The sequence below is a fragment of the Candidatus Paceibacterota bacterium genome, assembly GCA_030583765.1.
GTDB lineage: Bacteria > Patescibacteriota > Minisyncoccia > 2-02-FULL-40-12 > GWA2-44-9.
In genome coordinates, this window is the sequence record CP129474.1 from 113,809 (window position 1) to 170,280 (window position 56,472).

The 56,472-nt window shown below is 50.9% G+C and carries 64 protein-coding genes, 1 tRNA gene and 2 pseudogenes (2 of these 67 cut by a window edge); 4 read left to right on the forward strand and 63 right to left on the reverse strand.

The window, feature by feature from the left end:
• From QY311_00560 to QY311_00660, 21 genes are all read right to left on the reverse strand, one after another.
• Positions 1-292, reverse strand: the 5' portion of a protein-coding gene (locus tag QY311_00560; GenBank protein WKZ27236.1) for a hypothetical protein. Its footprint begins 197 nt before the window's first position; 292 of the gene's 489 nt are visible here — the first part of the coding sequence; it begins with the start codon at positions 290-292; its stop codon lies off the left edge, out of view.
• A 6-nt stretch (positions 293-298) separates the two neighbouring features.
• A complete protein-coding gene (locus tag QY311_00565) occupies positions 299-1,030 on the reverse strand; it encodes a ZIP family metal transporter (protein WKZ27237.1) in 732 nt (243 codons plus the stop codon).
• A gap of 61 nt (positions 1,031-1,091) precedes the next feature.
• Positions 1,092-1,667 carry a hypothetical protein gene (locus QY311_00570; protein ID WKZ27238.1) on the reverse strand — a complete coding sequence of 192 codons (576 nt, stop codon included), beginning with the start codon at positions 1,665-1,667 and terminating at the stop codon, positions 1,092-1,094.
• A gap of 40 nt (positions 1,668-1,707) precedes the next feature.
• Positions 1,708-2,670 (reverse strand): GTPase ObgE, encoded by a 963-nt coding sequence (obgE, locus tag QY311_00575; protein ID WKZ27239.1) that lies wholly within the window; start codon positions 2,668-2,670, stop codon positions 1,708-1,710.
• Positions 2,671-2,709: 39 nt separating this feature from the next.
• A complete protein-coding gene (locus QY311_00580) occupies positions 2,710-3,942 on the reverse strand; it encodes a DEAD/DEAH box helicase (protein ID WKZ27240.1) in 1,233 nt (410 codons plus the stop codon).
• A gap of 110 nt (positions 3,943-4,052) precedes the next feature.
• Positions 4,053-4,214 (reverse strand): hypothetical protein, encoded by a 162-nt coding sequence (locus QY311_00585; protein ID WKZ27241.1) that lies wholly within the window; start codon positions 4,212-4,214, stop codon positions 4,053-4,055.
• A gap of 80 nt (positions 4,215-4,294) precedes the next feature.
• Positions 4,295-4,675: a hypothetical protein gene (locus QY311_00590; protein ID WKZ27242.1), complete on the reverse strand. Its 381-nt coding sequence runs from the start codon at positions 4,673-4,675 to the stop codon at positions 4,295-4,297.
• A gap of 71 nt (positions 4,676-4,746) precedes the next feature.
• Positions 4,747-4,992, reverse strand: a complete 246-nt coding sequence (locus QY311_00595) for a GIY-YIG nuclease family protein (protein WKZ27243.1) — start codon at positions 4,990-4,992, stop codon at positions 4,747-4,749.
• Between the two features lie 2 nt (positions 4,993-4,994).
• Positions 4,995-5,285: a hypothetical protein gene (locus tag QY311_00600; protein ID WKZ27244.1), complete on the reverse strand. Its 291-nt coding sequence runs from the start codon at positions 5,283-5,285 to the stop codon at positions 4,995-4,997.
• A gap of 28 nt (positions 5,286-5,313) precedes the next feature.
• Positions 5,314-6,780: an ATP-binding cassette domain-containing protein gene (locus QY311_00605; protein WKZ27245.1), complete on the reverse strand. Its 1,467-nt coding sequence runs from the start codon at positions 6,778-6,780 to the stop codon at positions 5,314-5,316.
• A gap of 305 nt (positions 6,781-7,085) precedes the next feature.
• Entirely contained in the window at positions 7,086-7,364 is a 279-nt protein-coding gene (locus QY311_00610; GenBank protein ID WKZ27246.1) for a hypothetical protein, read from the reverse strand.
• 45 nt (positions 7,365-7,409) lie between these two features.
• The gene (locus QY311_00615) at positions 7,410-7,610 is read right to left on the reverse strand and encodes a hypothetical protein (protein ID WKZ27247.1); all 201 of its coding nucleotides are present in this window, start codon (positions 7,608-7,610) and stop codon (positions 7,410-7,412) included.
• A 403-nt stretch (positions 7,611-8,013) separates the two neighbouring features.
• Complete coding sequence (locus QY311_00620) at positions 8,014-8,259, reverse strand: DUF3977 family protein (GenBank protein ID WKZ27248.1); 246 nt, start codon at positions 8,257-8,259, stop codon at positions 8,014-8,016.
• 6 nt (positions 8,260-8,265) lie between these two features.
• Positions 8,266-8,760, reverse strand: coding sequence for a hypothetical protein (locus QY311_00625; GenBank protein WKZ27249.1), 495 nt, complete (start codon positions 8,758-8,760; stop codon positions 8,266-8,268).
• 19 nt (positions 8,761-8,779) lie between these two features.
• Complete coding sequence (locus tag QY311_00630) at positions 8,780-9,898, reverse strand: quinone-dependent dihydroorotate dehydrogenase (GenBank protein ID WKZ27250.1); 1,119 nt, start codon at positions 9,896-9,898, stop codon at positions 8,780-8,782.
• A gap of 38 nt (positions 9,899-9,936) precedes the next feature.
• Positions 9,937-10,359, reverse strand: a complete 423-nt coding sequence (gene dut / locus QY311_00635; protein WKZ27251.1) for a dUTP diphosphatase — start codon at positions 10,357-10,359, stop codon at positions 9,937-9,939.
• An 11-nt stretch (positions 10,360-10,370) separates the two neighbouring features.
• Positions 10,371-11,405, reverse strand: a complete 1,035-nt coding sequence (locus QY311_00640; GenBank protein ID WKZ27252.1) for a hypothetical protein — start codon at positions 11,403-11,405, stop codon at positions 10,371-10,373.
• Between the two features lie 4 nt (positions 11,406-11,409).
• Positions 11,410-12,495, reverse strand: coding sequence for a winged helix DNA-binding domain-containing protein (locus QY311_00645; protein WKZ27253.1), 1,086 nt, complete (start codon positions 12,493-12,495; stop codon positions 11,410-11,412).
• Positions 12,495-12,746, reverse strand: a complete 252-nt coding sequence (locus QY311_00650; GenBank protein ID WKZ27254.1) for a YbaB/EbfC family nucleoid-associated protein — start codon at positions 12,744-12,746, stop codon at positions 12,495-12,497. The genes QY311_00645 and QY311_00650 overlap by 1 nt, the downstream gene beginning before the upstream one ends.
• Positions 12,747-12,787: 41 nt before the next feature.
• Positions 12,788-13,783, reverse strand: a complete 996-nt coding sequence (locus QY311_00655) for a hypothetical protein (GenBank protein ID WKZ27255.1) — start codon at positions 13,781-13,783, stop codon at positions 12,788-12,790.
• 332 nt (positions 13,784-14,115) lie between these two features.
• Positions 14,116-14,670 carry a GNAT family N-acetyltransferase gene (locus QY311_00660; protein WKZ27256.1) on the reverse strand — a complete coding sequence of 185 codons (555 nt, stop codon included), beginning with the start codon at positions 14,668-14,670 and terminating at the stop codon, positions 14,116-14,118.
• A gap of 30 nt (positions 14,671-14,700) precedes the next feature.
• On the opposite strand from QY311_00660, the gene QY311_00665 reads away from it, so the two are divergent.
• Complete coding sequence (locus QY311_00665) at positions 14,701-15,423, forward strand: hypothetical protein (protein ID WKZ27257.1); 723 nt, start codon at positions 14,701-14,703, stop codon at positions 15,421-15,423.
• A 36-nt stretch (positions 15,424-15,459) separates the two neighbouring features.
• Here QY311_00665 and QY311_00670 read toward each other — a convergent pair.
• The 14 genes and pseudogenes from QY311_00670 to QY311_00735 form a co-directional block, all read right to left on the reverse strand.
• Positions 15,460-15,822: pseudogene (locus QY311_00670) on the reverse strand (methionine-R-sulfoxide reductase).
• Positions 15,813-16,223: a DUF2177 family protein gene (locus tag QY311_00675; GenBank protein WKZ27258.1), complete on the reverse strand. Its 411-nt coding sequence runs from the start codon at positions 16,221-16,223 to the stop codon at positions 15,813-15,815. The pseudogene QY311_00670 and the gene QY311_00675 overlap by 10 nt, the downstream one beginning before the upstream one ends.
• Before the next feature lie 118 nt (positions 16,224-16,341).
• Positions 16,342-18,204 carry an AAA family ATPase gene (locus QY311_00680; protein WKZ27259.1) on the reverse strand — a complete coding sequence of 621 codons (1,863 nt, stop codon included), beginning with the start codon at positions 18,202-18,204 and terminating at the stop codon, positions 16,342-16,344.
• 3 nt (positions 18,205-18,207) lie between these two features.
• The gene (locus tag QY311_00685; GenBank protein ID WKZ27260.1) at positions 18,208-18,852 is read right to left on the reverse strand and encodes a MutH/Sau3AI family endonuclease; all 645 of its coding nucleotides are present in this window, start codon (positions 18,850-18,852) and stop codon (positions 18,208-18,210) included.
• Complete coding sequence (locus QY311_00690; protein WKZ27261.1) at positions 18,849-19,661, reverse strand: site-specific DNA-methyltransferase; 813 nt, start codon at positions 19,659-19,661, stop codon at positions 18,849-18,851. The genes QY311_00685 and QY311_00690 overlap by 4 nt, the downstream gene beginning before the upstream one ends.
• Before the next feature lie 2 nt (positions 19,662-19,663).
• Positions 19,664-20,323 carry a GIY-YIG nuclease family protein gene (locus tag QY311_00695; protein WKZ27262.1) on the reverse strand — a complete coding sequence of 220 codons (660 nt, stop codon included), beginning with the start codon at positions 20,321-20,323 and terminating at the stop codon, positions 19,664-19,666.
• Positions 20,324-20,398: 75 nt separating this feature from the next.
• Positions 20,399-21,952: a serine protease gene (locus tag QY311_00700; GenBank protein WKZ27263.1), complete on the reverse strand. Its 1,554-nt coding sequence runs from the start codon at positions 21,950-21,952 to the stop codon at positions 20,399-20,401.
• Between the two features lie 51 nt (positions 21,953-22,003).
• Entirely contained in the window at positions 22,004-22,423 is a 420-nt protein-coding gene (locus QY311_00705; protein WKZ27264.1) for a hypothetical protein, read from the reverse strand.
• A complete protein-coding gene (locus QY311_00710) occupies positions 22,404-22,748 on the reverse strand; it encodes a hypothetical protein (protein ID WKZ27265.1) in 345 nt (114 codons plus the stop codon). Before QY311_00710 ends, QY311_00705 begins: the two co-directional genes overlap by 20 nt.
• Positions 22,749-22,758: 10 nt before the next feature.
• Positions 22,759-24,792, reverse strand: a complete 2,034-nt coding sequence (locus QY311_00715) for a prolyl oligopeptidase family serine peptidase (protein WKZ27266.1) — start codon at positions 24,790-24,792, stop codon at positions 22,759-22,761.
• A gap of 406 nt (positions 24,793-25,198) precedes the next feature.
• Positions 25,199-25,558 (reverse strand): annotated as a pseudogene (locus QY311_00720) (methionine-R-sulfoxide reductase).
• Entirely contained in the window at positions 25,549-25,959 is a 411-nt protein-coding gene (locus tag QY311_00725) for a DUF2177 family protein (GenBank protein ID WKZ27267.1), read from the reverse strand. Before QY311_00725 ends, QY311_00720 begins: the two are co-directional and overlap by 10 nt.
• Positions 25,960-26,003: 44 nt before the next feature.
• The gene (locus tag QY311_00730; protein WKZ27268.1) at positions 26,004-26,411 is read right to left on the reverse strand and encodes a Fic family protein; all 408 of its coding nucleotides are present in this window, start codon (positions 26,409-26,411) and stop codon (positions 26,004-26,006) included.
• Between the two features lie 163 nt (positions 26,412-26,574).
• The gene (locus QY311_00735; GenBank protein ID WKZ27269.1) at positions 26,575-27,024 is read right to left on the reverse strand and encodes a DUF2975 domain-containing protein; all 450 of its coding nucleotides are present in this window, start codon (positions 27,022-27,024) and stop codon (positions 26,575-26,577) included.
• Here QY311_00735 and QY311_00740 point away from each other — a divergent pair.
• On the forward strand, positions 27,023-27,184 hold the full coding sequence (locus QY311_00740; protein ID WKZ27270.1) for a hypothetical protein: 162 nt from the start codon (positions 27,023-27,025) through the stop codon (positions 27,182-27,184). The two genes, QY311_00735 and QY311_00740, sit on opposite strands and share 2 nt — an antisense overlap.
• Here QY311_00740 and QY311_00745 read toward each other — a convergent pair.
• The 3 genes from QY311_00745 to QY311_00755 form a co-directional block, all read right to left on the reverse strand.
• Positions 27,170-27,694, reverse strand: coding sequence for a GrpB family protein (locus QY311_00745; protein WKZ27271.1), 525 nt, complete (start codon positions 27,692-27,694; stop codon positions 27,170-27,172). The two genes, QY311_00740 and QY311_00745, sit on opposite strands and share 15 nt — an antisense overlap.
• A gap of 293 nt (positions 27,695-27,987) precedes the next feature.
• Positions 27,988-28,058: transfer RNA gene (locus tag QY311_00750), tRNA-Gln, on the reverse strand.
• 81 nt (positions 28,059-28,139) lie between these two features.
• The gene (locus QY311_00755) at positions 28,140-28,370 is read right to left on the reverse strand and encodes a hypothetical protein (protein ID WKZ27272.1); all 231 of its coding nucleotides are present in this window, start codon (positions 28,368-28,370) and stop codon (positions 28,140-28,142) included.
• Between the two features lie 235 nt (positions 28,371-28,605).
• On the opposite strand from QY311_00755, the gene QY311_00760 reads away from it, so the two are divergent.
• Positions 28,606-29,319: a hypothetical protein gene (locus QY311_00760; GenBank protein WKZ27273.1), complete on the forward strand. Its 714-nt coding sequence runs from the start codon at positions 28,606-28,608 to the stop codon at positions 29,317-29,319.
• Between the two features lie 49 nt (positions 29,320-29,368).
• Here the strand turns inward: QY311_00760 and QY311_00765 are convergent, their stop codons facing one another.
• The 5 genes from QY311_00765 to QY311_00785 are packed head-to-tail and all read right to left on the reverse strand — an operon-like array spanning position 29,369 to position 35,073.
• On the reverse strand, positions 29,369-30,541 hold the full coding sequence (locus tag QY311_00765) for an MFS transporter (protein WKZ27274.1): 1,173 nt from the start codon (positions 30,539-30,541) through the stop codon (positions 29,369-29,371).
• Positions 30,538-31,614 carry a DNA polymerase III subunit gamma/tau gene (gene dnaX / locus QY311_00770; GenBank protein ID WKZ27275.1) on the reverse strand — a complete coding sequence of 359 codons (1,077 nt, stop codon included), beginning with the start codon at positions 31,612-31,614 and terminating at the stop codon, positions 30,538-30,540. Before dnaX ends, QY311_00765 begins: the two co-directional genes overlap by 4 nt.
• Before the next feature lie 26 nt (positions 31,615-31,640).
• Positions 31,641-32,267 (reverse strand): GtrA family protein, encoded by a 627-nt coding sequence (locus QY311_00775; protein WKZ27276.1) that lies wholly within the window; start codon positions 32,265-32,267, stop codon positions 31,641-31,643.
• Positions 32,245-34,674 (reverse strand): DUF87 domain-containing protein, encoded by a 2,430-nt coding sequence (locus QY311_00780; GenBank protein ID WKZ27277.1) that lies wholly within the window; start codon positions 34,672-34,674, stop codon positions 32,245-32,247. The genes QY311_00775 and QY311_00780 overlap by 23 nt, the downstream gene beginning before the upstream one ends.
• A gap of 3 nt (positions 34,675-34,677) precedes the next feature.
• Positions 34,678-35,073, reverse strand: coding sequence for a hypothetical protein (locus QY311_00785; GenBank protein ID WKZ27278.1), 396 nt, complete (start codon positions 35,071-35,073; stop codon positions 34,678-34,680).
• 74 nt (positions 35,074-35,147) lie between these two features.
• Here QY311_00785 and QY311_00790 point away from each other — a divergent pair, with 74 nt between their 5' ends.
• Positions 35,148-36,578, forward strand: a complete 1,431-nt coding sequence (locus tag QY311_00790) for a glycosyltransferase family 39 protein (GenBank protein ID WKZ27279.1) — start codon at positions 35,148-35,150, stop codon at positions 36,576-36,578.
• A gap of 378 nt (positions 36,579-36,956) precedes the next feature.
• Here QY311_00790 and QY311_00795 read toward each other — a convergent pair whose 3' ends face one another.
• The 20 genes from QY311_00795 to lon form a co-directional block, all read right to left on the reverse strand.
• Entirely contained in the window at positions 36,957-37,772 is an 816-nt protein-coding gene (locus QY311_00795; protein ID WKZ27280.1) for an FtsQ-type POTRA domain-containing protein, read from the reverse strand.
• 1 nt (position 37,773) lies between these two features.
• Positions 37,774-39,081 carry a serine--tRNA ligase gene (gene serS / locus QY311_00800; protein ID WKZ27281.1) on the reverse strand — a complete coding sequence of 436 codons (1,308 nt, stop codon included), beginning with the start codon at positions 39,079-39,081 and terminating at the stop codon, positions 37,774-37,776.
• Positions 39,082-39,086: 5 nt separating this feature from the next.
• Positions 39,087-40,556 carry a lysine--tRNA ligase gene (gene lysS / locus QY311_00805; protein WKZ27282.1) on the reverse strand — a complete coding sequence of 490 codons (1,470 nt, stop codon included), beginning with the start codon at positions 40,554-40,556 and terminating at the stop codon, positions 39,087-39,089.
• 74 nt (positions 40,557-40,630) lie between these two features.
• A complete protein-coding gene (gene greA / locus QY311_00810; protein WKZ27283.1) occupies positions 40,631-41,092 on the reverse strand; it encodes a transcription elongation factor GreA in 462 nt (153 codons plus the stop codon).
• A 53-nt stretch (positions 41,093-41,145) separates the two neighbouring features.
• Positions 41,146-43,083: a penicillin-binding transpeptidase domain-containing protein gene (locus QY311_00815; protein ID WKZ27284.1), complete on the reverse strand. Its 1,938-nt coding sequence runs from the start codon at positions 43,081-43,083 to the stop codon at positions 41,146-41,148.
• A gap of 9 nt (positions 43,084-43,092) precedes the next feature.
• The gene (locus QY311_00820) at positions 43,093-43,617 is read right to left on the reverse strand and encodes a hypothetical protein (protein WKZ27285.1); all 525 of its coding nucleotides are present in this window, start codon (positions 43,615-43,617) and stop codon (positions 43,093-43,095) included.
• Between the two features lies 1 nt (position 43,618).
• A complete protein-coding gene (gene mreC / locus QY311_00825; GenBank protein ID WKZ27286.1) occupies positions 43,619-44,407 on the reverse strand; it encodes a rod shape-determining protein MreC in 789 nt (262 codons plus the stop codon).
• A gap of 3 nt (positions 44,408-44,410) precedes the next feature.
• Positions 44,411-45,472 (reverse strand): rod shape-determining protein, encoded by a 1,062-nt coding sequence (locus tag QY311_00830; GenBank protein ID WKZ27287.1) that lies wholly within the window; start codon positions 45,470-45,472, stop codon positions 44,411-44,413.
• A gap of 44 nt (positions 45,473-45,516) precedes the next feature.
• Complete coding sequence (locus QY311_00835) at positions 45,517-46,764, reverse strand: His/Gly/Thr/Pro-type tRNA ligase C-terminal domain-containing protein (protein WKZ27288.1); 1,248 nt, start codon at positions 46,762-46,764, stop codon at positions 45,517-45,519.
• A 4-nt stretch (positions 46,765-46,768) separates the two neighbouring features.
• Positions 46,769-47,854 carry a M50 family metallopeptidase gene (locus QY311_00840; protein ID WKZ27289.1) on the reverse strand — a complete coding sequence of 362 codons (1,086 nt, stop codon included), beginning with the start codon at positions 47,852-47,854 and terminating at the stop codon, positions 46,769-46,771.
• Positions 47,854-48,411, reverse strand: coding sequence for a ribosome recycling factor (gene frr, locus QY311_00845; protein ID WKZ27290.1), 558 nt, complete (start codon positions 48,409-48,411; stop codon positions 47,854-47,856). The genes QY311_00840 and frr overlap by 1 nt, the downstream gene beginning before the upstream one ends.
• Before the next feature lie 38 nt (positions 48,412-48,449).
• Complete coding sequence (locus QY311_00850; protein ID WKZ27291.1) at positions 48,450-49,277, reverse strand: AAA family ATPase; 828 nt, start codon at positions 49,275-49,277, stop codon at positions 48,450-48,452.
• 5 nt (positions 49,278-49,282) lie between these two features.
• Positions 49,283-50,422 (reverse strand): UDP-N-acetylglucosamine--N-acetylmuramyl-(pentapeptide) pyrophosphoryl-undecaprenol N-acetylglucosamine transferase, encoded by a 1,140-nt coding sequence (locus tag QY311_00855; protein WKZ27292.1) that lies wholly within the window; start codon positions 50,420-50,422, stop codon positions 49,283-49,285.
• A gap of 9 nt (positions 50,423-50,431) precedes the next feature.
• Positions 50,432-51,052 (reverse strand): MFS transporter, encoded by a 621-nt coding sequence (locus QY311_00860; protein WKZ27293.1) that lies wholly within the window; start codon positions 51,050-51,052, stop codon positions 50,432-50,434.
• A 69-nt stretch (positions 51,053-51,121) separates the two neighbouring features.
• Positions 51,122-52,282 carry a S8 family serine peptidase gene (locus tag QY311_00865; protein ID WKZ27294.1) on the reverse strand — a complete coding sequence of 387 codons (1,161 nt, stop codon included), beginning with the start codon at positions 52,280-52,282 and terminating at the stop codon, positions 51,122-51,124.
• A 51-nt stretch (positions 52,283-52,333) separates the two neighbouring features.
• On the reverse strand, positions 52,334-53,011 hold the full coding sequence (locus QY311_00870) for a DedA family protein (GenBank protein ID WKZ27295.1): 678 nt from the start codon (positions 53,009-53,011) through the stop codon (positions 52,334-52,336).
• Position 53,012: 1 nt separating this feature from the next.
• Positions 53,013-53,627, reverse strand: a complete 615-nt coding sequence (locus QY311_00875; GenBank protein ID WKZ27296.1) for a uracil-DNA glycosylase — start codon at positions 53,625-53,627, stop codon at positions 53,013-53,015.
• Positions 53,620-54,909 (reverse strand): hypothetical protein, encoded by a 1,290-nt coding sequence (locus QY311_00880; protein ID WKZ27297.1) that lies wholly within the window; start codon positions 54,907-54,909, stop codon positions 53,620-53,622. The genes QY311_00875 and QY311_00880 overlap by 8 nt, the downstream gene beginning before the upstream one ends.
• Positions 54,890-56,047: an aromatic amino acid transport family protein gene (locus QY311_00885; protein WKZ27298.1), complete on the reverse strand. Its 1,158-nt coding sequence runs from the start codon at positions 56,045-56,047 to the stop codon at positions 54,890-54,892. The genes QY311_00880 and QY311_00885 overlap by 20 nt, the downstream gene beginning before the upstream one ends.
• Positions 56,048-56,090: 43 nt before the next feature.
• Positions 56,091-56,472 carry the 3' end of an endopeptidase La gene (gene lon / locus QY311_00890; GenBank protein ID WKZ27299.1) on the reverse strand. It continues 1,946 nt past the right edge of the window, so the window shows 382 of its 2,328 coding nt (coding positions 1,947-2,328); its start codon lies beyond the right edge, outside the window; its stop codon occupies positions 56,091-56,093.

Here is a 56,472-nt window from a genome sequence, read left to right on the forward strand (position 1 = left end):
GCTCACCAACCTTAAGAAGGGGTGTTGCGCCAGCATAGGAACGCGCACCAGGACGCACAATCGCATATTGAATGACAACAAAACCTGGACGATCAAGCGCGGCAAGCTCCACACGAGCTGCAAGCCCAGGACGCTGATCAACCACAAGTAGCGCATTCTTGCCAACCTGCACGCCGGGGAATGTGATCGTTTGGCCCTTTAAAATAAACCACCCCGCGGTAAAAATAAGCGCGGCAAAAAGGAGTGGGTAGCTATTCGTGCGTAGAAATCGTTGTAACGCGCGTGCTGTCATTGTTTTTTAGTCGCCCATCACGAACATCATTGCAACACCGATGAGAAACATCATAAAGGAAAGCGCGGAAGTATTGAATTGCGTCTCTCGGCGCAACTCAGGCATCAGATCAGAGGCGGCGATATATAAGAATCCACCAGCAGCAATAGGAAGTAAGAGTGGCACAATGTCGGTAACATGCTCAACCGCATACCAACCCACAATCCCACCGAACACGACGCCAAGGGACACAAACAAATTCCATGCAAGAGCTCGTCCACGCGAGAAGCCCGAGTAAAGGAGCACGCCAAAATCACTAATTTCTTGAGGGATTTCGTGCATCGCAACCGCTAGGGCAGTCACCCACCCTAATGAAACGTCGACAGCAAATGTCGCAGCAAGAATAAGCCCGTCGATGAAGTTGTGCACGAAATCTCCAATGAGATTCATCGTGCCGAATGAATGCTCGGGACATACGCCATTATGGCAATGGCGCCAGTGCAACACCTTCTCGATAAGGAAGAAGACGACAAACGAGACGAGAACGAGACGGAATAGCAATACGCTTTCAAGAGACTCAGCCGCTTCTGGTAATAGGTGGAGAAACGCATTACCGATGAGCGCTCCTGCAGAAAGCCCCACAAGCAGCAGTAAAACCTTTTTCCCCTGAGCACCCTGCCAAAAAAGAGTAAGTGCGCCAATAAGAGATCCGGCGCTTATGAGGAGCGTTGCCCCTATCAGAGAACTAAATGCTGACATAGAGATAGAATACCCTATTTGAGCGAACATCGGAAGAGCACCTGATGCTATTTCTTACGTACTATTTGCAGTTAAGAGCCTGCTTGCACGCTGCCTGTTGATCTGCTGGCAATGATGCACACATGCCGCATTGTGAGCTTGCCCCAGAAGAGCCGCTCGTGTTGCCGCCGGGCACAAGAGAAGAAAGATCACGGAACGTGACGTCTTTTGGAATCTCGAACAGCGACATGTCGGCGCGCCAATTTTCGCACGAGACTTTCACCCGATCATCAAAACTATCACCGTCAGTACTCGCAGCTTCGGCGGTTGGCTCAATTTTTATACCAACCGATTCCCCATCTCGCCATATATACACGATATCATCGCTAAGAAGACTATGAGCCCCCTCTACGGCTTCGAGACGAATTCTACCACCGGCAATATATGCCGTAGCCGTTTGGTCAGCCGGAGAATTTGGTAACGCATATATGCACTTCTGTGATTCCCTACCAAGCAGCGAGCGAAGCGTCGTCTCTTCTTGCCCCGCAAGCGTAGTGCCGCCACTAAGGTCACTTTCGTCCCCGCCACTCATAACCGTCCACGCAATACCGCCAACGACAACAACTCCTCCAATCCCAAGTAATAAGGCTTTATTCATATGCCGCTAGTATAGAAAACCAGTTGCAACGCGCAAGGCTCTATTTTTCTTTCTGTATGTCCCGCAATATTGCCTCAACGCGAGCGAGGCTTTCAGAGTCATGAATAGAGAGCGGCTCCGCTGATATGCCCGCATTTTTGAGTGCCAGAAGACGTTCAGCGCACACTTCAGGCGCAACCACGTCGCTCTTGCTCAAAAACACATGCTCACTTTTCTCGGCGAACGATGCGCGATATGCCGTCAATTCACCGCGCACCGTGTTATAATCCGCGACCGGATCAAGTGATTCTGCAGAGATGAGGTGAAAGAGCGTCTTTGTACGCTCAACGTGCTGTAAGAAGCGAATACCCAACCCCTTCCCCTGCGACGCACCCTCAATAAGCCCGGGGATATCCGCAAGAATGAGCCCGTAGTATGAACCAAGATACGGCTCCAGTGTCGTAAAAGGATAATTCGCAACGCGACTTTTCGCGTTCGTGAGTTCATTGAGCAAGCTCGACTTTCCCGCATTCGGAAGCCCAACGAAACCGACATCGGCGATAAGTTTTAATTCAAGGCGAATATGAAAAAACTCTCCCGGCAACCCTTCTTGGAACTCCTTAGGGCTCGTGTTGGTCGAAGAACGGAAGTGAAAGTTACCTTTCCCACCCTTTCCACCACGAGCCACGAGCACGCGATCATGCGTGCTGATGATCTCCTGATCTTCTCCCGTATCAAGATTATGAATAACGGTGCCCACAGGAACCTTGAGCACTACTGGCTCCCCATCGCGACCATCACGAAACTGAGGATTACCATCTTCACCGTTATCTGCTTTGATCTCTTTTTTATTGCGAAACTGTGCAAGCGCGCCAATGTCCGCAACGCCCTCCATAAAAATATCTGCGCCATTTCCACCGCTGGCCCCAGAAGGGCCGAGGCTCATTTTGTTTTTATCAAAAGCGACGGCACCCGTGCCGCCATCACCAGCTTTTACGGTAATAGTTACGTCATCAACTAACATAAGAAAAGTATGCCACAAATAAGAGGCACACGCTACCAACTAGAATGAGCGGCGGCGAGGACGAAAACCACGGCGTGCACCGAATGTACGGCGGCGAGCGGCAAACGGACGATTACCCTGACTGCTCTGGCGAGCAAGCGGTGGCATCCCCGGACCTTCTGATGTAGGAATCTCCATGCGAATAATGCGTTCAATGTTACGCAACGTGCCACGTTGATCAGGTGTTGCGAGAGAAATAGCATGGCCCCCCGCACCTGCACGAGCGGTGCGACCAATGCGATGCACGTAATCTTCCGGATTCATCGGCAAATCAAAGTTAATGACTAGCTCAATACCTGTGACATCAATGCCACGAGACGCAATATCGGTAGCAACGAGCACGCGATACGCACCCGACTTAAACCCCGCAAGCGCCTCACGACGTTGGCCCAACGAACGATCAGCGTGCAGCTCAGCAACCGTGTGGCCCATGCCGCGGATCATATCCGTAAGCTTGCGTGCGCCATGTTTTGTTTTAGAGAAAATCAGTGTCGTGCCTGGATACTGTGTGAGCAGTTTCTCCACCATAGGAATCTTTGCTTCACGTGGCACAATGAAGATTTCTTGCGTCACACGAGACGCAGTAGTCCCTGCGGGCGCGATTTCAATACGAATAGGCAACTGCATGTGTCCCGTTGCAAGCTTCATAATCTCCGGAGGCATTGTTGCTGAAAACAGCATGGTTTGTCGCTCCTTGGAAATCATCTTCAGGATGGTGGTGATTTGATGCGCGAATCCCATGTCCAACATGCGGTCTGCTTCATCAAGAACCGCAATGCGCACACGCGTAAGATTAAAATTCTTCTGCTTGAGGTGATCCATGAAGCGTCCAGGGGTCGCTATGATGATGTGCGGATGGTTCCGCAGTGAGCGCACCTGCGGATACATAGGAGCACCACCAATGAGCACCGCCGTGCGCACGCCCATGCCTGCGCTTATATTCTGGATAGATTCTTCAACTTGCGTTGCAAGCTCACGCGTTGGCACAAGCACCAAGCCTTGCGCGTCCATATTGGAGAGGCGCTGAAGCATGGGCAGACAGAACGCGAGCGTTTTTCCAGTGCCTGTTTGAGCAATGCCGACAATGTCCTTACCTTCGATAGCAACGGGGATAACCTGCTGCTGAATAGGCGTCGGCTCTGTGTAGTGAATGCGTGCAAGCGCCTCCAAAAATAGGGGCGCGATGTTGAGTCCGGAAAACCCGGACGATGAAAGCGATGTGTTATTTTCCAAGGTAAAATACGAACTAGAGAACCCGCCGCGCGTTTCACAGAACCTCACCGCGAGAGATCAAAGCTACGTAGGGTAATCATACCATAAAACTGAAAAGAGATCAAATACGTTTACAGGCCAAGAAAGCGATACACCAGTAGCGCGGGCCAGATAAATGCTTTGAGAAGGCCTAAGACTCCCGCTCCAAATGAGTCTGCTTGCTGAATAAAATAAACAGCCGCGCCGATAAGTCCCATACCATATACCGCATCCGAAGAAGTGTTGTGATTCATACGCCCACTGTATACCTCTCCAACTCTTCTGAAAAGAACGGCCCCCGCGTTTCGGCGGGGGTAAGAGGAACAGGAACGGACTACTTGTAGTACGCATAGAGCTGCTGGGCGAGAAAGCGCCTGCGGAGAATCGCTGCTTCCTGCTCTAGCTCTGTCACATGCTGAGAGAGCAAGCGCTCGATATCCACGAGTACTTCCTGATCGAGCGAGATGATGTCAATCTCGTGCAGAGAGGCGTGCACCAACACCGGAGTAGCAACGCCAATCGAGCGCCATACGTGCACATCAATCCCCTGCGTCACACACCGAAAGCCAGAGCCCCAGCGGCGAACGGATCGCACCTTGTCGGATCGGTCCCGCAGAAGATCGCGTAGGCGCAGAAAGAACTTTCGCGAGATGCGCTCGATGATCTGGTCTTCCGACTCGTCATCAGGTCGCTCACCCGGAAACGGATTACTCATTGCCACATGGCACCTCCCAACGCAGAACGCTACACAGAAACGCCATTTTCGTCAAAAGAAAAAGGAGCTGGTCAGGCCACCTTACGAATGCGTGCTTCTTTTTGCGCTCGTGAAAGCCGCTTGATAGCCGCTTCACGTTTGAGCGCGGCACTCCGCGAAGCACACCGTTCTTGATACACCATCCGCAGCGCACCGTGAGCGCGCGTGTAGTTGCCACCTTTCCCCGCTTTGTGTTCACGCAAACGCCGCGCCACATCGGTGGTGATACCTGTATACAAACTCCCATCACGGCACTTCAGAATATAGACGACGTACATTCCTACTCTTTAGGCGCGCCCCACTGCCAGCGCGGCTTTTCCCCTGTCGCATATGCTACGCATAAAAACGCAGCGGTGAGCACAAGGACGGGAATCACGAACTCTCGCATGTTTGCTTGTATCGGAAGCGACGCGTCAATAAATCTGCTCAAGCGAATCACCAACCCAATATATATAAGAGTCACGAGCCACCCCTGCCACCGCACTGGTGTCCAGCCCCACCCGTACCACTTCCGCTTAAACCACAAACGATCGGGATTTTCGTGTATATAGCGAAGATAGGTTTTGATCATAGAACAGGGGTATATGCCCTCTTCTATTCTACTCCCCTAATTCCAAAATTTCATCAATCCGAATTTGGTGCACAAACTCTGGCACGTGACTCACGAGAATCATCGCACCTTGGTATGCATCGAGCGCCTTTGCAATCACGGGAATATGGCGGAAGTTTATGTGGTTTGTGGGTTCATCTAAAATTAAGAGGCCGGGCTTCTGGAGCACGAGATGAATAAACGCCACCAATCCCTTCTGGCCCTCAGACAAACTCCCGATTTTTGTGAAAATAGTATCTCCGGTGATGAGAAAACTCGCCGCAACACCGCGCAGCTCCTCGTCACTCAGTCCGGTGCCCAACTCTTTTAAAGATTCGAGCACAGTACGGTCAAAGGGCAGCGTTGAGAAGTCCTGACGGTAGTACCCGATCTTCACTCCCGGTGCGATAACCGCACCTTTTGCCTTTCCAGACGCAAGCGCCTCTAGGAGCGTACTCTTTCCAATGCCGTTCGGGCCAGAAAGTAACAAGTGCCGATTTTTGTGAAGTACAACGTTTACTTTTTTAGTCGTCGCTTTGTGGTTCTTGATCACCGAGACGGAAGAAATACTCACCACGGGCCCAATCAGTCCCTGCTGTGCAGGGATGGTGAACGGACGGATAGTTTTGTCTTCTTTGCGCACGTCTACCTGTGACTCTTCCATTTCTGCCGCATCTTCACGCATGCGTTTTGCAAGCAAGCGCAAGCGACCACCCTTCATGGCAAAGTAGTTCGCCTTCTCTTTCTTCTCTATAGCCTCTTTCGCCAGCCGGGCGTTTTTACTGTTTTCTTTTTCGATACGCGCGGCAATTTGTTCAACGACATCAAAGTAGTTGCCTTGGTACTGCTCAATTTTGCGCGTAAAGACATCAAGATACAGCACGCCATCGGTAAACGCGTTCAAAAAGTCTGCATCGTGAGAAATAACAACGCACGTTTTCTTATACTGCACCAAAAACTGCCGCAGATGCGCAATCCCCTCTTTGTCTAAATTATTTGTTGGCTCATCTAACAGAAGTACATCTGCGTCTTGAATAAGCGCGGATGCGAGCAAGAGACGGGCCTGTTGGCCTCCAGAAAAAGAGCGCACGATACGATCGTGTGGCGCATGGAGATTCACCACTTCAAGCACGGCGTCGATTTTGGGATCGATATCATGCACTTTGTGCGCAAAGCATTGCTGGAAAAATTCTCGCACCGTCATGTCCAACTGATCTCTCGCTATAACCTGACGAGCCATGGCAATCGTAAGCCCTGGTGCACGATGCACCGAACCAGATTCCGGAACCAGCGCGCCCGCGTGTCCTGATGGTGTCATGAGATGAAACAACGTGCTTTTACCAGCACCATTTTGCCCCATGATGGTTATTTTGGCACCGCGACGAATGGAAAAATCTACCTCGGAAAGGATTGGTTTCTTGTGCCCATATTCAAAGGACACTTTCTCAAAACGAATAATAGATTCCCCGTGTGCCATGGCCTAAAAAGAGAGGAGAGTATGCCATATTTTTTCACCGCAGTAAAGCGCTTTGGTGTTATCCACAGGAATATTCTTGACGCTCCAAAATAAGAGGCGCAATATTTACATAGGGTCTGGGAGTACGGAAGTTGTACCGCAAGGGATAGCTGGGCGGCCGTACTGCAAGGGAACGTCGTGGAGTAAGTAAGATTACTCGCGTGCTCTTAGGCCCTACAAAAAACACCACATTGCGTGGTGCTTTTTGTTTCTCTGAAACCGAGATATCTGAGCTGTTCAGTGTTTTAGAAAACCAATACCTACTTCTATTCTCCAAATTCTTTAAGAATCCGCTCCCCAGCACCCGGGCCCAATTCATGGATAAGATCGACAAGTTCTTGATGTGAAAAATGCGAGAGGTCGCGCATGAGCTGGCGCACCGTCTCTTCAGAAGCCCCTGCAGCTTGTCGTTCGCGGAGCCACACTATTGCCAACGTTGCGAAAGAAAGAGTACTCGCAAGAGAGCGCACTCGTTCTAACAGAGCTTCGTCCCATGCGTCACCCGAAGAAAGCACTCCTTTTGTATGAGAGATCGGAATATCCATATAAAAATAGGGGGCAGTTTTTTGAGATGCCCAGCTCTCCTCCGACTACTTGTTGCGAAGGTCCACCGTCTGCGGCAGGTCCGTGCGGATGTCCTGCGTGGTCGGCTTGGACTCGTCGTAGTCGATCTTCATGTCGGTATGATGCGGCTGATCACGCTTGCCTCGATCATCCGTATGGTACACGTCGATGTGCCGCCCGATCGGACTGTCCGAGTCGTGTGGCTTGCTTGCCTTCCAGAAGCCCATGGGCTTCTCCTTTTCAAAAGAACGACGTTAAACGGCCAAACGTCCTTTCCATAATATAGAATTAATCTTTTAAAAATCAATCCCCCTAGCAAACAAAAAACACCACATTGCGTGGTGCTTTTTGTTTCTCTCAAACCGAGATGACTGAGCTGTTCAGTGTTTTAGAAAACCAATACCTAACTATGTTTGCTGAGGCCGAGTGACAAAATAAAGCGAAATGCTTACGAGTCTATATGCCTGAAAGATAGCTAGAATCTAACGAAATAGATACGACCTGCCTGCCGTCAGGCAGGGATACTGGCTTTCTGAAGCCCTGAAAGTGAGAGGTGGTGAGCTCTACTGCTCAGTGTGGTAATACTATCATATTTCGCTAAAAAAGTCAATACCCTCTCATGTATGCGTTCTACTCACTCTCTCCGCCAATACCAAGCAAGAACTTAAATCTCTTTATATCCTTGGCCTTTATTTTTATGCCGTCTTTTGTCGAAATGACGAGCACTCTTTTCCAAATCCATATTCGCATGTAGTAATCGGAGATTTTTTTAGGGAGAAGAAATTGTGAAACACGACGCTCGTTCAACCCCTCTTCTATTTCTGTGGAAAAGAAGCTGCCATTTCCTATTCCCATCTCGGCAAAAAGATACTTCATAGCAATCTATCGAGAAACCTCTTTTAGGACATTATTCTCTATACGGAACATTCGAGAGACCCCAACCGAAGGGTCAGCAGTCATAGGCTCTCCAGGCTTTCGGTCTGCGTAATTCACGATAATAACGCCGTCGCGCAATTCAGTTGTTTGCGGTGCGATGCGATCACCTAATAAGAGAGCATTCGTGCCCACGTAACCACTCTCGAAACCACGGGCAACGGCGATGTAGTAAAAGGTACCCGTGCCGCCAGGCTGCTGCGCCAAGATGAACGCGACATCCGCGATGCCGTCGCCTGACATGTCCCCCGTCACTTCGTTGCCAAACTCTTGTGTAATAACGCCATCAGATTCCGCGGCACCATCTACTAATTGCACGCGCGTACCTTCTATAACATACGCCGCATTTCCGTAATCACTCGCATATCCAGGAATGGTGTCCCCTTTTTGCCATAGTAACCAACCACCGCACATAACAACAATAAGAAGAATGATATAACGCATACCCAATACTACCATACGTTTAACGATGCGCCGCTCCCACCGCTTCATGAATGTGCGCGTATCCGTCTCGCTTTAAGAGGCGCACTAATCCTTTATTAATCTCTCCAATCCGCTGTGGGCCGAAGTAGACCATGCCCGTGATCATCTGCACGAGCGATGCGCCAAGGCGGATTTTTTCATACGCATCCTCTGCGGTAAATATACCGCCGCATCCAATGATGATAAAACGCTTGCCGTAATGTTGCGCCACGTGGCTAATCAACGCGTTTGCCCCCTCGCGCGTTGGCGCACCGCTGAAATTACCCTTGCCCGCACTCGCGACTTCCTGCGGATCAAGGCGCGGGTTACTGCGATCCTTCACCAGATTCGAAAACACAAACCCGCGAATAAACATAAACGGCTCTGCAACCGCAACCAGTGCATCTATTTCTTCGCGCGTGCGCTCAAGTGGCATTTTTATGAACACTGGGCGCGAGAGAGGAAGAGCGGAGAGTGCAGAGAGAATGCGTGCCAATCCTTCGGGCGTATCAGGGCGCTCTTGAAACGACGTCACGTGAATAAGGTTCGGACAGCTAATGTTTAATTCAAAATAGGAGAAGAGAGGATGCTCAATCGCCTTTTGAAAACCGCTCACGATGTCCGCTACCACCGCATCAAATGAAGGGTAGGGGCGATTCGTGGAACCAATGCTTATCCCCACTGGCCCCCGAGCATGTAGCGGCACCTGAGAAAGGATGTGCTCCACACCGGCGTTCTTAAACCCCTTGTTCACTAACAGGGCCTGCGAGCGAGGCAGGCGGCCTAGCATGGGGCGCGGGTTACCCTCATAGGGAAGATGGGTGACCGTGCCAATGGTATGAAACCCAAATCCCACGCTTGGGATAATATGAATAAGTCGCCCGTTGTAATCAAAACCAGCAGCCAGCCCAACAGGATTTTGGAAAGAGATGCCTGCGACCTCGGTCTGTAGACTCGGGTGCGCGAAAGAGAGAAACGCACCCGCGATGCCGCGCGTGAACGAAAAGCGCCCAAACCACTCCCCCATGGTAAGCGCCCACTCATGCACGAGATCTGCCGGAAACAAAAACAGAATAGGTTTTACAATGTGGCGGTAAAGGACGCCAATCGCGAATGCCATGCCTCCCAACTGTACGCCTCTTAGAAATCCCCTGCAAGCTACTTTCCGCTCGAACCAAAGCCATTCGCACCACGTTTAGTTGCGGAAAGGGAGGCAACTTTTTTAAGAGAAACATGCTCCACTTTTTGTATAAGCATCTGCGCTACTTTATGTCCGGCTTCGAGCGTTACGGCTTTCGTGCCAAGGTTGATGATCCCCACCTGTACTTCACCCCGATAGCCAGAATCAATCACGCCGCCCATCACCTTGAGCCCATGCTTTGTTGCGAGTCCGCTTTTGTCCCAAATAAGCCCCACTGTACCCCGTGGAAGCGCCATTGCGATCCCCGTAGGCACCACCACAAGCTGTTTTGGTTTTATCACCACGCGCGTAACCGTATAGAGATCCATGCCCGCATCACCGCTGTTAGCATAGCTGGGCATCATGGCGTCTGAGCGCAAAAGCTGAATATTGAGTTTCATAATGTGTGAGGTTACTTCTTTTGGTTTGGCATCTCACTAAAATCGTTTGCTATCCTACGAAAAGCACCTTTTCCTAAAATACCCTCCACAATGCGTGCTAATGGGAGATAGCGTCCAGAAAAATGTGCTTTCGCAAATTCGGCAAAAATATCAGACCGCTGCATATATACGCCCTGTGATTTCTCTACAAGCTCGTCAAGGAGCGCATTAAACTTTTTGCGCTCGAAATATCTTTCTTTCATTTCAACGGCTCCGTGTTGTTTCATTCCATCAATAAGACCCGCGGCGTATGCAGGCCATTTATCTTCGGACGGATATGCTGCTTTAATTGTTTCAAGCGTACGGATCGGATCCTCTACATATTCCGTTTCCTCTGCATACTCCTGCATCTGCTGCTGCGTCCAACCTAGACGCTGATGGTATGCATTCGCCAAATCATGCAATTCTTTCATAGCTTTATATTCTTCGCCAAAAAAGCCACGTTCCCCCAACATTGCCACCAGCTGTGATGCGCATTCTGTAACAATAGCCTCTTCAAGCTGAGCAAAGTACTCTTTTTCATCACCAAGCTCTACGGAAGAATCTTTTTGATCAATCATTTGAATGCCACTACGATAGAGAGCCCCCTCACCATCGGGTCGAATATAAAAAGATTTAAAGCCTTTTGCGTGAAAGAGCTCGTGTGCAAGGCTTCCACAGAAAGGAATTTTTGATGATCGCTTCTCTACGCCAACATGGAGAGAAAGGGGTTTATGGATACCATCACGAAGCTTTCCCCGTGTAAGTTCAAATACAGCGCCCGGCTTAAGAATGTGTATATTTTCTATCGGCAAATGCTTCGCCGCGCCTCCATATAGTACAGCGATCTCATCTACTAGTCCTTGAACCTCCCTTATAACTGCGAGATCTTCCGGCGTCTTTTCCAGCTCAAATGGCGCGAAGGCTTCGGGGGGATTTGAAAAAAGATTTTGGAGAAATTCAGAAACCTCTTCTTTATCTTTTTCGCTCCCGCCGACGATGTGCTCAAAGTGAGTTTTTTCTCCCATGTTTTTATAGTCCGTTTATCTGTGCCATTGTACCAAGAAAATGCGCGTAGCGCTCGCCTGCCTCGTGCACTGCAGTTTTTACTTTTGCAGAAGGTTTATCAAAAAAGTGTAGTGAAATCTGCACCGCATCTTTTACGATCGCCCGCTTCCATGTGCCCAGCACTTGCCCATCAACCACGATAATAGGTTGCAACATGCCATTGGCGCCTGGGTTAATGTGGTGCGCATGCAATGCCTCCAGCGAAGCACTACGGTCGCGGTAGGCAACAAAAAATTCATCAAACGCCGGAAGGAGAAATGCGGTGCCCGTTACCTTAGGAACGGCTCGCTGTGGCGCCATCCAATAGGTTGCGCCTTCAACCTCTACACTCGCCAGCGCTTTCCCCGCGTGCGCAATCCCCGCACGAACATCTTTCAGAGCAAGCCCCGACCACCATGCGAGATCCTTTTCTTGCGCAGGACCGTGGCTGGTAAAGTAGCGAATCGCCAATTCACGCAATGCGTCATCTCGCTCGCGCGGCTTTCCTTTGCGAGGCACCCATTCATCTAACAGCACCAGCGTTTGTTGCTTGCCTCGTCGCGGACCAAAACAGAGCAGTTGCTCATGCGCTAAGCGCCCAATGATGTGTAAACCCAAACTTGCTCGCCTTGCAGGAATACCCGCCGCCTCGAGAATGGCGTAGAGTTCTTCGCGCACCAGCGCCTTACCGCCCTTCAGCGCTTTTTCAAAAAGCATTCTGCTTTTGTCATAGGTTGCCGTGGTAATCCCGTGAAAACGCATGCGGTGCCCATAGGCGGAGAGGACGCGGGGAGTCATGAGATCGAGCATCCAGCGCACGTCTTCCCGCGCAACAAAGTGAAGCGTGGAACGCATAGGCCACGTACGCACAATGCTCCCCTCTGCAAGTGCATCAAGAATAGTCTGTTCGTTCGCACGTTTCATGCGCAAACCCACAGCCCAGAACGCGCTGGGGAGATCTTGCGCCTGTACGGCACCCAAGTGGTGCACCACGTCTTTAGGCTTATGAAATGGCGCACTCCCGATGTGCTGGTTCTGCAACCGAATGAGTGCAATGTCAGAAATATCCATTAGGCAGACATTGAGCCGGCGAGTTTCTGTGCTAGCTCCTTTTGAATCTTCTCGCGAGCTTCTTTCAAAAGCGCCACAACCACGGTTGACTGCGTGCGCGCATCAAGTTGGTCATTGAGCGCAAGATGAGTTACTTCGAAATCACCTCGCATAGAAAGCTTCACGCCACGTCGCTCCACCACAACAACGTGCTTTTTGATTTCTTCCTGCATCTTTCGCAACTCCATGATTTGTTTCAGTTGGTCAAACATAGAAAAGCACTATACCGCACCCCTGCGCCGACCCGCAACCACTACTGCTGATATGCTTGGTATGAAATCGAGATGCCCAAACGTTCGCACGAAGTGATGTAGGTGTCTATAGCACGCGCAATCTGCTTGGAATCAGCCGCGTTCCGTTTCGCACTCGCCAGTTGCACACTCAGCGTTTCTAAACTCGCAAAGCGCTCCACAACACGTAGCGTCCTTTCTGGAAGTGAGGCGGTGAAGCGCATCATGGCCATTTGCATCTTTGCAGCAATGGGAACGCCATTCACCTTCTTGCGCACCTGTTCTATGCGCTTTGCTGGGTGTGCGTCTTGTATGCCCCACTCCCGCATCTGCGCATGCTCTTCGGCAGTTAGCGCATCGTTTACCGCGCGCTCTAAGCCTTCACGAAAACGGAGGAACGTACGCACGGCAGTATGCTCTTCATCAACGGAATATTCCCACATGCCCGTAGGGTCATAGACACGCCCACGAATTGCGGTGTCACTCTCACGAAAATGTTCCGCCGCATCAATGGCGCCGATGATATCAGTGAAGCTGGGAGGCATGGGCGCGGGTGCTTCACCGCGCGCACGCAGTGTTTCTATCTCTTCTGTGGAGTATCCCACATTGCGATATACCGAAAGCGGATGCGTGTGGCCAATGACTGGCACCCCTTCACCGCGATCCATCAGCTCTTGAATAGTAGAGAAAGAAACACCACCCCACTCGCCACGGCCTTCTGCTACACGGGTTAGTTTTGTTTCCGTGCCTAAAAACATGCGTTCACCCATGTCATAGCGAAGCATGGTGCGGATTTGTGCTTCAGTCACCACATCGGCGCTTGCTCGTTCACTGTGCGTTGTTGTTTCTGCAGAAGATTCTTCATGTGCGTGGCCCGTGTATGCCTTTGATTCCGCGCTTTCCGCGCCTTGCGCCGTTGCCACACCAAGCATGCCCATTACCGCGGCGCGACGAAGCACATCCAACACCGGACGAATATCTTTTTTCTCTTTCTGCGGAAGCGGCATGCCCTCTTTCATGCATGCAGTATACCGCGTTCGCGTCCGCGCACACAATAAAAATCCCAGAGTGGAGGCCGCGCCCCACCCTGGGAAGAAGAACTACGTGCTACTTGCCGGACCCACCAGAGGAACCTTCGGAAATCTTGCGGGTTCCGGACGAGTCGGTCTTCCAGAGGCTCCCGTCCTTGTGCTCCGTGACGTGACCACTCGGAGTGCCGTGGTACGCACGAGTGTTCGCCTCGGGATCCGATGTGCGCGAGACACGCACCTCGGACTCCGCCACCACGTTCTTGTTGTTCCCCTGCCAGTATTTCACGTCGGCTCGTTCGGTTCTGTCCTGTTTTCCCACGTTAGCCTCCTTGGCTAGTGATTGTGTAACGTCCACGCAAGGCGCCAAACGTTCGGCTACCTCGCAGAATGTTTGCGAAACTTTGCTCTGTGATCACGAAAGAAATGAGGTCTTTGCGTGATGCGTGCTGCTGTTCCAGTAATGCGCACCTTCGCAACAGTGCGGCCGCATTTTTATTCTCTTTGCAGACGTCAAACCTAACGCTTTCTGCTCGAAGATAACGAAATGCGTACTCCACCGCCGCAACCGTTGCAAGGATGCCGTAACCAGCGTGACGGAATTGAGTATCAATGAAGACAGAAACGAGAAGCTGAGTGCGGTCGCCATCCTCGTAGATGATCGCCGTCCCGCAAGGTACGCCGGTACCCGTACTGCACAAAAACTGCTCTTTACGATCGCACTCAAAGTCATGCGCCAATTCTCGTGCGAAGACCTCAGATGAGACGGCGTACTTACGGTGCGTAACAAAACGTACGAAGTCGTCTTGGTTTCTCCACGCCAGCAGCTGCTCAAAATGCGCCACAGAGACGGGAGACAACGAGATTACAAAACTCATACAAGCCTCCCCTTGGTTTGCATAATACGGATGATCACATATACTGTCAACATCATTCCACCCATGCAAATCGCCACATCTCAAACACTTCGTGCATTCTTTATCTCTGAGGCTCTCTGGCATCACCAAGGCCTTATTAAAGACTTCCCATTACCTCTCTTTGTCCGAAAGGCAATGCAGATAAAACGCATGCCTCGCATGCTCCGTGTACTCGTCGCGCACTACGTTCTCTGGCAGCTCGATAGGAAATATAGGCCATCCGTGCATCGCATGTACGAGCTATTGAATAGCGAAAAAGTCAAAGAGATCATCACCGCAATCGAGTGTAAAACCGCAGAACGCTTTCAAGTATCCATTCCTATCAACACATATATTGTAGTAACTCCACACGAATGGGCGCTCTCTTCTGACAATGCCATTTCTCTGGGCATCCGCCCCCCAGAGCTTCTTGAGCACTTTTCAACCAATCTTTTACGCCACGAGTTTTTGCATATTGCCTTCGCCTACTGTATGCGCACGTGGAAAAGCGAAGGGTTCACACTCCGCCATCCTCAAGAGGCCACCGAGGTTGCTATCGCGCTTTTAACTCAAGAATACGAAACGGGTATACCAGAGCTTCACCATTATTCACGGACGTTACGTACATTCGCGACAGATAACCACGAGGAGCTCCGACGCCTACGCAACGAGAAACTCAGCCCACGCCAGTTGCTTGCTCACGTTGACGAGCTTTTTGCACGCTCTACACAATAAAAAATCCCAGAGTGAAAGAGAGATGCGCTATTGTTCGTCAGGGATAAATTCCATGGAAAGGGAGTTCACGCAGTGGCGGATGTTCTTTGGGGTGAGCTGTTCGCCTTCAAACACGTGTCCTAAGTGCCCGCCGCAACGCGTGCAGGTGATTTCTGTGCGCACACCATCAGCATCACGCGTGCGCGTCACCGCTCCCGCGATTGCATCATCAAAACTAGGCCAGCCGCACCCGGAATCAAACTTTGCTTCGGAATGGTACAGCGGCGCTCCACATTGCCGGCAAACATAGGTCCCCCGTGCCGTAGTGTGCACGTAGGCACCAGAAAACGGCGCCTCGGTTCCCTTTTCGAGAATGACGTGCTTCTCCTCTTCAGTAAGTGGTTTTCGTGCTACATCCATGTTCGTTTTAATGCCGCGATGATCCACAGCGCAGTTACCGATGTCAGCGCCGTTACCACAACACCCCAGAGGATATCAACCACGGTGATCACGAGTGGCCATTTGGCAATGGTTGCATGATTAGTGAGATCGTAGGCTCCGTAGGCAGCAAGCCCCAAGAGGGCACCCCGCCACAACACTTCACCCCACGAACCACTCGCCACAGCAGGCGCTACCACAAGGCCGTAGACAGCAAGGGCATAGAGCGGGTAGAAAAGCACAACGGGAGCGAGGTTGATTGTTTTCTGGAACAAGAAGCCCATGCGCTCTGCATAGAATCCTTTTGCAATCACCATCAACCAGAGCGCATCGAACACTGCGAGTGGCACGAGCGTAGCAAGATAGGCAAGGAATGAGTTCATGCGCACAGTATACTACATGCCGTGCCTCGCACAGAAGCACGGGCAAAAATTCCTTCCCCCCACACCCCCCCCTTCCGCCGTGTTCTTGCGGGGACGGACGGAAATTTTGGCGGCGGCATTATGAATTGCTAAAGCCCGTCGCTATCTTATCAAATATTACTTCAAAATTTTTGATAGTATCCTGCGACAAAGTAATTTTGGATTTATCAGTTTTGACTTTCTCAAAAAACTTTTTGGAAAGGAGTACCTTATCTATTTTTTGATCTTTCAAAAATTTTGAATTAGCGACGGCTTTATCCTTACTCTTTCCATCATCAAGAACAAAATTGTTGAAATCGTCATGGGTGAACAAATCCTCTATCGAATTTCCATCTTGGTCAGAAACTGGAATTATTTTATTCTCTGGAACCGCTAATTTTTCCGCAAGCTCTTTCGCGATTCTCTTACCTTCGGCATCATTATCTAAAACCGCTAAAAACTCCAAATCCCAACCCAAAAGCAAAGATGCTATCTGTGGCGCCTTCGGCGCACCAACACACGGGATAAGATTTGCATTAGTTGTTTTTCCCTTCGTCATAAATTCTTTGAGGGCTTGCAGAAAATAGTAATCCGAAATTCCCTCAAGTAAAACATTGTGCTTTCCGGCGATTGAAAAATCTTGCGTCAAATCAAGGCCGATTGCTGTAATAATCGGAGTCAGTGTTTCGTTATCAGCGTTTTTATGGATTTTATTCTCAACTTTTGTTCCGTTGGCATCGTCCTTAATAACGAGACGTACTCTATCTAAACGTTGAGCGTCAATGAGATACGGGGAATGTGTGCTAAAAATAACTTGCGACTCCTTTGCAATTTCTTCAAAAACTTTCAAAACATCTTTTTGCGCTTTCGCGTGGAGATAAAGTCCGGGCTCGTCAATTAAGATTATATTCGTTTCGTCTTTTTCCGCATTGAGTCGCAGGTAGAATGATAAAAACCATTGAAAGCCCTTACTTCTCTGCTCTGGTTTGAAAAGCATCGTTTTTCCGGCCTCTCTAACTCCAAGACGCAACTTGTCTCCGTCGGCCTCTGCGACTAAATCAAGTTGATTTTGGCCCCAATATCCCATAAAGTCGCCGGTGATACTGGCAGAATGTTTACTTAATAGATTTCGCCGTAATTGAGTATTAGTGGTTTTTACTACGTCGTCTAAGCTTAAACCGGCGACTTTCGCAAAATCACTCACGGGTTTATTGTTTTTTGCTTCAGCAAGCGGAAGTTCAAAAGGCAAAATATCGAGAAAGTCACTGAAGAATATAAAATTTGGAATATATGCTTGGATTTCTTCAAGAAAAACATCTGAAGCGGTCGGGCTTTGTAATGTGCCATTTTCGGCAGTAATTGTCGCAATAATTGAATCAGCCTGACTTTTCTTTTCGGTTTCAGTAATTGCGGCTGCCTTTGCTGTTGCTTGAGCGACAAATTGCGTCAACGCATTTTTTATTTCTTCAATAGAACCGGATATTTTAGGATCGACAAGATCGGTCAATCCGTCTATCTTTTTTAATTTGTCTAACGAAGTTTTTATCTTTGTAATAATTTGAGCATTCTTGTCGCTTACCGATTTATCAAGCAATTTTTCGAGTGCTTCATCGGATAAATCATAACTTCCGTCAAAATACTTAAAAATCGCTACACCATTTTTTGCGATGTGCTCGCGTGTGGCTTTATCAATAGTTATACTTTTTTCTTGTGCAATAGCATCAAGGGTTGCCTTATCGGCATCAAAGACCAATTCAATCATTGGTTCCCCACTTTGATCAAGTGGTAACGCCTCATCGGATATTTTCTCAATGTTGGTATCAAAATCTCGCAACGCTTCCAAAATTCCGCTTTTCCCGGACTCATTCTTCCCAGCAAGTGTTGTTACGTCAGAAGCAAGCCAGCAATAGCCGGAATCTTTAATTGATTTGTATTCTGTTACGCGGAATTTTATAAGTTTCATAATTTAACTCGCAATTTCAAAAATCTTTTTCACTAACCCCGTTCGCGCGTAAAACGCGCGAGTAATGGGACGGCGTTCTCCTGTCCGCGGGTTCACGCCACCGATTCCTTTTGTTCGCGCCTGTATCCACTTTCCGTCTTTACCAGTAAGCGCGGTAAACCCGTGTTTGATAAGTTTTGCGCGGATAAAATCATAATCGGCCTTTATTTCCTGTATCAATTCGTCATCCTCGGCAAAATCCAAACTCGCTACCCGCAAAAGTTTTGATCCTTTGGCGTTTAAGCCGTCCCATTGCACCGCGCAAAACACAATGGTTTTGAGTTTTGCCCAAACATGGCTTTCAAAAAACGAATGGGCTTTCAATTCTTCAGAATTTATCATTGTAATCGCCATTGTTTCTTTGGGCACGAGAATTTCTTTCATCTCGTGAAAAGCAACAGATTTTAATTCGTAAGTAAGCCCATTTGGTGCTTTTGATACGTTTGTTTGAAGTCCTGCCAACCGCTCCAAAACAAGGCCTTTCCAGCCCTTGTTTTGCTTGCCATTCAGATAAGGATTGATTCCAAATTGAGGCGCAAGCTCGGCAAGGTCTTTACCGATATACTTTTTCAGATTTTTTATGGCGGTTGCGCGGGTTACGATTTTCATACTTTTGATTTCTTATTTTTCATATTTCGATCCAAATCCTCAAATCGCTTTATTGATACATCCAAAAACTTTTTGTCCAAATCAATTCCGATAAATTTTCTGCCGAACAAATGCGCGGCAATTCCCGTTGTTGAACTTCCGGTAAACGGATCAAGAACAATGTCACCTTTGTTCGTGCTTGAAAGGACAACTCGTTTTAGCAAATCTTCCGGTTTTTGCGTTGGATGTTTGCCGTACTTTTTTTCAATCGCTTTTGGTGTTCCCATAGACCAAACCGAACGCATTTGAAGTCCGGGCTTTTTCAACGCGTCCTCCGGCCAAGTGCCATTTTTCATCAAGTCGTAATTGAAAATATGTTTTGCTTTTTTATCTTTTCTTGCCCAAATAAGCGTTTCATGGCTTGCGGTGAAAAAACGGCAACTCAAATTCGGTGATGCGTTCGGTTTGAACCACGCAATATCATTGAGAACATGAAAACCCGCAACTTGGAGAGCAAAGCCGCATTGGTAAATGGAGTGATAAGTCCCACTAATCCAAATCGTGCCGTGCGGCTTCAGCACTCGTTTGACGGCTTGCACCCATTCAAGATGAAATTCAAAATCTTTTTTTAGTCCGTTGCTTTTGTCCCATTCTCCCTTGTTTACGCTCACACGCCGTCCGGCGTGAACGGTGAACCCGCCGTTTGAGAGAAGATAAGGCGGATCAGCAAAAACCATATCAATTGAATTTTCGGGGATGTCAGCGAGAATATCCAGACAATTTGCTTGGTATAAAACGAAGTCGTCTTTTTGATAATAGGGTTTTTGCATAACTATTTTCCTCTCTCTATATCAGCTTGCATCTGCAGCCATGCGTCACCAGCCCCCTCCATGGCCTCAGACTCCCCTTCGTCCATCCTTCGTCGTCGATCGTCTAAAATTTCATCTTCATACTCAAAATATAACGTACCTTGCGGTCTCCGCTTATATCCCAATAAATCACGAGCCATATTTGATAGAAAATCAATCTTATCTCCGATTTTTATTTTGTCGCCCTCTACTACTTCAGCAACTATGTTGGAATCTCTTGTAAAAGTGAGTTTCGATCCAATAGGTATCCCGTATTTCCCAAAATGAAATTTTGAGCGCCTTGTCTTTACTTCGTCGACCTCCTTCTCTTGCTCTTGGGTTAAGCCACTGTCAATACTAACTTCTCTAATTTCTGCTCGCTTTAATGCAAGTGCCGCATATTCTGGATTCATTTTAAAAAACTCTCGGTTAACTCGCGCACGACGGTCTGCGAAAATAGAGTGAAGCCATTTTTCCTCTCTTTCAGCGTCTTCAACGGTTGCCGCGTAATAGACCTCAAAAGGAAGCGGCACACCTGTCCGATCTAGCTGCCTTAGTCTTTCCTTAACATCGCCATGAGTAAACCCTATTTTTATATACTCGGGCATTGCTTCGTTTTTTAAAATATAAACGATTTGGCTCATAGATAACTAGACACATAGCTTTTCTGCCATTATCCTCTCAAAAACACACAAGAAAGGCAATCGGGGATTGGCCGCCTATTCATCATACACCTCTTGGATGTTGGACTCCCAAAGGCGCAGCTGGCCGCCAACAGAGCGGACGGTCCAGGAACCAACGAAAGAGCGGTAGACAATGTCGCCGTCAATAAGGTCTGTTGATTCTAGCTCTACGAATACGCGGGAATGGTTCTTCGGATCAGCGGTTATGTGGTAAACGGCGGTTTGGAGCTGTGTTTCAAATCCCACAACCCAATCTGCATAGGTAACCCTGCCGATAAAATGCGAAGAGAGTAAGGCGAATGCCGCTTCGTAGTTGCGCGCACTGATGTAGTGGTAATAGGCACGGACCGTATCAATGGGCGATGCGTTGGGGTTAATGTCTTTGTCGGGATTATCCCACGGCACACTCGTGCCAATGCGCAATGATTCATCCACCCACTCCCGCGCAATATCAGTACTGATGCCGATGCTCAAACTTTCACCACCTGCGGCGTTAATGCCCACCACCCTGCCGCAAAAAGTAATCATCGGGCCGCCACTCATGCCCTCGACAAGGCCGCCATCTGTTTGCAGGTAGTGCCGCTCGCCTGCCTTATTGCCACGAAATGCACTAATCGTAGCACGGTTTACGGTAACCTCTCCGTTCAGCGAACCGCCGTAAGGGTAGCCGAGAATAAACAGCTGTTGGCCCAATTGCGCATTCTGCCAGGCTTCCCACGGGAGGGGGCGCATGTTCCGTTCCACGGAAATGAGCGCTAAATCCAATCCTGGATGGCCATCCACAATGATGCCTGCTTCAAATGATCCGTCTGCATATACTATTTTGGGGCTTGGTTCGCCATCAATGACGTGATAGTTGGTGAGGATGAAATGCTCTTTTACAGCAAAGCCACTTCCCTCTCCAAAGGCTCCGATGATGCGTACAACGGAAGGGCCTGCTTCCGCAATGGTGTCTTGCGCACTGCATTGTAATGCCTCTCTCCCGCCAAGAGCGCGCTCAATGTCTGCAAGTCTCTCAAGTGTTGTGTACGCGAGCCATGCGCCTGCCACTAGCATCAATAGTACGATAGCTGACACGATGCGGAGCAAGATGATTGGGCGCGGAAGCCACTTTCGTTGCATGAGACGCTCTAAAAATGCATCACCACCATAGTCAGCAAATAATTTAAAGCCAAACGGCGTGAGAAAGCCAAACATAAACCAAGCCGTGGAGAAAATGAGTGCCGTAGTAATATTTAAAAGCACATAGCGCCATTGGGGCGTTTCGGGATAGTCAATGAATGAAAGTGCTAGCAGGCCCGCAAAGCCACAGAGCATGCCTAGGAGAAGGAGCGGTCTCTGTTTTCGGCTCAACGACTCGGACCATTCATATTCCTCTCCAACGCGGTATCCCTGTATCACAAGGCCGGCCGTACATATAAGAAAAGGGACGCCAACGGACAAGAAGTCCTCTAATCCCGTACGCTCATTATCTGAGAAAATAATGATGACGACGAGTAAAAGAGTATAAAAGACCGCCATGCGGATGTCCCATGACGTTGCGAGCCAGCGAGAGCGCGTTTCACGCAATTTCTGTATAAATGGATGCATACCCTCTGTTATGCATACGTTATACGCGCAAACGCCGAAAGAAGAAAGGGGCTATTTCTTTGTTATTTTAATCTTCGCTTTTTTGTTCAGCTCAGCTAGGCGACCTAATGAAAAAGATTTCTGCTTCTCTCTAAACAACAGCGCAACTTCGCCATTATATTTTTCTTTAAAATCTCCGTCTGGCTGTAGTTGTAATACTAAAAGCAAAAGATCTTTTGGAGATTTTTTCGTTAATTGGATGGAACCATGTTGTGTTGTTTTTATCTGAACATCGTACTTACCCCATTCTGCGTCTATATATGGATTACCGGGGCGATGGAGCGTGAGACCATATTGCCATTGTGCCCACACCTCCCCCGAACTCCCGATCGCAAACCCATCAAGAGTAAAGGGCCTGCCGGTATCTCGGGTAAGCTCGGAGCATATATCTAGTAATTGTTTGAGTAACTTTTTATATTGAAGGGCTTTCATGTGTGATCGCTTCAATGCGTTCGTCACAACGGGCGACGATGTCGTCTTTCTGGGCTTCGTAGGCTTGTTGGGCGATGGATTCGTATTCCTCAAGCGCTTCGTTCACGAAGCCTGCAGAGAAGAGGATCTCGGCACGTTGCAGATCCGCCTCCCACCGTGCTTCGTCGGAAAGGGCTTCACGCGCAGTCCACCACTCTTGAATGCACTGTTTGGTGCGCTCCCCTGCAAGGCCTTCGGTGCGGAGGGCTTCTCCTAAACGTTCTGCAAGGGTAAGTTCTTTTTCTTTGCGTTCTGGTGCGGGCGTTGATGGGTTTTCGAATGACATAGATAGGCTTTTAGTCTGCAAGCTGGAGATGACGTGCAAAGAAAGACAGCGTCAACGCCTGGCTCTCAACAATTTTAATAATAGGTTTCCCCGAACCGTGGCCGGCATCAAGTTCTGTAAATATGAGTACCTGATTATGCTTATTCACCTCTTGGAGTCTCGCGGCCATCTTGCGGGCGTGGAGTGGATCAACACGCGTATCTTTCTCGCCAGTGGTGAAGAGAAAATGGGGATACTCTACATTCTCACGCACGTTGTGATAAGGACTCCATCGCAAGATGTTCCCAAGGTCTTCTTTTATCGCTGGATCACCGTATTCATGCACCCAACGCATAGCAATGCCAAATTGAGGAAAGCGCACCATATCAGTCAGTGGCACACGCGAGCACACTGCGCTCCAGAGCTCGGGCCGCTGGACGCCCACGGCAGATACGAGGAGGCCACCGTTACTTCCGCCGAGAATGCCAAGATGTTGCGGATCCGTGTATTTTTGCGCAACAAGATATTCACCGGCTGCGATAAAATCGTCAAAAGAATTCTGTTTTAATTCTTTGATGCCATCGGTATGCCACGCTTCGCCAAACTCGCCTCCTCCACGGATATTTGCGATAGCAAAAATCCCACCCCTCTGAAACCAAGGAACCCAACTGCGCAAGAACGAAGGGGCCTGAATTACCGCAAAGCCACCATACCCATAGAGAATTGTTGGGTTGTTAGCGTCCAACTGGATATCCTTCCCGTGCATGATAAAAATAGGAATCTTGGTGCCATCCTTGGAGTGATACCATTCCTGTTTTACGATATATTCCGTTGCATCGATTGGGTTGTCTGTCGCGCGGTATTCGGAGTACGTTCGTGTCTCCGGATCATATCGGTATACAATCTTTGGAAAAAGGAACGATTCCACACCATAGAAGAATTCCTCCTCAAACCTATTGGTAGTAATGCCCGCCATGGTCGCATGTGCTGGGAGCGGAATTTTCTCTAGCAATTTCCCATCATAGTCAAATATATGGGCCTCAAGACATGCGTTGACGAGATATTCTACGAGAATCTTACTCTTTGTAGCGCGGCACGTCGTAAGTACGGACTCCCGCGCAGGTATGAATTCCTGCCACTCATCCAGGGAACGATACATCTCCTCATATGACGACTGGAGAATGCGGTAGTTATTTGCTTTATAGTTCGTTCGTAGGAGCACCTTTCCACTCAGGAAGAAAATGGAGAATTTTGCCGGAATGTCAGTCACCAAAGCTCTCACGCTCTTTGTGGTGCTGTCGTATATGTATATCTCGTTCTCTGTCCACGTTTGCGACGCTTCAATGCCAAGATATCTGCCGTCGGGAGATAGGGTGAGCCCCAGCATGTCATCTTTCGGACGATCGGCTCCAAAAATAAGTTCATCGGCATCTGGGTCATCGCCAAGCTTGTGGAGATATACTTTTACATGGAGATGCTCTTCGTTTTTAGGAACCGTCCCTGGTCGCGGATTGCGCGTATAGAAGAAACCGGAATCATCCGGCAGCCATCGGACATCAGAGTATCTACAGCGGATGATCGCGTCGGGAAGATTTTGATTCGTATCGGTATCCTTTACATACAGCGTTGCCATCTCATCGCCCCCTTCGGAGATTCCATAAGCGACATACTTGCCACTCCTCGAAACGTTCCAGAAATCAATAGTGATGGTGTTGCCATCCCGCTGACCATTAGGATTGCACAAAACGACTGGCTGACCGTCGAGACCTCGCTTCATATAGAGCACTGGCTGATCTTCATTTGGTTGTCGTTCTGTGTAAAAATACTTGCCACGCACTGGCATGGGGTTAGAGAAGTTGACTACCTTAAAGTTAGCTACGAGTTCATCGGAGAAACTGGAGAAAAGCTCTCCTTTTAAGCTTTCGTCAACGGCGTGATTTTGAGCTTTAATCCACTCTCGCACCTCCACGTTTTCTGCGCCTTCTAGCCAGCGATAGGGATCTGCGATGCTGTAGCCGTGTATTTCTTCTAAAATATTCTCTTTTTTTGTTTTAGGGATATTCATGAAATAACGTAGAGATTTTGTCCACGACGGTCTGTGATGTATTACTCGATTTCTTATTGCATCTTAGCCTACACGCTCACATATGGGAATACTAGGTTCAACAAAAAGAAAAGGCGGCTATTGCTAGCCGTCAAATTAAAAACATGGGGGAGCTATGCGAGCCTCCCCCATGTCACGACCTGGCGATCAGCGGTTGCACTTCTTGCAGTACTTGCACCACCCGTGGCTGCTGTTGCCGGTGTGGTTCTTGGTACCGCACTTGCCGCTGTGGTTGCAGTCGCGACCCATGGCGTCTCTCTTTCTCCCTCAAAGAAACGGGTGAGGGCACTGAAATGATACAATAAAAAAGCAAGGAGTCAATATGCACGATCCGAGCGAGAAGGCACTATTCCGCACCGGGTGTATCCGGCGTGAATACCATGGAAAGTGAGTTCACACAGTGGCGTATGTTCCTTGGAGTGAGCTGTTCGCCTTCAAACACGTGGCCAAGGTGTCCGCCACAGCGTGCACAGGTGATCTCGGTGCGCACACCGTCGGCATCAATGGTGCGACGGACGGCTCCCTGAATTTCATCATCAAAACTGGGCCAGCCACATCCAGAATCAAATTTTGCTTCAGAGCGATAGAGTGCTGCGCCGCACTGCCGGCACGTATATGTGCCCGCTGTCGTGGTGTGCACATAGGCGCCAGAAAATGGTTCCTCGGTCCCCTTTTCGAGAATGATGCGCTTCTCTTCTTCGGTGAGTGGCTGAGGTGTTACATCCATGTCTTTTTCAGTGCCATGATAGCCCAGAATGCCGCCACCGAAGTGAGCGCGGTGACAGCCATGCCCCAGAGGATATCAACCACGGTGATCACGAGTGGCCAGTTAGCGATGGTCGCATGGTTGGTGAGATCGTAGGCTCCGTAGGCGGCAAGGCCTAAGAGAGCACCGCGCCAGAGCGCTTCACTCCACGAACCGCTCACTACTGCTGGCGCTACCACAAGGCCGTAGACAGCGAGGGCATAGAGCGGATAGAAGAGTGCAACGGGTGCAAGGTTGATTGTTTTCTGGAACAAGAAGCCCATGCGCTCTGCATAGAATCCTTTTGCGATCACCAGCAACCAGAGCGCATCGAGCACTGCGAGTGGCACTAATGTAGCGAGATAAGAAGTGAGTGGGTTCATGGATAAGTTTTATTCTACGCCCTCACCCATAGGAATGCTAGGTTCTAAAAAAGAATGTCCGTGATGTTTTTTATGGCCCCGTGGTGGTTGGGATCACGTATTCCTTCAATAAACACTGCAAGTGCATCGAGACTAAACTCGTTGAAGCGAGGGGCTAGTTTATTTATGTCACAGAGAACCTCAAACACGAGACACGCGGTTCGTTTATTGCCATCAATGAACGGGTGATCTTTAATGAGAAAATACAAAAACGCCACCGCTTTTTCTTCTGGGGTGTTATATATTTCGTGTCCAAAATACGGACCATTTATGTTTGCAACTATCGCAGCAACCTTCTTTTTGCCCTCTTCAGTAAGCGGGAAAGATACGAGGCCTTCTCTATGGAGCAACACGTATGCGTGGCAAATGTTTTCGGACGTTATGGGTAGGTATGTCTTTTTTTCCTGCATCATAATCTCGCAAAGACTTAAAAACTTCCATATTCCTACGGAGTTGTTTTTCGGTCACCTTGTTCAGATCGGGCGCGGCGCCCTTTCGTGTTTTGCGCCAAAGAAATTCAAGTACTTTCTTCATATGCCTATAATACCACAGTAAGATTTATAATGTCCAAAGCAATCAGCGCCCACGTTGCGCTACCCGTTCGAGGGTTGATGCCGTGGCGGCGGCGATGAGGGAGCCAAGAATGATGAGAGCACCCATGGCGATGCCGCCAGCGGGGTCGTCACTGCCACTGAAGAAACGTATGAAAATCATTCCTGGCACCACAAAGCCGATGATGGCCAGTGCGCAGTGGCGGATTGTGCGCAGAGCTTTCACTGCATGGTGCGAGAGTGTTTCGCCTCGTCCAACGCTACCTAAGAGTTGAAACGCCTGATAGAGCGCGATAAAGAACGGAATAGAGGCGATGTATGCGTATGCGAGGAAGGGATCGGTAAAGTAGATTTCAAAGAGAGTGGCGTTCATGTTTCTGCCTTCAAAGTGGGGCTCGACGAGCAGGAATGCGAGCGCACCAATGCCGATGAGTATGGTGATGGCTTTAAGAAAGAGGGTTGGGAGGAATTGCATGGATAAAAAACTTAAGGGGCCTGGAATCTCACTCGTGTCGCCTTCGCTCCTTGCTGGCCTCCTCGAGCTAGAACCGAAATCGGGTCAAGTCCAGAAAGGATATTTAAACTATGCCAATCTTACCACAAACGACGGGTCTCGAGCGCTAGCTATCCTCTAAAATTTTATTAAAAAATTCATACTTCTTTCGCATATAGTCCTTAAAATCAATCGGGCCATATGGTAGCTTGGTTTGTTTATACTCATCTCGCAATGCCTTACTCTGCGATAAAAGCTCAAATACTTTTCTTTGTTCTTCAAATGCAGGAGAACCTCTCAGTGTAATATAAAGCTCAATTTCAAAACCATCTTTTTTGAACTCCCATTTTACTGATTTATTCTTTGGTGACGTGCTTATGCGAGAGGGAGTTCCAAATAGTTTTTCTAGCACAGAAAAGTACTTATCGAACTCAGGCGCTTCATACAAGATTGAGATATCGATATCGTTCTGGCCTGCAATTCCAAGTGCAGAGGCTCCACCAAAATGTAAATCTACGCCAGGAAGAGCTTCTCTTATTTGAGATATGAGTTCATTCGCCACCTCCTGAACATGTGGATCAAATGGTTTGACCTCAATAATTTTGCCGTCAGGCAACGAGGCTAAGTATTTTTCTTGGGCTTCGGTAATCATGTTTTAGTAAGCTCCTCGAGCGGGATAACCTATCACGACTTGGCTGCGGGGCCTGGAATCTCACTCGTGTCGCCTTCGGCTGCTTCGCTATCCTCAGGCTCACTCTTTAAAACCTTGCGGTTTTAATATTTCCACCACGGGAAAGGACTTTCCTTTCCCGACCCCTATCCTGTTCGAGTCCAGGCCCTCCAACGATAGAATAATGCAAGACCCGCCACAAGGGCGGGCTTTGCATTAAGGCTTGTACCCGCCGCCTACTGGCGCTGGGCACTGCGCTCCTCTTCAGTCGCTTGCTGCGGGGCTTGGACTCGAACCAAGATTCACGGCTTCAAAGGCCGCTGTCCTACCATTAGACGACCCCGCAATAGGGCAAGAATACAGGAAAGATGGGGAAAATAAAAGGCGGCTGGGAGGTGTCGCACGGGCAACACCCACCAGCCATGGCCTACGCGGCCAGCACTCCGATGCACCCGAAGCACAGCGCGGCAACCGTGAAAGCTCCCCCCGCCAGTTTTGCTTCGAATGCGGGCGTGACGATGCTCATCGGGCACCCCTCGGCGCCACACCAGCGTGCCACCAGGGATCCAGCCGCCATCATGCCCAGAAAGAACGAGAGCGTGCCACACACCGCGATAGCGGTTGCGAGCACACCCACTGCCATCTCCACCATCTTCACCTCCGGACGTTGTAGTGTACAGCAAGAAGTGCAGACGGTCAAAAAACTCTTGTTATTTTTGCATTTTTAGTGTATAATATATCAGCACAGGTGGGAGAGGCGCGCGTGGGCCACTCTCAAAGAACAACCATTTCACAAGGAGGTCTCCAGTTTCTCACTCCACTGCAGAAAACAATGAGCAAGGCGTCACGCACCTTGCTCTTTTCTTTACGCGCCTCCCCTATTATGGTATACCGTGCGCCAAGGAGGCACTGTGGCAAACAGAGCGCAGCAAGAGCGGCACGTCGAAAACGTCGCAATAACGCTCGGAATCTCGGCTATGGAGGTGCGCCAAGCACTTAACCTCATCCACGCTGATGATGTGCGTTTGTGCGAGCGCTCGGACAAGGCGCTTACAATCGCTCATTCGTGTGATGGCTTGCGCACCATCATCGCTCGCGCAGTAGAAGAAGTAGGGCCCGAACACCCGCTCGTGGAACACATCCTCGAGTGGTGGCTCGCCAACCGCGCCAAGACCTACGAAGAGCTCGGGGTCATCTTTCGCAACGCCCCCACGAGTAGCCCTGTGCGCCAATTGGCACTGGAGCGGCTCATGAAGATCGGGATGGTGAAAGCGAAGAACGCTGCTTCGTTTGAAGCGGTCTGGAATCTGCTGGAATACGCGCCCACCGCAGGACACCTCACAGAGACGATCGTGCAGCACGCGATCCAGATCGCAACACGAGAGCGGAACCTTCAGCACCTCAACACTGTGTGGGGCATGCTGGAACGGTTCTACAACGGCCACGAGCTACAAGCAACCTGCTTGAAGAACATCGAAGACGTTGCACGCTTCGAACTGCGCGAGACGATGCGCATGGAGCGGCTCGTACAGATCTTCAAACTGCTCCCGTGGCAGACGGCGGCACGCGTTGATGCGCTTCGCCGGATCGTCGACAACTGGTCATAACACTCCTCTTCAGCCCCAGGCAATCCCTGGGGCTTCGTTTTTATAAAAACTATTTCTGGCCGCGAATGAACACGAGCAACAGCGCGCTTGCGAGAATACTAAACCCGAATCCATGCGCAAACGTGAGCGCGGGAGAAAAGTCCCACAGAAAACCGGCGATAAGACCTGCGGGGATGGCAGCGAGCCCTGTTGCCGCTTCAAACGTGCCCAGCGCAGTAGCACGTTGGCCTGGATCTGAAAGATCCGCAACCATGGCACGCTGTGATGCGTCGATGAAGGCGCGGAAGACACCATACAGCGCAAAAAATATAAGCATCACGAGAAACTGTGACACTGTTGTGCTTGCAATATGTGGCACAGTCATAAACCCAAGCGACACTACACTAAAGAGTAAGTAGCCGGTAAGAATAATGCGGCGGCGTCCAAGCTGGTCAGAGAGCGCTCCTGCAGGCTCTGAAAACACGGCATCAAAAATGCCAAAAAAGATGTATAGCACCAGCGCAAGCGAAAGCGAGTCTTGGAATGAGAGGTCAGTAAACAGGCTCTGTGCGCGGAGGATGAAAAATGCATTGCTAAAATTGGCTATTGCAAACACGGTTGCAATCGCAATAAAGTAGCGCGCCTTCAGGGGGAGCTCACCAAATCCAATACGCTTGCGCGAAAGTGTAAGGTTATTAGGCACGCGCACAAAGAAAATAGGGAAAACGGCAACAAGGCCAATGAGCGCCGCAAAGAAAAAGAGTGTTTGAAGAGAAAGCCCGAAGATAAGAAAGAGCACCAACACTGCAACGGAGCCAATAAGGGCGCCGACGCTGTCCATGGCGCGCTGGACGCCAAATGCTTTGCCGCGCATATTCTGCGGCACTGATTCTGAAATAATGGCGTCACGTGGCGCATCACGAAACCCCTTTCCTAGGCGTTCAATGGGGCGGAGGACAGCAATGCTCTGCCAGCTTGAAATGAACGGGTAGAAAAATTTTGCAAATGCAGAAAAGAAGTAGCCAATGAAAACAAAAGTCTTGAAACGCTTTGTGCGGTCTGCCCAATATCCAGAGAACACTTTCATCAGCGCGGCGACGGCATCGCCAACACCAAACGCCAATCCGATGGCCAGTCCGCCACCGCCGAGGGATTGAATAAAGAACGGGAGAATCGGAACGATCATTTCACTGGAAAGATCCGTAAGGAGTGACGTGATCCCCAGCAAGATGACATTGATCATACTCCCAGCATAAGCTCTAACACCGCGAGCTCAAGGGGAAGTTGTGGAAGAGATGCGGTGCGCATGCGTGCGCGCGCATCGGTGAATGCCATAATGATACGAATGTGCTGTTCCGCTGTGCACGCCTTGCCATGCGCGGCGAGTATGGCGTGATCATGCACCCCACCAACTCCCGCAAGGAGCGCTGGGTTGGCATGGGCGATCATCGCCGCACGCGCATATTCAAGAAAATCACGTGCGAAAATATCAAGGTTAATCCCCGCCTCTGTAATGCGTGCCAAAAATGCGAGTGCGCTGGCACGATCGTTCGCTACGAGATATCCAAAAAACTCTGGGTGCAGGGCGTGGGGCACGAGCCCGAGCGCGTCAGTTACCGTGGCAACATCTAGTGCCGGAACATCCATGCCATGCATCTTGGAGAGGAGTACCTCTGCGTCACGAAGCGCCCCGTCTGCCGCGGCGGCAATCACGTGAGCGGCATCAGGCTTCAACGGCATGTTTTCTTCTTTCGCAATGCGCAATAGTTTATCAGCTATCTCAGGAATCGTGAGGCGTCGGAGATCATAGCGCTGAACACGCGAGAGCACTGTTGCAGGAATCTTCTGCGGATCCGTTGTCGCAAAGAGAAACATCACATGCGAGGGCGGCTCTTCAAGCACTTTAAGGAGCGCGTTAAACGCACCCGTAGTCACCATGTGCACTTCATCAATGAGGAAGATCTTTTTCTGCGCGCTTGAGGCGGCAACTGCCGCAGATTCTTTCAGCGCGCGAATTTCATCAACGCGGCCATGAGAAGCGCCGTCGATTTCGATCAAATCCATTGACGACCCGTTATCCACCGCAACGCAGTGCGGGCAGGTGTTGTCCGGCTCACCGTTCTTACCACGATTCTGGCACATCACCGCTTTTGCAAAGATGCGCGCAAGCGTTGTTTTCCCCGTACCACGGGGCCCTGTAAAGAGATATGCGTGCGCAATGCGCCCGCTCGTCAGCGCGCCCTTGAGCGTGCGCACAACGTGCTCCTGGCCGACAACATCAGCGAATGTATGCGGACGATGCGTACGATACAACATAGAGGCACCTTACCAGAAAGGAAGCGTTAGGCAAAGACCACCTTGCGAAAGCCCGTAAAGCTCACCAAGAGCGCGAGCGCTGAGCCCGTCACAGCACCCACGCCAGCCCATGCGCGCAGAGAGAGATCAAACATGGGCCCAATGCCGTTTACCACCAACGAAGCGGCGCCAACATTCACGGCAAGCGCAACCAATGCCACGGTAGTAAAGCGGATAAAGTCACGGCGATTGAGGCCACGACCATGGTTCGAAAACACCCAAAGCGCATTCCACGTGTAGCTGTGCCCAAGCGCAATTACAAACGATGCCGTTTTAAAAAGAGAGAACCACCCACCCGAAGCAATGCCCGTTTGCGCGATGAGTAGATACATAATACCAAAATCAACGGCGGCGTTCGTAAATCCAACAGCGACGAACTTTCCAAAATCAGCAAAAACGGGAGCGATATATTTCCCCAGAAGGTATCCTTTGATCACGCCCACAAGCCAGAGCATGGGGACAAGCACGATGAGCCACGCCCACGGAAACCCAAGATAGAATGGGATGCGAAACCAAGAGAGAATCTGCCACGCGATAGAACCGGTTGTGACACCGGTTATGAGGGCACCAAGGTAGTCGAGACGGGACAAGCTAGGCATTGGTTCGATAGCCACTCTTCAATTCTTCCTCTATCAATGCACGTGGGCGGCCGTGCGTCAAACGGGAAAGCTCCGCTAGCGCACTCACGAGGCGCTGATCCCCTGCTGGCTCACGAATGGTTTGGATAGAAAATGGGCGCGCACTTTGCCCTTCAATGAGCATACGCACGTGCGCATTGAAGTTGTCGATACTGGAGAGGTCTGCCGGCGTGAACACGGGCTCAAATTTATTCTTTAACGCTTCGGCGTCATCGGCACCGATGCGAAATGCGACCTGTGAGCCGACGTTGCCAAACACCGCATCGCGGATCGATTCTGGAATCTGCTTAATGTATTGGTGCGCAATGATGAGATCAAGGCGATATTTTCGCGCCTCAGACAAAATGGTAGCAATGCTGTCCGTAGTAACATTTTGGAATTCATCGATGTAGAGATAGAAATCCTTGCGTTGGTCTTCAGGAAGATCGACGCGGCCAAGTGCCGCCAAGAGCAAGCGCGAGACGATCATCATGCCCAACAGGTTGGCGTTCATCTCCCCAATCCGGCCTTTGGAGAGGTTCACGATCAGAATTTTTTGTCCGTCCATGATGGCGCGGAAATCAAGCGCGCTTACCTTTTGTCCCACAATGGGACGCAGGTAATCGTTCGCCAAAAAGGGATTGAGCTTTGAGTTAATGTAAGGCGCCATGTTCGCAAGCGCAGCCTCACCGCCAGCTTTTTCTGCTTCAAGCTCCCAGAATGACTTCACCAGCGGATTGTCTTCAAGCGCGAGCTTTTCACGGCGATAGTCTTCATCAACTAAAATGCGCGGAATATCCGCCATGGTGGGGATGAGGTGCCCAAGACCTTCTTTGGAGCCCTTCTCACGCACCGCTCGCTCATAAACGTCCATGACTAATAAAATCGCGTTCTTAAAGTACTGCTCAAACATGGGACCGAACGCCTCGGGAAGCGATTTATAGAGTGACTTAATAATTGCGAGTAGTTCATTAGAAAGAAACGTTTTCTGCTCTGGTTTTGTGGGGTCAAATTCAAGAATATTGAGACCAAGCGGACGATCTGTATCTCCTGGGTTGAAATAGATGACGTCATCAACGCGCTCTTTAGGCACAACCGAGAGTGCATATTCTGCAAAATCACCGTGAGGATCGATGACGCACACGCCTTTTCCAGCACGGATGTCCTGCGCGATCATGTGCTTCATGAACGTTGTTTTACCGGTGCCCGTTTGCCCCACCACGTAGAGGTGCCGACGACGATCTGAATCAGTCATGCGCACGGGACGCTCCTGACCACGAAATACATTTGCACCAAGTACAATGCCTTGCTCGGGAAGATTCGTTGGCGGCTCCGCTGCTTTCACATGCGAAAATGCCACGCGCGCGGCCTGGCTGTGTTGGAGTGGGAAATGGTAGATGCTCGCAAGCTCTTCACTGGAAAGCTGCATGGCGTATGCATCATTAAACATGCGGAACGCATACTCATAGGCCAGCTTATCTTTACCTCGCGCACGTAAGCCAAGGGGTGCCAGCTCGTTTAAGTCCGGGCTCCCCAACTGTACAAAAGAAGACTCAATATCTTTGAGCATCGCATCCGCGCGATCTTGCGTTTCTGCGGATACGAGAATGCGCACGTTCGTATCAAAAAGTGGACGCGATGCCTTACTTTGGAGCGCCTTAATAACGTCGTCCTCAAATGCAGTTGCGGGTTTTGCCGATTCGTCTTGTTCCTGCTTCTTACTGGAACGTACGCGTGCGAATGCCTCCTTAAATGGACTTCCCTTCTGCATCTCTTGCGCAACCCGTTGTGCAAGAGAACGAACACTCTCTTTATGTGAAGGACGAATGAGTATCTGAATGGCGGCACCTTCGCCTTCTTTTTCTAACTTGGACAGCGCGGAAATAATGCCCCCGAGCGGATCGCTTTCAAGGCGCGCATAGGTGCGGAACGGGAGAATTGCCTCTTTTTTCTGTGAAAGATATGAGCCGGCGAACACGCCCGACGGGTGGAAGATGGTGTACTCGGGAGACTGCACCACTTCGGCGCTTGGATAGAGACCGTGCACCTGTTTTACAAACACCGCTTCGTAATTCTTAGGGACGGCGCAGTAAAAGAAGATGTCTTCTCCCTTGTGATGGACTGCCATCTCAAGCGCAATGTAGGGCTCTCCGTATACAAATTTATTCCAACCACGCGCATGGATGCTGGTAATGGACGTGAAGAGCTGTTCCATCACCGCAATAAGTTCGCGGTCTGACTTCTGTGACGATTGCGCTTCACGGGGCAACGTGACGCGGTAGAGCGACATGTCCATGCCGCGCATGATGCGTCCACGGGCCCGCAGAGAACCAAAAAACACGAGCGCGGCGGCCGCCGTGAGGATAAACACCGCACCGTAGGCAATAAGGAAAATACCTGACACGAATTAGAGTGCTTTTACAAAACCTCGCTGGAGCATTTCCTTCCAGTACACGTCCGCGAGCGCATCGTGGAGGGCGTCAATGATCGCAGGGTTGTTCGTCTCGCGCGCCGCAGCAACTGCTACATCGAGCCCCTGAGAGAGCGCTGTTTGCACGAGCGACTGCACCTGCAAGGCCTGTTCGTCGTTGAGTGGCACCGCTGGGCCGTGCGCTGGCGTGGAAACGGGTGCTGGCGCACCAACAATCTGCTCACGCACCACTTCACGTAATGTTGCGTGGTCATCCTGATGCTCTGCCGTGCTCTGCTCTGCGACGCTATCACGCGTAGCACGCTTCTTGGCAAGCTCCCCTTCAAGACGGCGAATGTCTTGCTCGAGTTGAACGTGTGTTTCTTCACTCATACGAAGCATAGTATAGCACACTTTCCACTTGTCCAAGCGCAGCTCCTGCGCATAATGTGCTATATTTGATGCATATGCATCTCCATCGAATCGCGCTCGGCGCACTCATCCTTGGTACGCTTGTTGTTTCGCTGTTTAACATCGGAGGCATGCCCGCGGGAATCTCAAGTAGCGAAGCACAGCACGCTATTCGCGTCCTTTCTGAACCGCATAGCGGTGTCTATGGCGTCCTGCAAAACGTCTCGGTGCGAGCATTTGGCCCAACGCCGTGGGCAGCACGCATTCCATCGCTCCTCTTTGGCATGGGATCAGTAGCGGGTCTCTACTTTTTAGCTCGACGACTGTTCTCATGGGAAATCGCCTCTCTCGCCAGCATTTTATATGCGGGTTCGTTTTGGTACTTCCTCATCTCACGCTCCGCATTACCGGAGGCAAGCTTGGCGTTCTTTGCAACATGGGGGCTCTATGCGCTATGGATGGCACTCGCGACGCACACTCAAGGAACTTTTGCTTCAGCAGCAATTATCTGGGCGGCCGCACTCTCCACGCATACACTATCGCGTCCACTGCTTCTTGCGGGGGCAATTACCGCAGCGGCATATCTGCACATGACTCGCGTGCACACGCAAGACGCAGCCGCGCAGCGTGCACATAACTCTCTGCGCAACGGCCTTATTCTTTTTGGCATCGTCGCACTCTTGCTCGTTTCCTACTTTGGCGCACAGAATATTCTCCCCACGCCCGCAGGGACCACGCTCGTTGCAAACTGGAGTGAGGGCATTCGTACTGCCCTTGCGCGCTTATTTATGCCCACTATCAGCCAGTGGCAGAATGGCATTGTAGGGAGTTCGCTCGTGTTTTGGCCGGTTGCCGCGCTCGCGCTCATCGGGCTTTTGCGTAACATCATCAAAATCCTCAAAGAGTTGCGCGAGAGTAGCCACGTATCCCCAACGCACACACTGTTGGTTTCGTGGTTCTTCTGCGGGCTGGTTGGCGGCGCCCTCATCGATGACCCGCGCGTTACCATGCGCCTTGCCGGTATCGCACCCGTTGTCTTTCTCTTTGCTGGCCAGGCACTGTGGTGGCTCATGGATCGCCTTGCCGACTGGTACCATAATAATCACCCGCATGATTTAAATATTCGCTTGCCACATGGGAGCATGCATGTACAAGAAGGGGCCCTCACCGCGGTTATGGTTGCGCTCACCTTTGTGCTTGCGATGGGGATTGCAGAAACTGTCCGTGCTCATGTGATTTGGGGCACGAATCCTGATGTACGTGAAGCATATCGCGCCGATGACGTTGCTATGCTCAAGCGCATCCGCGAGCATGGCGGACCAGTGATTATCATTGCGCGCACAACCGCGCAGAGCGCACCGCTTCGCTATCTCACCCAAACCTTCACCGAAGAGCAACAGCAGATTAAAAACATTTTGTACCTCTCACCAGAGCAATATAGCAGAGTTCGCATTTCTCGTGACGCACTTGTACTCGTACTTCCGTAGGACGGTATAAAAAGAAGAAGCCCCCGCAGCATGAAGCTTTGGGGGCAGGGCCATAGGCCCGTATGAGGAAAGCTGGATGCCTTTGGAGGTAAGGCCCGTACCAGCCTGCGAGTACCCACGTTCGGGAACCCGCAAACTCTTTTTTTTATCACTATCGCCTACCTCCTAGAAGCAATACCACCGCTGCAGCGGCTTGGCTTCTAAGGCGACCCTGCTGGCGCCCTCCCTAAGCTGGAGTGGCCAGACCCGGAAAAAACAAGGAATACTGCTTCTTTGCTTTTTCCGAGCCTTGCGGCCCGGTTTGTTTAATAAAGAACTAGGAGGCTTTCCTTATTATAGCATACCCACAAAAGGAGTCAATACCCGCCAAATAGGCCGTTATTGGGCCTTTTTCTTCACGTACACCCGCCCTGGAATACGCATATCGAGATACATATAGGCACTCACGGTGCTCGGCGTGTCGCGGAGAAACACAGCTAGTACGGTCATTTGTTTTTGTACATCATCCTCAAGGCTGAAGCGGAGCTCGCTCTCCCCAGCTACAGAGACGCGCAATTCTGGAAGAGCTGTCTCGGGCAAATCCCAAGTGAGCGGCTCAATGCGCATGGCACGTAATTGCGGGCGTATCGTGCTTATCGTATAGAGAATCGTGGCGTCACTCTGCGGCCATCGCACGCCATTTCGCATATCTCGAACGACGGGAAGGTCGTGTGGCAAAGTGTTCTCCAGAGCATCCCAGCGAGCACCTGATGCATCCGTCAGCTGGCACGCCGCCCCCTCACACCACTGCGCGACAGGGGTACGCTCACGTACAGAAAAAGCAATCGTGTGCGGAAAACGCTTATCAGTGGTAACACTCTCAAGTATCGGAAACTCTGCTTCAAGAGACTGCGCTATGCGCTCAGGGCGCGCGGGAATCATGTAGTGGTCACGAGCATACCCCCACGTACGCTGATCACGTGCCGCGTGAATGTGTGCCAACAATAGCTCGCTATCGAGCACCTGAGTGCCCTCCACGACAATTGCACGCACTGAAAGCCATGGAGAGAAAAAGCAGGCGTATATACCGCCACCCACAGCAATCACCACCAGGGTCGCAAGACTCCAGCGCACTATGCGCTCGCGACGCTCCCTCCGACGTGCAAATCGGTCCGACGCACGCACGGACGTTGATGCAAGGGGACGTACTGGCATATTAAACGATTTCCTTTTTACCTCCCATAAACGGCTGAAGCACGGCAGGAATGCGCACTGTTCCAGACTCCGTTTGGTAGTTTTCAATGATAGCGATCAAGATGCGTCCAATGGCGAATGCGGTAGCGTCGTTCGTGTGCGCGAGCACCAGTGAGCCATCTGCGCGTCGAATTTTTGTGTTCAAACGACGCGTTTGATAATCGGTCATCAGGTCAGCGGTGTGTGTTTCGCGATATTTCCCCTGCGTTGGAATCCACGTTTCGATATCAATCTGGCGAGCATCAGGCTTCCCCATGTCTCCCGTACACACGGCAACAACTTGGTAGGGTAGCTCAAGCCCTTGGAGTAGCTTCTCTTGGATGGCAACGATAAAATCTTGTTCCGCGCGCGAGTGCTCCGGTGCCGTAAATGATTCCATTTCCAACTTATCAAATTGGTGCACGCGGAGAATGCCTTTTGTATCTTTTCCATACGAACCTGCCTCGCGACGGAAGCTCGTAGAAAAACCAATATACCGCACAGGCATATCTTTTTCTTCAATGATCTCATCCATGTGCAGCGAGCCCAGTGTGTGCTCCGCACTTCCCACGAGATAGAGGTCATCGCTCGGGATATAGTAGCGCTCGTCTTTATCTTCTGGGCTCAAGCGTGCCATGCGCGTAAATGTTTCAGGACGGATCATCACCGGAGGTACAACCGGAACGAATGGCTTTGCTGAAACGTCGGGACCAGTTGAGGCGGCGAGCCGCTGCATTTCTTCTGGAGATGTCAGGAGCTGCATCACGTACTGCACAATTGCAAACTCCAAGAGTGCGCCGTCACCCTTTAAATATGCGAAACGTGCACCAGTTACTTTTGCCGCCCGCTCAGTATCGATAATGCCGAGTGATTCACCGAGTTCGATGTGGTCTTTCGGCTCAAATGGAAAAGCTGCAGGAGTCCCCCATGTGCGCATCACCACGTTACCTGATTCATCTGGGCCAACGGGCACGTCTTCAGCGGGAACGTTGGGCACGGCGTGGAGTAGTGGGGTGAGCTCTTGCACGATCGCTTCGTGGCGCGCTTCAAGAGCCGCCACTTCTTCTTTCATGCGCTTGCCTGCTTCGATCACTTCGGGCGATGGCTTACCATCTGTTGCTTGCTTTGCAAGTTCATTGCGCTGACGGTTTACTTCGCCAATCTGGGTTTGTATAGCACGCGCCTCGGTATCGAGGCGAAGTATTCCATCTATATCAACGGTTACACGCTTTGCCTGTGCTGCTGCGCGAACACGATCTACATTCTCTCTAATAAAATGGATGTCGAGCATAGCGGTTATTCGTTCTCATGTGGCTTCATGAGTGGGAAGAGAATTACTTCCCGCAATGCATGAGAGTCCGTGAGGAGCGCAACAAAGCGATCAAGGCCAATGCCCCAACCCGCGGCGGGCGGCATACCGTACTCAAGTGCCTGAATGAAATCTTCGTCCAAGCGCTGGGCCTCTTCGTCACCCTTTGCGCGTTGCGTCTCTTGGCCAGCGAATCGCTCTCGCTGATCAATAGGATCATTGAGCTCGGTGAAGGCTTTAATCAGTTCCAAGCCCCCAGCATAAAACTGGAAGGCGCTTACTACCTCAGGGCGCTCAGGGATGCGCTTGGCCAACGGCAAGAGCTCTACGGGGTATTCGATCACGAATGTGGGTTCGATGAGTTTTGGTCGTACCACCTTTTTAAAGAGTTCGTCAGCAATACCTGGCTTTGTCACATGCTTCTCGATAACAACGCCAAGCTTTTTGGCAACCGCGCGCATGTCGTCCTCTGATGCCTCAAGATATGAAACGCCGGTGTGTTCTTTGAGGAGCTCAAAGAATGTAGCTCGCACAAAGGGACGCATCCAGTGCACGGTAGTTCCTTGGTAGTTTGTCGTGGTACCAAGTTGGAGGGATTCAAGCACGTGCGCCATGAGATCTTCCGTAAATGTCATCGCCCAGTCCAAATCTTGGAAGGCGGCGTAGAATTCCATAGCCGAAAATTCGGGATTATGGTCTCGATCAATACCCTCGTTGCGGAAATTGGTTGTGAACTCACACACGCGCTCAAAACCAGCAACTAAGAGGCGCTTTAAATAGAGCTCTGGAGCGATGCGCAGGTATAAATCTATATCGAGCGCGTGCATGTGCGTCTTAAATGGACGAGCAGAAGCACCGCCATAGAGCGGTTGAAGCGTTGGCGTTTGTACTTCAATGAACCCATGCGACTGCATAAAGCTGCGCATCGCTTGCACGATACGGGAGCGCATCACCATCTTTTCGCGTACTTCCGTGTTTAACAGAATATCGAGATAGCGTTTACGATAGCGCTCTTCTACATCTTGCAAGCCGTGCCACTTTTCGGGGAGCGGCAAGAGTGTCTTAGTGAGCATGCGCGCACCGCGCACTTCAAGGGTGCGCTCGCCACGCTTGGTAACAAACACCGTACCCGATGCCTCAATGATATCTCCAATATCGAGCGTCTCGGTCAGAAGCGCGTAGACCTCATCGCCAAGCGCGTCACGCGTTGCGTGAAGCTGTATGGTGCCACTCGCGTCCATGAGATCTAAAAACATGGCGCCGCCGTGTTCACGACGCGCCATCACGCGGCCGGCGAGCACGAGCGGCGTTGCTTCTGCGCTGAGAGAATCAAAAGAATCGAGCACGGCACGAATAGTGTGAGTGCGCGAGGTGCGGGCTGGATATGGGTCTTGATGTGATGCGAGAAGATGGGCGCGCTTTGCCACGCGACCATCACGAATGTCGTCCAAAGGCATATCGAATATAGTAGCATTTCACTTCCGAATTGCAACGAAAAACCGCCCGAATGGGCGGCTTCTCTATTTCTACCCTACTTTACGTCTACGATCTTATACGTAGTAAGGCCCTTGGGAGTTTTGACGTCGACGGAATCTCCTTTTTTGCGGCCGAGAAATGCTGAGCCGAGAGGTGATTCATTGGAGATGAAGCCTTGTGCTGGGTCTGATTCTGCAGGGCCAACAATAGTGTAGGTGTGCGAGCCGTGCTTTGATTCCACCTTTACCGAAGCGCCGACAGCAACGACACCGCCTCGCTTGCGATCGTCATCAATAATTACCGCGTTCTCGAGGATTGCTTTGAGTTCTTCAATACGGCCCTCGTTAATTGCCTGAGCTTCTTTGGCTTCTGCGTATTCTGCGTTCTCGCTCAGATCGCCCTGCTCCTTTGCCTCGCGAATGCGGCGCGCGATTTCAGCACGCATCGTTTCTGTGCGTTCAATAAGCTCTTGCTTGAGCTTTTCTAATCCTTCTTTGCTGAAATATTGTGTATCCATAGACGAAACCGCCTCTCGGCGGCGCTTTTCTGTTTGCCTATACTACTCCCCTTTTACGAAGATGGCAAGGGTTGCGCTGGGGATGCTGGCGATGGGCGCGTAAAGAACCACTTTAAAAAGTCGTAGGCGGTTCGGATAGCGTATCCTTCACTATACACCGATGTTTCAACGAGCACAGTAATAGCGACTTTTGGATTTTCTACAGGCGCAAACGCCGTAAAAAGAGAGTTGATTTTGCCATGCTTCGTCACTTCTGCGGTTCCCGTTTTCGCCGCTGCAGAAACAGGTAAGCCCTGCAAAAGCTTCGCTGTTCCCGTAAGCACCGTTTCACGCATAGCCTTTTTCATAGCTGCAATGGTAGTACCACTAAAGGGAAGCTTCGTGAGCTCTGTTGGCGCAAACACGGTATCGGGAGTGCCGGCACCGTACTGAATGCGTTGCGCCACGCGCGGCTGATACATGACGCCACCATTGGCAATTGCGCTCACATAGGCATTAATCCATAGCGGCGAGACGGAAAGATCGCCCTGGCCAATGGACACGTTATAGGTATCGCCCTGATACCACGGTTCGCCGCGCTTTTCCTGCTTCCATGCAGACGTTGGCACAAACCCAGCGACCTCTCCAGGGAGATCAATGCCGAGAACCTTGTCTGCAAATGCTTTCTGAAGATATGACGCTATGCGCTCGATCCCCAATCCCTGGAATGTATCACGCCCACCGCCCACGGTGAAGAAATAAATGTTGCACGATGTTGCGATTGCGCGAGCGAGATTAAATGGCCCATGTTCAGGACGCCAGTTTTCAAACACATACGGACGAGAAGGGTTGCTTGGGTTTGGAATAGTAATGTTTACACACTCCCAGATATTGTCAGAGGGGCGAATAATATTCTCTTCTACAGCAGCCATGCCAATAAATGGCTTAATGGTTGAGCCGGGGTTATACGTGCCGCCAATAACACGATTAAAGAGAGGCTTACGCGAAGACGTAAAAAGGCGCTGATATTCCGCTTGTGAAATACCGTCTGCAAACATATTGTTATCGTAAGAAGGGAAGCTCACCATGCCCAACACGGCACCCGTGTGCGGATCCTGTGCGATTGCAGCAGCACCAGAGACGGCAGCCCCCTGCAGTACGGAAAAGAGACTATTGTAGAGCATTCGCTGTACTTCGGCATCTATCTCAAGCACGACTGTATGCCCGGGAACAGGGTTCTTTTGTACGCTCTCCTCGCCTCGTGAAAAGGTAATACTTCCATGAGTCCCCCGAAGCTCCTGTTCGTACTGAGCCTCTATGCCGGCGCGGCCAACGCGATCCGACTGCGCATATGTTGGGTCACGCTCTCGATCAGCAACGGATACGCGAGCTGTGTACCCAAGTATCGTAGAAAATTGCTCGCCATTGAGGTATGCGCGCTCTGTTGTTGTGATGACGTGCACGCCACTTCCCGTTAATTGTGCTAACTGCACGGTCGCTTCTTTGGGGATGCCTGTTGCGGCAAAAAAAACATTTTGCGAACGTGCGCGTTCGAGTAGCTGAGGAACGAACACGGACGGATCCTCTTTCAAAATTGTCGCAACGGTCGTAAAAAGCGCCTCTCGCTCAGTAAGCGTTGCCGGAAGCTCGCGAGATACAATTGCGATTTGAAAACTCGGTGTATTCTTTACGAGAGGAACGCCGGTGCGATCAACAATAGCGCCCCGTGGCGGACTTACAGAGATCTGTACGGTTCGATTTGCTTCCGCAGCCGCTGAAAGCACCCTATGCTCGTGTATCGCCAGCACCCCAGACGCCACCACAAGAGCCACAACGACGAGCCCCACCACACTGCGGGCTAACATAAAAATGCGAGCATCCACGGGACGCTCTAAATCTACGTGGCTACTCCCCACATCAACAAGAGTTTCTTCTGGCGCAACCCAATCTTCGCTATCGAGTGAGATAGCGTACGCACGATTACTGCGCTTAAAAAGTGACCACCAGGCCATACATGCACTCTACCCCAAGTGACGCGAGCGCGCCAGCATCATCCCCAACAACCAGATACAAACGCTCACAAATGCGCTCGCCAACACCCACGACCAGCGGCCCCACAATGCAACCCACGCACTGAGCGCGCCCTGAGAGAGGGTGTGAAATAGAAGAGTATCGATAACCCATCCGGTGAATGCCAACGCGTAAGCCCCTACAAGCGCGATGCCTATGCGAGCAAGTGAAAGAGTGCGCATGTCCGCAATGGGATTCAACACAATCATGGAACGACATGCGGCATACACGGCAAGCATACACAGCGCTGGCACAATATATGTGCCAAATGCCGCACCGAAAACAACTTCATAGAGCCACGCGGCGCCCAGTGTGCGACCCGCCCATTCCACACCACCAAAGAGAATAACGCTCGCGATGGCGCTATAGACAATAGGATATGTCAGCGGCACAAGAAATGATGCCGCCCATAAGACCACGCAGGTACTTATGATCAGCACCCACGAGCTACGTAGTGAGAGAGAGGACGAATACATATCACAATGTGGGCGGAACGAGAATGAGCACGCGACCATCAAAATCACGTTCGAAAAGTGGCGCAGCACGCACTGATTGAAATACGGCGGCGGCATCGCGTACCACGCTTTCGATAGTCCCAATAACAAGTCCGCCGGGAATAGCATCTGCGCCCGTGGTTACGAGCGTTTCTCCCGTAGCTACAGCGTCTTCTATAGAAACTAAATCAAGGCGTAGACCGCGGTCAGCGTCGCCGCGCACAAGGAGATCAACTCCTCCTTCAAGCGTGCGGCCGGCCACAGAAAAAGCGGGATCCATAATGAGCTGCACCTGCGCATTGGTTTCTGCGACTGAACGCACAACGCCGACGAGCGCTCCCGCTTGGGAAATAACAATTCCGCCCTCACGCACTCCGTCGCGAGACCCGCGTTGTAAACGCGCCACCATACCATCCCCGTCCATGCGAATTCCCCACAGGCGCGCTTCAACGCGATCATATGTTTCAGGAATGGGAAGGCGAAGTAATGAGCGTAGGAAAGCGTTCTCGTCAGCAAGATCTTGAGAATTCGCTAGGCGCCCCGAAAGCGACACGATGTGGGCCTGAAGATCATCTTGGGTCTCGTGTGAAAGGCGCCACTGCCCAACCCAGTGAATCGCACGAGCAACGCCAGGCATATGCGCAATTGCGGGTTCGATGATGCGCTGAGCAAAACGTTGCAGCGCACCGCCCGTCGCAGCGTTCACGCCTCCCACGAGGACAACACATGCTAATGCAATAGAGAGAGTCCGTATTCCAGAAGATCGCGCCATTCGCTACGATGAGAGCGAAGTGTATGCTTGGCGATCAATCGCCACAAGCATCGAACGCAGCTCATCAATATTTTCTAGTACCATACCACATCCACGGGCAACCGCAGTGAGCGGATCGTCGACAATCGTAACGTTCAACTGCGTTTCAGAGGCGATCATTGTATCTAAACCGCGCAGAAGTGCTCCGCCGCCAGCGAGATAAATCTGCCTATTGATGAGATCGGCGGTAAGCTCGGGGGGCGTCTGCTCAATAGTGTCTTTAATCGCCATGACAATGCTTCTAATGGAACGCTGCATAGCTTCGCGAATATCGTGAGATGTTACCGCAATCTCTCGTGGCAACCCTGAGACAAGATCTCGTCCACGCACCGTGCCTTTGAGTTCTTCGTGAAGTGGATGAGCGGAACCAAGGGTGAGTTTTAAATTTTCTGCCGTCGCCTCACCAATGAGTACGTTACGCTCGTCACGCATGTAGCGAATGATATCGTCGATGAGTTTGTCTCCGGCTATACGCAGAGAGCGCGACGCAATCAAGCCACCCATTGAGATAACAGCGACTTCAGTGGTACCGCCGCCCATGTCTACAATAACATTTGCAACAGCTTCCTGTACGGGCAAGCGCGCACCGATTGCCGCAGCCATTGGCTCCTCAATGAGGAATACTTCGCGCGCACCCGCATTGTAGGTCGCATCCTCAACAGCACGCTTTTCTACTTCCGTTACGCCTGATGGTATCCCCACCACCACGCGTGGACGCGGCAAAAGGGTAAAACCTTCACGATGCACGCGGTCGATGAAGTACTTCAGCATCTGCTCTGTTACATCAAAATCAGACACCACTCCATTGACCATGGGGCGAGTAACAACGATATGTCCTGGCGTACGGCCAACCATACGACGAGCGCCCTCACCGATGGCGAGGATTTTTCCCGTTTTTTGGTTCAGGGCGACAATCGACGGCTCGTTAATAACAATCCCTTTGCCCCGCACATATACGAGGGTATTTGCAGTACCTAAATCAATGCCAATATCTTTTGACCAAAATCCAAAAAATTTGCTGAGCATGAAAGCACACCAACCCTAGCAGAAACCCCCCAGAGACGCAAAGATTAGAGAGAGCGGCAGGAATTGAGCAGTTCTTCAAAGGTCACCAGCTCAGGCTCCGACGCATTGCGGCGCTTCATTTCGATAACATCCTGAGCAAGAGTCTTCTCGCTCACCACACAGCGTACAGGGCATCCAATGAGATCAGCGTCGGCAAACTTTTCCCCCGCAGTAGCGTCAACACGGTCGTCGTAAAGCACTTCGATGCCCTCTTTTACGAGTGCGTGATAGAGCACGTCTGCGCGCTCTGCGACATTCCCCAAAGATACTAAGTGCACGCGGTAAGGCGCAACGCTCTCGGGCCATACAATACCACGATCGTCATGCGCGATCTCTACAATCGCACCCATGAGTCGAGTAATACCGATGCCATATGAACCCATGTACACGGGCACGTCGTTCCCCTCAGCATCTTTGTACGTGAGGTTGAATGGTTCAGAAAATTTAAAGCCCAAGGAAAAGATATTTCCTACTTCAATCGCTTTTGCTTCCGTGAGCTTCGCGCGATCTACATCAAGATCGGCGAGTACATCATCGGTCATCACTTCTCGGTTCACCGCGATGCCTTTTGCCGCATCAATGTAAATTGTGTCCTCGCCCGCTTCCGAGAGCGCTTGAAACTCGTGCGAATACTTCGAGAATGTGCCGCCCGACGCAAAAGTGACAAATGTGTGCGCACCAATCCCTACGCGATCAAAAATCCGACGATATGCCGCTTTTGCCTGCTCATAGAATACGTCATGCTCCTCTTTATTTTTTGAAAAAGAGTAGAGCGCTTTCCAGTAGAATTCCCGGCCACGAAGAATGCCACTCTTTGCACGAGGCTCATTGCGGAAAATAGTTTTGAAATCGTACGGATATATTGGGAGATCTTTATATGAACTAACAAAATTTTTGACAATCGCAGAATAGGCCTCTTCATTGGTAAACGAAAGCCCGACCTCACCGCCACTTTTAAGCGTTGTCTTAAACCAGTTGTCGACGACCTCATCGCTCCAGCGTCCCGTTTTTTCCCATACTTCTTTATTTTGCAAAACAGACGTGCGCATTTGCACGCCACCAATGGCATCCATTTCTTCCGCAACGATGCGCACAATTTTTTCAAGAACGCGAAGACCAAGTGGCAAGATGCTATAAACACCGGCCATCTCTTTATGCACAAAACCGGCGCGGACTAACAACTGTGCATTGATGGCGGTTTCATCGGCTGGAGCGTGCCGCAACGTTTTGGTAAGTAGTTTTGAGAATCGCATATCGTTAAAGTAATTGCATAACATCGCGAACTGTAATCAGAATCATCGCAAGGATAAGAACGAGAAATCCAATACCATTTACGAGCCCTTCGGTAGTGTGCGCAAGCGGAACGCCGCGCATTTTTTCAATCGCGAGAAAAAGAATACGACCACCGTCAAGCGCTGGGAACGGAAATGCATTTAAGACCGCGAGATTGATAGAAATCATGGCAACGAATTGGATGAGATAGTCCCAACCAACACGAGCCGCTTGGCCCGTAAGAGACGCGATGCCGATTGGTCCAGAAAGATCCGCACCTACATTGCCAGTCGTAACCAGCCTCGCCAGTACACCCGCGTAACCCTGTACCGTTGCCCAAGTGAGGCGTACCGCATCAGCCACTCCGCGGAACGGAGCTTCGTACCAAGGGTGGGACACTTTGCCGATCAGCAGTGGAGAGATGCCCAGCGGACCCTGCCCGGCAGGAGGATCTGCCCGGAGCGCAACATCGCGTACCAGCGTTTCATCCCCACGACGCACCGTGAATTGAACCGTCTTTCCTTTGTATTCGTTGGTGAACGTCTGCACATCCGCCGCAGTAGTAATCGGCTGCACTATGTGCTCGTACTGCGCCGATACAAGGACATCGAGCGTACGCATACCGGCTGCATCCGCTGGACTTTCAGGGGCTACGCGCGCGATATATACCGCTTTTTGCGTAGCGTCTGCGAGCGCCTGCGGATCAGCTTCGTCCAAGGCAGTGCGCACGCCAACCGCATTATTCACCATCAAAAGCACCGCTGCGAGCACAAAATTCATCACAATACCTGCAACAAGAACAGCGAAGCGCTGCCATGCGGTCCCTGACGAAAAGCTCCGAGGAGCGCTTGCGTGCTCTCCATCTTCCCCAAACACCTTCACAAAGCCGCCAAACGGTATCCAGTTAATTGAGTAAACGGTCTCGCCACGTCGTACGCCCCACAGGCGCGGAGGAAACCCGAAACCGAATTCCTCAACACGCATTCCGGCACGCTTCGCCATGACAAAATGCCCCAATTCATGGATGAAAATGAGTACACTGATAACGAGAATAAAGAGAATGGCCGTCATTACGATTGCATGAGCTCCTGCTCTTTAGCCCGCGCGAGGGTATCAATTTTTTCGTGCAGCTCATCGACTACTTTCTGCACCGCATCTTTTGCATGGCGGAGGTCGTCTTCACGCGCCTCTTTCTCGCGCACTGCGGTCTGTACTTTTTTGAGAATATCCTCTCGCACTTGGCGAATACGGATGCGAGCCTCTTCCATTTTACTATGAAGCGTGCGCACCAATTCCTTGCGACGCTCCTCCGTGAGTGGCGGAATGTTGAGCCTGACGGTCGTCCCATCGACGACCGGATTCAGACCAAGCGTACTTGCGCGGATTCCCGCTTCAATAGCAGACAGGGCGCCCTTGTCCCATGGCTGAATGAAAATCGTGCGCGGCTCAGGCACGGTAATGCTCGCAAGCTCTTTAACCGTAAGTCGGGAACCGAGATATTCTACCGGAATGTCAGACACAATACTGCTGTGAGCGCGTCCCGTGCGCAATGCAGCAGCCTCCTGCTGTGCAAAGGTAAAAATACTATCAAAATCCTTCTTTTTTGACTGAATGAGTGCTTGATACATACCCGCCTAGTGTATCAGAGGCGCGCCAGAAACAAAAGTCAGAAACTCAAGAGAAAGCTTTCAAGCGCAATCCGCTGATTCGCATTTGAAAATCGCGCGCTCTCTGCAAGATCAATAAGGCCGCGCAAAACATGGGGACGCGAAGCAAACATCGAAGGGTTCCGGTGTGCAGCCGCGACCCACACATCAAGAGCATCGGAAAGCGCCCCGTCGGCGATGAGCTTTTGGGCATATAAAAGTCTCTCTGCGGCCCCTTCTTTCTGAAGACGCTCAAACGCATCAGCATGAGCACAAAGAGCCTCAAGCGTACCGTTGGCATGCACGCGCTTTACCCATCCGATACGACCGCATGCAATTGAGACTGCCCGTTCACGATCTTTCGCGCTCAATGATGTTATCTCGGGGAGCGCTGCGATGACACTATCAGCGTGCGCAGCAAACGATTCAGGCACGCACCGAGAGCGAATGGTGGGAAGTACTGAACCAATATTATGAGTGATGCCAATAAAAAGTACGTGTCCACGCGGCTCTTCAAGTGTTTTGAGGAGCGCTGGCGCTGCCTCGCGACTCAATAATTCAATACCGTCAATGATAATGCACAAAGGGCCTTGGATAGCAGCCAATGTTGTGAGTGGGATGATGTTGCGAATATCTTGTACTGAGATTGTTTGATTACCCTCTTCGTCATTCGGGGCGATCATAATCCGTCCGCCAGGGTCGGGTTGTACGCGCTCGATAACCTCAAGCGCAAATGTGCGCTTTCCAATCCCCTCAAGGCCCGACCACAAAAAAGCGTGCGCTCCGCCACTCAACCCCTGCTCCCAACGCTTCTTGTGAGTTTCAAACCCAATAGTACGCCAAGGCATAGTGGCTAGAGTATACTCTTGAGCACCGCATCCGCAACTTGAGCCGCCGCATCCGGACGCGCACCCGTGCGCATAAGGGCACTTACTCGTGTGCGCTCTTCAGGATTTAAAAGGGCACGAATCTGATTCATGAGAATGTGAGGGGTGATATTTTCTCCCTCTACAATGCGTACGCCAAACTGGGCAACAGCAGTTGCGTTCGCAAGCTGGTGTCCGTGAGCGGCCCACGCAAGCGGCACAACAACTGCCGGCTTACCAAGAAGGAGTAGTTCAGCAAGAGTGCCGGCACCCGCGCGAGCAACAACGACATCTGCAAGGGCATACGCATCAGCAAGGTCTTTGCCATCAAGGAATGGCACGGCAGCATAACGTGCCGCAATGCGGTCGCCATATGAGCCAGCACCGTCTCGAATTAACCGTTCACGTTCTGTTTGCACAACAGGGTGATTCACCGTCCCACACTGGTGAATAACGTTTGCGGTTTCCGTCATTTCAGCAATTCCCGAAAGGATAATGTCGTTTATTTGTTGCGCTCCCTGACTTCCTCCAAGCACAAGAAGTGTGGGGATGCCATCTGCCACGTGAAACGTGGCGAGTGCACGAGCACGATCGCCCGCAGAAATATCGGGACGCACTGGATTACCGGTTACCAGAGTAGGGACTTTGCCAAAAAAACGCTGTGCCTCTGAAAAACCCAAAAACACGCCGCGCGCAAACGGCGCGAGAATGCGCTGCACCGAACCAGGAATCGTATCTGACTCGTGGAGAAAGAGTGGAATGAAATAAAGACGCGCGGCTAGAGAAGGAGCAAACGAATCGTATCCTCCCTTACTTATCACCGCATCGGGCATAAACCAGAGGAGTCGCCACAGCGCCTGGATAAAGCCGATGCACGTTTTGACGCCCTCCCAAGGAAGACGAAAGGCACTCCGATCAGTTTTTCCTGCAATAATTGATGTATGTGCAAACCCATACTCTTGCGCAGCACGCGCAAGAAACCCATCGCGCCCGCCCGCACCCATCATAAGGATCCGTACCGAGTGCCCCTGCGCCTCACCGCGCTCTACCAGCGCGCGAGCAATTGCTGCAAGTGGAAATGCATGTCCACCTGAACCGCCACCGACGAGAAGAAAGCGAAGTTCCATAATAACGTATTACCCGATGCGATCAGGAGTTGGCTTCACAACGCCACGAGGCACTTTACGTCGCAGATCATTGTATATCAGTAACTGTACTCCCATTCCCGCCATCGTAAAGAGTCCGGCGATAAAAAAGACTGATTGAAATCCAAAGCGCGTTGCGAGGAGTCCTCCAAGCGCCGCAGCGCACGCACCCGAAATACCAATTGCAACCGACTCGAGAGACCACTCGACATTCTCCTGCCCTCGATCAATGTGGCGAGTAAAAATGGCATACCATGGTGGCACGGTTAATGCGAGGCCGAGACCAAACAACCCTTGGATTAAGTAAATGTGAAGAGGCACCGATGCAAAGAGGTATAAAAACGGTGTTGCGGAGACAAGCGCCGTTCCAAGCACCATCGAGATGAAGTCGTCATACTCCCCATGATTTTTATCAAGATATCGGGCTGTAGGGATTTGGAAAATCACCTTGCAGAATTGTGCGATTGCTGTCCCGAAACCGACAACCTGCACCGAGCCGCCATCGATTTGTTGCGTAACGAAGACCGCAAAGATGGGACCAAAAGAGGAGAAGCCCGAATTGATAAGAAAATCTGACGTGATGAGAGTTTTGATAACGTGATTGATCCGCATTACCTCCATTGTACCGAAAAACAAAGCAACGCCGCAATGCGGCGTCGGGGATTCTTTTTTCTAGAAGCGCTACTGACTTATGACCGGAGTACCAAGACCCGTTGCGTTATCTTCTCCCTCAACTCCTTGATCGCGAGCAATCTTTTCTAAAACGTCACGAACATAGTACGCAGGGTTTTTGACCGTTGCATTCCACACTTTTGCGGCAACGCCCGCAATATGCGGCGCAGCGACTGAGGTACCTGACAATTCAGCATATCCACCGAGAAGCCATGGGCCCTGTATGCGTATGCCAGGAGCAGCAAATGCAATATCTCCCTCTTCTAACACTCCCAAGAGAGAACGAGAGTTAGTACCGCGCGAACTCCATTCAGGCGTGCCGCCTTGCGCGTCGAGCGCACCAACAGCAAGAACGCCGGGCAAGCGCGCAGGAATATCAATACTTCCCGCGTATGGCCCGTCATTACCCGCCGCAGCGATTACCAACGCACCTTTGTCGGTTGCGTACTTTACCGCGTTGGCAAGAATGCTGTGTGCAGAATCGGCACCCATACTCACCACGATAATCTGCGCACCATCGTCAACGCCGGCACGAATTGCCGCAGCGACATCGTCGACCCAACATTCGCCATCTTCTGAGCACGCTCGGTAAACGGCGAGCGATGCTTCAGGGGCAACACCAAAAACACCCAGCCCATCCTCTCCACCATCAGCCGCAATAACACCTGCAACATGCGTACCGTGACCGTTGGTGTCTACACAACTGGTAGAGCTCCCTCGTGCAACGGTAAAGTCCTTACAGATAGTGACGCGGCGGTCGAGATCCGGATGTTGGGCAATGCCAGTATCAATGACAGCAACCGTCACACCCTTGCCGCCAACAGGCCGAGTGGCCAGAGAGGGAAGATCGTACATAGAGCCAACGCCCCAAGGGATCGAAGCATCCGGCAGAGAGCGCTCTCCTGAAGCCTCTAAGATAAACAGCTGCTTAATAGGCTGAGTTTCAATATTCAGTGCGCGAGCAACGCGAAGCTGCCAATCAGAAAGATTGGCAGAAAACCCATCCGGGAATACGTGTCGAGCACCGAAACTGTTTCGCCACAGAGGCGACTGCGACTTCACAAAAAACCGGGATTCCGGATTTGATTGCTTAGTTGCCGCGCTTGCGGAATGCGAGAGTGAGAGCGCTAGGAAAAGCGCACAAAACACCGCATATTTCCTAAGTTTCATAACGTTCTCCCAGTATACCATATTCACCATCTCTGGGCAACGCGAGGACGCTTACGTGCGCGGACCAAAAAATATACGGAATACCTTGTGTGAGAATGTATGGATGCGCTCTATACCCTCTGTGATATCAAGGTATTCAGAGATAACAGAACGGAATATCGAACGAAAGAGAATAATCAGCGCGATAGTAACAAGAGCTACTAAAATAATATTACTCACATTGTCCCAATAATCGACAAACGCCTGATAGCTGGCGCCAAAGAAAAACCCAAAGCCCGCGACAATGCCGACCCAAATGATAGAACCCGCGATGTTGTAGAGTGAGAATTTGCGGAGAGGATATTTTAAAGACCCTGCGAGAATTTGTGTCACGATGGTGATCGAAAATGTGACTTTAGCAAGAAAAATCACCGCCCCCCCATACTGTTCAAATGCTCTGCGCACTCGAGCTAAGAGCCGTTCCCGGCCTGGACGATCTTTCACAAACCATTGGAGCGATGCTGTACCGCCCCACGCCCCGGCTCCAAACCACATATATCCAGCAAGGATTTCTCCGGCACTCAGCACTAACACACCGGGCACAAAGGAAATGGCCCCGATAGAAATTAAAAAGCCCCCCACAAGGAGCGCGCTAAATCCTTCGATAAAAAGCCCCACAAAAAGAATAGGGTACCAATACTGGTCAATGCTACCGATGTACCCCTGTATAGTTTGAATAAACGCCTCCATACTAGTGCGTCACCAGACTTACCAGCTGCGCAATGTCTTTCTGTAACGTTGGGAGCATATTACGATTATACACCGCTACCGCAGGATGGTAGAGGGGCATAACGTGGATGGCGCCCCATGGCGCTGTTCCCAAAAATGCCGTGCCGTGAATGTGACTAATAGGCTTTAACTCATGGCCAATACCGTACAGCTCCATAATATACGCCATCGCGAAGCGCCCAAGAGGGACTACAACGTTCGGTCGTATAATAGTGAGCTGGCGTTCAAGAAATGGGCCATAGAGCGCGATCTCTTCGGGAAGTGGGTCGCGATTCATGGGAGGCCGGTCCTTCACTACATTTGTAATGTACACGTCACTACGCGCAATCCCAACGCCCTGGAGCAAAGCATCGAGCACTTTTCCAGATGCTCCACAGAATGGTCTCCCCGTCTTTGCCTCATTTTTACCAGGCGCCTCCCCCACAAAGACAATGCGCGCGTCATGACTCCCCTCGCCGATAACTGGAAAGGCTCCGGACTCTGCCCGTTCACGATAGAGTGGCGATGTAGTGAGTGCAAATACCTCATCTTTTATCGCCCTCATAAGTTGCGTGCGCTGAGATGGTTCGCTATGCATCGTACCAATGTGTACGCATTGTACTGAATGCACCTAGTAAAAGCCAGAATGCCATTCGCCCCTGATGGATTGTCCAGAAGAAGTGATCAAAAAGCCCAAGGATCAAGATAGAGGCACACACGCCCCAAAATACATAATCTCTCCTCAGAGCAACGTGACGTAATTCCTGAAAGACACGGACAAGCCACCACACAATAAGCAGTGATCCAATGACGCCAAGTTCTGTAAAGACCAAGAGAGGCACGCTGTGTGCAGGCTGATAATATTGGCGGGGCAGAAAGGGCACGGCCCCAGCGAGCCATGTAGTGTATTGCCCAACCCCCACGCCAGCGATGGTAGAAAAGCTAAAAGGGTGCTCTGATGCCTCCTGCACCGATTCTCGTACATACAACGCCCGCAGACGTACAGCTTCTTCGCCTGCATCAATGCGAGCGCGTGTCAGAAAGTAGTGTGGAAAGAGAAGAAAGATCGACACAACACCAACACCGACTCCCCACACGAAAGCTCGCGGTAGGGCGCGCACCTGATTCCGAATTATCATCACCAATCCAATCACCGCTCCAGCAAACCATGCGGTGCGCGAAAAAGAGAGCGCATATGCCCATGTCCACGCGGCCGCGAGGATGCCAAGTGCCCATGAGCGAGAGAAGCGGGTCGCCCCCATCCCAAGACACAGCGCAAGAAGCATCCATGCAGCGAGCACATTTGCATGCGGAAATGTCCCATAGGCACGCAGCACCGGAACTGCATCAACAAAGAAAGATGCGACCCCAAACATTCCCGGAGCCAGAAGCGTCTCACCAAGCATGCGCAGGCCGATATCATGCTGCACGAGAAACTGCGCAATCGCGATGAAAGCCTGCACCGAAACACCGATGCCCAACGCGATTGCTGTGCGTGCGCCAGACACAAAGGTGCCAATTGTAGTGCGCGCCATGATATACACACTCACGCCTTGAATAAGTCGTAGCCACACGTGAAGCGCCGTTCCCACGCTATCAGACCATATAAGACCCATCAGAGCCCAGATAAGCACTGCGCCGAGAATTGTGTCGCTCGGGCGCCATAGAGATGTCCGTCTCCGCCACGTGCGCAACGCCCAAAGCAATACAACGCCTCCATAGAGGAAATCGGATGCATACAAAAATGCAGAGCGCCATTCTATAAAATACCAGTCAGCAGACCATAGCACCCAGCGTGTTTGTACGGGAAGAAGCGCACACCACGCATACCATATAATGCGCTCAATCCGACCTGCATACTTACGCAAAAAGAAGCTCATATATCACTCCCCCCACAAACACCATAGCAAGCGCTATTTGAAGCGCAATAGGAATATGCACCTTATATTCTGGGTCACGCGTACCTTCTTTTTGGGACCGCTGGTACAGCATAATAAGTACGACGGATTCAATCCCAATTGCCAGAGTGCCAATCAGACCAATCACCGTGATGAAACTTCGTAGGCCAAGGATATACAGAAGGATGGGCGGAAGCCCAGCAAGTACCAGCGCCCACCGACGCGGAATACCATAATCGAGCCTGAAGATATCAGTAAGTGCTGTGCCCAACATAAGATACGACGTTGTGATCGCAACCACCCCGAAGAGTGACCCGAGTGTCACAATGAGGTGACCAACCCCGCCCAGCGTATCGGCAAGGTTCGTCAACGCCTGCGGCTCGGTATTCGGTCCCATCACACCCACGACAGCGGTCGTGAACAAGAGAAAGAGCGTACCAACAATACTCACCGCAGTAATAATAGAGGGGCGCAATAAGCGCTCTTTTCCACGCAACACCTCGCGTTGGATGGGTAGCGATGTTAACCCTGCAAACGCAAAGAGAAGCACTCCGTAGGGCAAAAACCAAAAGTCACTATTAAAACCCTGAAGGTGCTCGACGGATATGTGGGGGACGCTCACCCCCGCAATGGATACAATGATGAGCGTAAATATAATTGCAAGACCAAACTCTATTGTTGCGATGGTGCGGAAGCCAAATGGCAAAATACACGAAACGACCAAGAAGAATGCGAATGAGAACCAACTCGCTTCAAGTCCAGTGAAAGGTCCGGCGAGCCCGGAAAGAAATTCCCCTGCCGCAATAATGTATGCGAGCAATGCCCCAGAAATACCAAGGACATTTGCGAGAAGCACGATGCGCTGTGATGTGAGGCCGAGATATTGTCGCGTGTATCCAACAAGCTGGTGCTTGCCTCGTGTTCGCAAGATCACTTCCGAGAACATTAAATTCATCGCGATCGTCGCGGAGATGGTTAAGGCAAAAAAAATAAGGCCCATGCCGAAGCCAGCCTTTGCAAACGCAAACGGAATACCAAAAATGCCGACGCCGACCATCGTCCCCGCAAGTACTGCAGTAGCGTGAAGAAATTGCGGATCGAAAAAATACCCAGCGCGCATATGCAGAGCATATCACGCGCCCTAGGCGCCAGAAAGGGATATGTTATGCCCGCAGCGCGATCTTGAGCACATCATCCATCGTGCGCACGAAATGAACAGTCACACGCTTCTTGATCTCCGCAGGAATGTCCTCCAAATCTTTCTTATTATCCATCGGAAGTATGACGTGGCGGATGCCAGCTCGATGCGCACCAAGTACCTTTTCTTTTACGCCACCGATTTCCAATACCTTACCACGGAGGGTCACCTCGCCCGTCATAGCAACGTCGCGACGCACAGGAGCGCCAGAAAAAAGAGAGATGAGGGCAGTTGCAAGACCTGTACCCGCGGACGGACCATCTTTTTTAATCGCCCCTGAAGGAAGGTGAATGTGTACGTCAAAAGCACCAAAATCTTCTTTGGTCTTTTTGTGCTTCGCCACATAG

Excerpts from the sequence above, each read along its gene's own strand:
- lysS (WKZ27282.1), bottom strand. The coding sequence starts at position 40,556 with ATGCCTTTGGACGACATTCGTGATGGTCGCGTGGCAAAGCGCGCCCAT.
- QY311_00830 (WKZ27287.1), bottom strand. The coding sequence starts at position 45,472 with ATGCTCAGCAAATTTTTTGGATTTTGGTCAAAAGATATTGGCATTGAT.
- QY311_00865 (WKZ27294.1), bottom strand. The coding sequence starts at position 52,282 with ATGAAACTTAGGAAATATGCGGTGTTTTGTGCGCTTTTCCTAGCGCTC.
- QY311_00660 (WKZ27256.1), bottom strand. The coding sequence starts at position 14,670 with ATGAGTTTTGTAATCTCGTTGTCTCCCGTCTCTGTGGCGCATTTTGAG.
- QY311_00650 (WKZ27254.1), bottom strand. The coding sequence starts at position 12,746 with ATGTTTGACCAACTGAAACAAATCATGGAGTTGCGAAAGATGCAGGAA.
- QY311_00600 (WKZ27244.1), bottom strand. The coding sequence starts at position 5,285 with ATGATCAAAACCTATCTTCGCTATATACACGAAAATCCCGATCGTTTG.
- dut (WKZ27251.1), bottom strand. The coding sequence starts at position 10,359 with ATGAAACTCAATATTCAGCTTTTGCGCTCAGACGCCATGATGCCCAGC.
- QY311_00785 (WKZ27278.1), bottom strand. The coding sequence starts at position 35,073 with ATGAGTGAAGAAACACACGTTCAACTCGAGCAAGACATTCGCCGTCTT.
- QY311_00630 (WKZ27250.1), bottom strand. The coding sequence starts at position 9,898 with ATGGCATTCGCGATTGGCGTCCTTTACCGCCACATTGTAAAACCTATT.
- QY311_00645 (WKZ27253.1), bottom strand. The coding sequence starts at position 12,495 with ATGGATATTTCTGACATTGCACTCATTCGGTTGCAGAACCAGCACATC.
- QY311_00735 (WKZ27269.1), bottom strand. The coding sequence starts at position 27,024 with ATGCAATTCCTCCCAACCCTCTTTCTTAAAGCCATCACCATACTCATC.
- QY311_00675 (WKZ27258.1), bottom strand. The coding sequence starts at position 16,223 with ATGAACTCATTCCTTGCCTATCTTGCTACGCTCGTGCCACTCGCAGTG.
- QY311_00610 (WKZ27246.1), bottom strand. The coding sequence starts at position 7,364 with ATGGATATTCCGATCTCTCATACAAAAGGAGTGCTTTCTTCGGGTGAC.
- QY311_00860 (WKZ27293.1), bottom strand. The coding sequence starts at position 51,052 with ATGCGGATCAATCACGTTATCAAAACTCTCATCACGTCAGATTTTCTT.
- QY311_00745 (WKZ27271.1), bottom strand. The coding sequence starts at position 27,694 with ATGATTACCGAAGCCCAAGAAAAATACTTAGCCTCGTTGCCTGACGGC.
- QY311_00665 (WKZ27257.1), top strand. The coding sequence starts at position 14,701 with ATGATCACATATACTGTCAACATCATTCCACCCATGCAAATCGCCACA.
- QY311_00880 (WKZ27297.1), bottom strand. The coding sequence starts at position 54,909 with ATGAGCTTCTTTTTGCGTAAGTATGCAGGTCGGATTGAGCGCATTATA.
- QY311_00680 (WKZ27259.1), bottom strand. The coding sequence starts at position 18,204 with ATGAAACTTATAAAATTCCGCGTAACAGAATACAAATCAATTAAAGAT.
- QY311_00715 (WKZ27266.1), bottom strand. The coding sequence starts at position 24,792 with ATGAATATCCCTAAAACAAAAAAAGAGAATATTTTAGAAGAAATACAC.
- QY311_00620 (WKZ27248.1), bottom strand. The coding sequence starts at position 8,259 with ATGAAGTATCTTTTTGCCGAGATGGGAATAGGAAATGGCAGCTTCTTT.
- QY311_00710 (WKZ27265.1), bottom strand. The coding sequence starts at position 22,748 with ATGTCATTCGAAAACCCATCAACGCCCGCACCAGAACGCAAAGAAAAA.
- QY311_00655 (WKZ27255.1), bottom strand. The coding sequence starts at position 13,783 with ATGAAAGAGGGCATGCCGCTTCCGCAGAAAGAGAAAAAAGATATTCGT.
- QY311_00640 (WKZ27252.1), bottom strand. The coding sequence starts at position 11,405 with ATGGGAGAAAAAACTCACTTTGAGCACATCGTCGGCGGGAGCGAAAAA.
- serS (WKZ27281.1), bottom strand. The coding sequence starts at position 39,081 with ATGCTCGACATCCATTTTATTAGAGAGAATGTAGATCGTGTTCGCGCA.
- QY311_00740 (WKZ27270.1), top strand. The coding sequence starts at position 27,023 with ATGGATAAAAAACTTAAGGGGCCTGGAATCTCACTCGTGTCGCCTTCG.
- QY311_00725 (WKZ27267.1), bottom strand. The coding sequence starts at position 25,959 with ATGAACCCACTCACTTCTTATCTCGCTACATTAGTGCCACTCGCAGTG.
- QY311_00685 (WKZ27260.1), bottom strand. The coding sequence starts at position 18,852 with ATGAAAATCGTAACCCGCGCAACCGCCATAAAAAATCTGAAAAAGTAT.
- QY311_00765 (WKZ27274.1), bottom strand. The coding sequence starts at position 30,541 with ATGATCAATGTCATCTTGCTGGGGATCACGTCACTCCTTACGGATCTT.
- QY311_00790 (WKZ27279.1), top strand. The coding sequence starts at position 35,148 with ATGCATCTCCATCGAATCGCGCTCGGCGCACTCATCCTTGGTACGCTT.
- QY311_00590 (WKZ27242.1), bottom strand. The coding sequence starts at position 4,675 with ATGAGTAATCCGTTTCCGGGTGAGCGACCTGATGACGAGTCGGAAGAC.
- QY311_00695 (WKZ27262.1), bottom strand. The coding sequence starts at position 20,323 with ATGAGCCAAATCGTTTATATTTTAAAAAACGAAGCAATGCCCGAGTAT.
- QY311_00690 (WKZ27261.1), bottom strand. The coding sequence starts at position 19,661 with ATGCAAAAACCCTATTATCAAAAAGACGACTTCGTTTTATACCAAGCA.
- dnaX (WKZ27275.1), bottom strand. The coding sequence starts at position 31,614 with ATGTTGTATCGTACGCATCGTCCGCATACATTCGCTGATGTTGTCGGC.
- QY311_00835 (WKZ27288.1), bottom strand. The coding sequence starts at position 46,764 with ATGCGATTCTCAAAACTACTTACCAAAACGTTGCGGCACGCTCCAGCC.
- QY311_00815 (WKZ27284.1), bottom strand. The coding sequence starts at position 43,083 with ATGGCCTGGTGGTCACTTTTTAAGCGCAGTAATCGTGCGTACGCTATC.
- QY311_00875 (WKZ27296.1), bottom strand. The coding sequence starts at position 53,627 with ATGCATAGCGAACCATCTCAGCGCACGCAACTTATGAGGGCGATAAAA.
- QY311_00595 (WKZ27243.1), bottom strand. The coding sequence starts at position 4,992 with ATGTACGTCGTCTATATTCTGAAGTGCCGTGATGGGAGTTTGTATACA.
- QY311_00615 (WKZ27247.1), bottom strand. The coding sequence starts at position 7,610 with ATGGGCTTCTGGAAGGCAAGCAAGCCACACGACTCGGACAGTCCGATC.
- QY311_00625 (WKZ27249.1), bottom strand. The coding sequence starts at position 8,760 with ATGCGTTATATCATTCTTCTTATTGTTGTTATGTGCGGTGGTTGGTTA.
- obgE (WKZ27239.1), bottom strand. The coding sequence starts at position 2,670 with ATGTTAGTTGATGACGTAACTATTACCGTAAAAGCTGGTGATGGCGGC.
- QY311_00700 (WKZ27263.1), bottom strand. The coding sequence starts at position 21,952 with ATGCATCCATTTATACAGAAATTGCGTGAAACGCGCTCTCGCTGGCTC.
- mreC (WKZ27286.1), bottom strand. The coding sequence starts at position 44,407 with ATGGCGCGATCTTCTGGAATACGGACTCTCTCTATTGCATTAGCATGT.
- frr (WKZ27290.1), bottom strand. The coding sequence starts at position 48,411 with ATGTATCAAGCACTCATTCAGTCAAAAAAGAAGGATTTTGATAGTATT.
- QY311_00565 (WKZ27237.1), bottom strand. The coding sequence starts at position 1,030 with ATGTCAGCATTTAGTTCTCTGATAGGGGCAACGCTCCTCATAAGCGCC.
- QY311_00855 (WKZ27292.1), bottom strand. The coding sequence starts at position 50,422 with ATGGAACTTCGCTTTCTTCTCGTCGGTGGCGGTTCAGGTGGACATGCA.
- greA (WKZ27283.1), bottom strand. The coding sequence starts at position 41,092 with ATGGATACACAATATTTCAGCAAAGAAGGATTAGAAAAGCTCAAGCAA.
- QY311_00795 (WKZ27280.1), bottom strand. The coding sequence starts at position 37,772 with ATGCCAGTACGTCCCCTTGCATCAACGTCCGTGCGTGCGTCGGACCGA.
- QY311_00820 (WKZ27285.1), bottom strand. The coding sequence starts at position 43,617 with ATGTATTCGTCCTCTCTCTCACTACGTAGCTCGTGGGTGCTGATCATA.
- QY311_00585 (WKZ27241.1), bottom strand. The coding sequence starts at position 4,214 with ATGAATCACAACACTTCTTCGGATGCGGTATATGGTATGGGACTTATC.
- QY311_00730 (WKZ27268.1), bottom strand. The coding sequence starts at position 26,411 with ATGATGCAGGAAAAAAAGACATACCTACCCATAACGTCCGAAAACATT.
- QY311_00570 (WKZ27238.1), bottom strand. The coding sequence starts at position 1,667 with ATGAATAAAGCCTTATTACTTGGGATTGGAGGAGTTGTTGTCGTTGGC.
- QY311_00840 (WKZ27289.1), bottom strand. The coding sequence starts at position 47,854 with ATGACGGCCATTCTCTTTATTCTCGTTATCAGTGTACTCATTTTCATC.
- QY311_00705 (WKZ27264.1), bottom strand. The coding sequence starts at position 22,423 with ATGAAAGCCCTTCAATATAAAAAGTTACTCAAACAATTACTAGATATA.
- QY311_00850 (WKZ27291.1), bottom strand. The coding sequence starts at position 49,277 with ATGCCTTGGCGTACTATTGGGTTTGAAACTCACAAGAAGCGTTGGGAG.
- QY311_00885 (WKZ27298.1), bottom strand. The coding sequence starts at position 56,047 with ATGCGCGCTGGGTATTTTTTCGATCCGCAATTTCTTCACGCTACTGCA.
- QY311_00870 (WKZ27295.1), bottom strand. The coding sequence starts at position 53,011 with ATGGAGGCGTTTATTCAAACTATACAGGGGTACATCGGTAGCATTGAC.
- QY311_00605 (WKZ27245.1), bottom strand. The coding sequence starts at position 6,780 with ATGGCACACGGGGAATCTATTATTCGTTTTGAGAAAGTGTCCTTTGAA.